The following is a 57,671-nucleotide window of genomic DNA, read 5'->3' on the forward strand; positions in this document are numbered from 1 at the left end:
GAGCGGGAAACGAGACTCGAACTCGCGACCCCAACCTTGGCAAGGTTGTGCTCTACCAACTGAGCTATTCCCGCGTCTTTCTTACACCCGTACAAACAAAATTCTTCATCGGTACGGGAAGCGCATTATACGAGAAAAATGCTTAACCGCAAGCCCTTATCAACAAAAAAATACGTTTTTTTGATTACATGTCGATAAAATCATCACAATGATGCAATATCAATCATCAATGCACGCTTTTTACTCTTTAATAAAGGTTTTACGATAATAAGCAAGCTCTGCAATAGATTCACGAATATCATCCAATGCCTGATGCGTATTCTTTTTCTCAAAACCTTCTAAAATTTCAGGTTTCCAACGACGTGCTAATTCTTTTAATGTGCTCACATCAAGATAACGGTAGTGAAAATATTGCTCTAGCTCTGGCATATAACGGTATAGAAAACGTCTATCTTGCCCCACACTATTGCCACAGATAGGCGATACACCTTTTGGTACCCATTTTTCTAGGAATTCAATTGTCGCTTTTTGTGCTGAATTATCATCATATGAACTGGCTTTTACGCGCTCAACTAAGCCACTGCCTGTGTGGGTGCGTGTATTCCATTCATCCATTAAACTTAATTGTTCATCTGATTGATGTACTGCAATTACTGGGCCTTCGGCTAAAATATTAAGTTGAGGATCTGTCACGATAGTGGCAATTTCGATGATACGGTCACATTCAGGATCAAGACCGGTCATTTCCAGATCTATCCAGATCAGATTATTCTCGCTTTTTGACATAATATATCCTAGCTGTTTCTAAGTGTGAGACATGATATTTTAGCGTTTATCATAGCGCGTTTACTCAATAAGCACGACAGAAGAACATCTAACCGAATAATACAAGTGAGGATCGGTGACAAAACGTAAATTATCTAAAGGCCAGCAACGCCGAGTACAAGAAAATCATAAAAAGCGTTTGCAGAGCAAAGAGAAAAAAAACCACGTTGAATTAGACGATACGCAATTAGGCGAAGCGACCGAAGGTTTAGTGATCAGCCGTTTTGGTCAACATGCCGATATCGAAGCTGCTGACGGCACTATTACACGATGCAATATTAGACGCACAATTTCATCACTGGTAACGGGTGATAAAGTTGTTTGGCGTCCTGCGCTACAAACACAAGAAAATGTCCGCGTAAATGGTATTGTCGAAGCTGTGCACGAACGAACTTCTGTGCTTACTCGTCCTGACTATTATGATGGTATTAAGCCTATTGCCGCTAATATTGATCAAATTATTATCGTTTCGGCTATTTTGCCTGAACTTTCTTTAAATATTATCGATCGTTACCTTGTAGCATGTGAAACCTTAAATGTTGAGCCTCTCATTGTGCTCAATAAAATCGATATGTTAGATGAAGAAAGCCGTAAGACAGTTAGTGAATGGATGCAGACTTATAAAGATATCGGTTATCGCGTCCTTGAAGTTTCTAGCTATACCAAAGAAGGGTTAGAAGCACTAACTCAAGAGCTTATCGGTCGTATCTCTATTTTTGCTGGGCAATCTGGTGTCGGTAAATCGAGTTTACTTAACACGCTGTTACCCCCAATGGAAGAAAGCATTGTTGTTAATCAGGTCTCTGATAACTCTGGTTTAGGTCAACATACCACAACCGCATCACGGCTTTACCATTTCCCACAAGGCGGAGATGTGATTGACTCTCCGGGTGTGCGTGAATTTGGTTTATGGCACTTAACGCCAGAGCAAGTTACCAAAGGTTTTGTTGAATTCAGACCATACCTTGGTGGTTGTAAATTCCGTGATTGTAAGCACTTAGACGATCCGGGTTGCTTAATTAGTGAAGCGGTGAGAAACAACGAAATCGCAGAAACGCGATTTGAAAACTACCATCGAATTTTAGAAAGTATGAGTCAGGTGAAAGTTCGTAAGAATATTAATTTAGACTCTTAATAATTGATTCACTGACAACCCTATTAAGGGTGGGTACAATAGACCCCTTTTGTCTATTTTTTATCGTTTAATCCCAGAGGTTGCCATTTTGGACAAGCTAAAAATTAAACTACAGTATTTATTGCCTAAATTATGGCTAACACAGTTAGCAGGTTGGTTCGCAAATAAAAAAGCGGGTGCCATCACCCAGTTTGTTATTAAAACTTTTGCGAAAGCTTATAAAGTTGATATGAATGAAGCGAAAGACAGCCAATTCCAAGCTTATTCTACATTCAATGACTTTTTTATTCGTACTTTAAAAGACGGTGCTCGCCCTATCGTTGAAGGTGATGACACACTTGCATTACCTGCTGATGGTGCAGTAAGCCAACTTGGTCTAATTCAAGATGACCAAATTTTGCAAGCCAAAGGGCATCACTACACCCTTGAAGCATTACTGGCTGGTAATTTTATGTTGGCAGATAAGTTCCGTAATGGTCAGTTTATTACGACATATCTTTCACCTCGTGATTACCACCGTGTTCATATGCCTTGCGATGGCTTATTAAAAGAGATGATTTATGTTCCGGGCGATCTCTTCTCTGTTAATCCATTAACAGCGGCTAATGTCCCTAATCTATTTGCACGTAATGAGCGTATTATCTGCCTCTTTGAAACTCAATTTGGTCCAATGATACAAATTCTAGTTGGTGCAACGATTGTTGGTAGTATTGAAACAGTTTGGTGTGGCATGGTAACACCACCTCGTGAAGGTATTATCAAACGTTGGACATATCCTCAAGCGGATAAAGCAGGAGCGATATTCTTGAAAAAAGGTGAAGAAATGGGCAGATTTAAGTTAGGCTCAACAGTCATCAACCTTTTCCCAGAAAATACCGTTCAATTGAATAAAGATCTTATGAATGGCTCCGTTACATTAATGGGGGAACAACTGGGTTCCATCATCAATGTCGCTGGTAATGACAATAATGCCATCAGTGAATAACACGTAATTCGGAGTAACTTTGTGCGCCTGATAATCAGTCTTTTCTTCTCGCTCTTTTTGACGTTTTCATTAAGCGCATCCGCAATATCAGCGGATGTGGAGAAATTACGTCAAGATATTAAACAACTTGAAGGAAGCACCAATCCTCAAGATATTGAGGCAGTTCAGGCGCTACAAGGGACTATCAACTGGATTAATGATGGTGAAAAAGCGCAAACAAACGCAGACAGCTATCAAAAAACCATTGATGATTACCCTCAAATTACGCAAGAGCTAAGAACCAAACTTCTTGAGGAAAGTCACGCTGTTCCCACTATTCCTGAAAAAATTAGCATTCCTGATTTAGAACAGAAAATTATTCAAATCAGCAGCCAATTAATGGAACAAGCAAGGCTTCAACAACAAGAACAAGATAAAAGCCGCGAAATTAGCGAATCTTTAAATTTATTACCCCAACAGCTTTCTGAAGCACGCCGTTTACTCAGTGATGCAACGGCAAGACTTGCGGCTGCCAGTGCATCAACAACACCGTTAACAGAAGCACAAAATAAGCTCACACAAGCAGAAGTCACCGCACGTAAAGCGATGGTTAATGAGCTTGAAATGGCACAGCTTTCCGCTAATAACCGCCAAGAAATCGCTCGCCTTCGCTTAGAATTGTTTAAAAAACGCTATCAACGTCTTGATGTACAACTACAACAATTGCGCAGCTTATTAAATATAAAGCGCCAAGAAGTCGCTGATCTTGCATTAGAAAAAACAGAAATGTTAGCGGAGAAAGGTGGTGAGCTTCCTGAGTTTCTAACAAAGCAGATCCAAACTAACCGTGAACTCTCTCAGATCTTGAATAAACAAACTCAGGAAATGAGCGAGCTATCAGAAAAACAGCGCATTACCACACAGCAGACACAACAAGTTCGTCAAACTCTCACCACTATTCGAGAACAAGCACAGTGGTTAAGTGGCTCTACTGCATTAGGCGAAGCATTAAGAACACAACTTTCCCGCTTGCCTGAAATGCCTCGTTCACAAGAGCTTGATAGAGATATTATTCAGTTGCGTGTCGAGCGTTTAGGTTATGAGGATATGCTGGAAAACTTAAGTAAGATCCAGCCACCAGAAACTACCGATGGCTCTAAATTGCCTGAAGCTCAGCAATATATTTTTGATTCTCTTATTCAAGCACGTCATGAATTATTGAATTCGTTGCTATCCGGTTATGATTCTCAAATTCTTGAATTAACAAAACTAAAAGTTGCCACAACGCAATTAGCGGATGCTTTAAAAGAAACAAAAGATGCAACAAATCGTTATATGTTCTGGGTTGCTGATATCAGCCCTATCAAATTTAATTATCCGGTTTTATTAGTCAAAGATATCACTCGACTGCTTTCGCTAGATACCTTTTCACAATTAGGTCATGCTGCTGTTAGCATGCTTAAAAATCAGGATACGTTCCTATTCCTATTTGTCACTTTATCAATTGTGGGTTTTAGCCTGCGTACTCGAAAACACTACAACGCATTTCTTGAAAGAGTCAGTAACCGTATTGGTAAGGTCACACAAGATCACTTTTCACTGACGATACGCACTGTCTTTTGGTCTATTTTAATTGCGTTACCATTACCTCTGTTATGGTCTGCCGTAGGTTATGGCTTACAAAGTGTTGAATGGCGTTATCCAATGGCGGGGGCTATTGGATATGGGGTAACAGCCGCGGCACCAGTACTGTGGTTATTTATGATCAGTGCAACCTTTGCACGTCATAACGGTCTGTTTATAGCTCAATTTAAATGGAAAGAGAGCCGTGTTAAAAAAGCAATGCGCTTTTACCAGCTTTCTATCTTTGTCATCGTTCCACTAATGATGTCATTAATTACCTTTGAATATTATAGCGATAGAGAATTTGCGCCGACAGTCGGTCGCTTCTGTTTCTTATTACTCTGTATCGCCCTAAGCTTTATTACGTCTAGTCTTAAAAAAGCTCATGTCCCGCTTTATCTTGATAAGCATGGATCTGGCGATAACCTGATCAACACCATTTTATGGTGGTTCTTACTGCTTGCTCCGGTTATTGCGGGTTTAGCCGCAGTGTTAGGTTATCTTTCTACATCGATCGTATTACTTGGTCGTTTAGAAATGTCTGTCGCCATTTGGTTTGCTCTACTAATTATTTATCACATTATTCAGCGATGGATGCTTATTCAGCGCCGGAAATTAGCCTTTGAACGTGCTAAACAAAAACGTGCAGAAATTCTGGCTCAGCGTGCAAAAGGTGAAGATGAAAATACGATTGTCGGAAGCAGTGGTGAGAGCACAGTAGGACTTGAAATTGAAGCGCAAGAAATAGACCTTGATGCTATCAGTGCGCAATCTATTGGTTTAGTTCGCTCAATTCTAACGATGATTGCATTAGTTTCGATGATCTTATTGTGGTCTGAATTAAACACCGCATTCTCTTTCGTCGATAATATCCGACTTTGGGATGTCACCTCATCGGTAAATGGCGTTAACACGGTACAACCCATCACGATGGGCTCTATTTTAGTGGCGATCCTCGTCATTATTATCACAACCCAACTAGTTCGAAACCTCCCTGCTTTACTTGAGCTGGCTATTTTACAGCATCTTGATTTAACACCAGGTACAGGTTACGCCATTACTACCATGACCAAATACACCATCACTTTAATTGGTAGTATTGTGGGCTTCTCTTTATTAGGGATTGAATGGTCAAAATTACAGTGGCTAGTAGCGGCAATGGGTGTCGGGTTAGGTTTTGGTTTACAAGAAATTTTTGCCAATATCATTTCAGGATTGATGATCTTATTTGAAAAACCAATCCGTATTGGCGATACCGTCACCATTCGTAATTTGACGGGGAATATTTCTAAGATCAACACACGGGCAACTACGTTGACCGACTGGGATAGAAAAGAAATTATCGTACCGAATAAAGCCTTTATTACAGAGCAATTTATTAACTGGTCACTGTCAGATTCCGTCACTCGTATCGTAATGACTATCCCTGCGCCAGCAGACTGCAACAGTGAGCAAGTAACGAATGTGTTATTAGAAGCCTCTAAACGCTCTACGATGATTTTAGAAAACCCAGCACCTGAAGTTTATCTGGTCGATCTACAACAAGGTATTCAGATTTTCGAATTACGTGTTTATGCCGCAGAAATGGGGCATAGAATGCCAGCAAGACACGAAATCCATCAAAATATTCTCTTAGCCTTTGCAGAACATGGTATCCCATTACCGTTCCCACCATTCCAAGCAAGAGTGGATATGATGGGTAATACAATTCGTAGCTCAATGCGAGCAACACCAAGAGAAGTGGGCGGGTTATAAGTCTCACTTCAATTAATTTGATAAAAAGCCATTATCTTCTCGAAAAAAAACGAAAGATAATGGCTTTATTCTTTTCTTCCTCATCCTTTTCATCCCCTTTTCTAATACCTTTTTCATCCCGCTCTGTGTATCTGTTTCTCTTATAGCTCATTGATTGTATAAAATTAATCCGTATTCTCTTCTTGATCTCTTATTTCTAGAAAAAAGGCAGATTATTTTTTGATTTTTTGTTTAATAAAATTGATAAGTAATAACACAAAGAAACTATCTATCACAATGTAGCAATATGAAGATAATAAAGTGAGCATCATAAAAGGGTCGCTATTTTTTCAGGCAAGCATTTTTAATGCAGTATATTTTTCTAACTAATAGCCAATTTAACCAGAGAATAAAATGTCATTTTGGATAAGGCATTTAATTTACCTTAAGGTGAAATGTGTTTTGTCTTACCTTTATTATTTTACCGTTCTATTAACGGAATCGGACCCCTAACCAAAATCCGCCTCCAATTATTGATCTAAATCATATTTTTACGTTTTTATACTTAATTACACTCCTTAAATGAGTAGAAATTACTCTTTGTTAGTTTTTAGCTTCTAAATTATTATATCTAACTGACCATTACGATCCCCTAAGTTAAATAAATTAAGCTGTTAATAGCGTAAAAAATTTAACATCAGCATTTAAAATGCTAATAGATTTACATAGCAGAACACTTCCACATATCAACATTTAACACCAAATACAGTCCAATTTAGATTACCATATAGTGTTTATTATTAAAGATAGACTTATTTATCTTACTTTAATCACCTTAAACCAAATATGAATTATTTAACATTCTAAGTTTTAATGCTAAGAAAGAATAAGAATAGATAAAAAATAAAAAGAAAAATAATTATAAACAATAAATACAGGCTTATTTTAAAACAATAGAAATTAAAACATATCTTAATTAAAAAATATAGTTTGATAAAATATCAAATTAAAAATAAAAAATGAACAAACACCAATACTAATATAAATATAAAATATTAGTCATTATTCTAAGTAACACTTTTTAGTTATATAGGGAAAATTAACAAAGAAGAATAAAAATAATCCAAATATAATTTATAAAATAAAAACTTTTAAATAAAAAAAGTAAAAAATAATAAATATTTTTCTCACAATTGTACTACTTATTAATAAATGACATTACAGCTTATAATGTTAATATTTTTTAAACTTGATTTAAAAATGAGTATTACTACCTATTAACAATGCTAAGATATATTGCTAGCTTCATTTTTAATGAGTATTAAATAAACAATAATATAAAGGTTCCATTATGGAAAAATCCCGAACGACTCTCGATCAGTGGATTACCTTACAAGCCGTCGTTGACTACGGTGGCTTTGCTCAGGCCGCAGATGCATTACATAGAACACAATCATCAATTAGCTATACTATCAATAAATTAGAGCAAACTTTAGGCGTTGAAATCCTCTCTTTAGAGAAAAGACGAGCGGTACTTACTCATGAAGGTAGAGTATTACTTGAACTCTCTAGAGAAATTACTGAAAAAGCGATTTCATTAGAAAAAGAGGCTAAAAATTTAATATTTAACAATAAGTTAAAGATAAACATACTCATAGATCCTTTATATATTTCAGGCCTTTTCTGGAATAAAATTTCTCAATTTATTAAAGACAATAAACACTATGATATTAATATTCGTAAAACAGCGCTTAGTAAATCAGATATTTTAGCGCAAAAAGATCAAGACTTAGTGATAACACATTACAATATAAAATCATTACAACCCATTGATTTAGAAAGTATTAAAACAGTGTTAGTAACACATCCTAAGAGTATTTTACAACATCTACAAAATGATGAATTATCAAAGGAATTACAACAACATACCTATATTTCTTTACTCGCTAACAGCTCTGATACCGATCATAACAACCAAATTATTTATGTTGGTTCAGTGGAAACAGCAATAAACTTTGTTAAGCAAGGTCTTGGTTATTCTCGACTTCCATTAACGGTTGTTCAAGAAGAATTGAATAAAAATACGATCAAACAATTAAATACACATAATGAAGATAAAGAATATAAGTTCTATCTTTATTTGAATAAAAATTCATTTTCAACAGGAGATATAACAAACTTATTATCCTTAATAAATAACCACACCAAAATTTAATTAGTGACTAATTAAACATTATTTTTAATTTTAAAAACGAACATTAAATAATTTGATATAAAGACAAAAAAACTCATGTAAATCTTTATTAACTTAAATTTTTTGTGATGTTATATTTTATTGGCATATTTCCTATGCGAATAAACCAATACTTAAATCTATACTTATAAATAAATTAAAAAGTAAAAATAACTACTTTTTATATAGGACCGATCATGAGCAAATTAAATAAATCTCTCTATTTATTAGGGATGAGTCTCTCTCTACTTTCTGCACCTGCTGCTTTTGCATCGGGCACAATTAATTTTACCGGAGAAATAACAGATCAAGCCTGTACTGTGGATAGCTCTTCTAAAAATCTAACCGTAGATTTAGGAAAAGTGTCATCAAAAAGTTTAGCGACTAAAGGTGAAGTTGCTGGCCTTAAAGACTTCACTATTAAACTAATTGATTGCCCCGTTGATACGACTGTCGCTGTCCGTTTTGGCGGGACTCGTGATGCAATTGATAGCGATATTTTAGCCATTGACCAAGTCTCTGGTGGCGCGACAAATGTGGGTATCGCTCTGTTTGAAAAAGATGCCGTATCTCAAATAAATCTATATGACGATTCGAAAGAAGTCGAAATCAAAGGAACTGAAATTAACTTAGATTATGTTGCTCGTTACAAAGCAACAGCCCAAGCAACACCAGGCCCAGCAAATGGATCTGCGGTTTATAGCATCCAATATAAATAATAAAAACGAGGGTAATGCCTATTACCCTCCTATTTCCCTTAACTTTGTGGCGCCATTTATGAAAAAGAATATTTTTCTAACTCTATTTTTATTATTTTCTCTCATAACGGTAAGCCATGCTGCTGGAGTCAGTGTGGGGGGAACTCGGTTTGTTTATAACGATAATGCTCGTGAAATAAGCATTCCTATTCTAAATACCGATAAAGAAAAACCTTATCTTATCCAGAGTTGGGTTTCTGCTTTTCAAGGCACAGAAAAAACCCCTTTTATTGCAACACCACCACTTTTTCGTATCGAGCCTGATGGGACAGGAACTGCGCGTATTTCCTATACTGGTGAACCGTTAAATTCCAATACTGAAGTCGTCTATTGGCTTAATATAAAATCAATTCCACCCGTTGAAAAAAGCCCTGAGAATCAATTACAACTCGTCATTAATTCTCAATTTAAACTCTTTTTACGCTCTCATGATATTGAGCCTCTTAATTTTAATAACGTCGAATTATCAAAACAGAGCCAAGGCTTGGTGCTTAACAACAAAACACCTTATCACCTCACGATCAAACATATTTTTATTGATGACAAACGCTACCCTTACGACCCTTTAGTCAACCCTTATCAAGAAGTGGTGTTACTTAAAGAGAGTCCAATTTCTCAGAAAGTCACTGTGCAGTTTATTAATGACTACGGTGCAACTGTAGATAAAGTATTAAATTAAGAGTGTAGAGTTATGACTTTATCCATCATCGCATTATCTACAAAACGATTACCGGTATTTCCTACTGATAATCTCTATCGCCACTGTGTGCTTGCCATGGCGATAGCCTCTATTTTATTTCCTTATCAGGTCATTGCTGAAGAGCAATTTAATCCTGATGCACTCAATTTAGGAATAGAAAATCAGGTCGCGGATATTAATAGCCTTGATTATTTTTCTTATACTGGAGGACAACTTCCTGGTATCTACTCTGTTGATATTTATCTCAATAATAAATTAATCGATAATCGCCAAGTCCGTTTTATTTTTGATGAAGAAAAAAAGACGCTAGCGCCAGAGCTCACCAAACAAGATTTATTAAATTGGGGTGTGAAAGAGTCTGCAACTTCGCAATTTAACCAGCAAGCAAGCACATCAACAGTTACCGATATTGCTAGCATTATTCCAAATGCAAAGTATGAGTATGATTTTTCGCGAGCACGTTTGTCGTTTTCTATACCACAAATTGCTTTATACAATTATGGGCAAGGCTATATTCCACCAGCACAGTGGAACGATGGCATAAATGCAGCCTTTGTAAATTACACTTATCGTCAAAATCAGTATTGGTATCATGACCAAAATAATAGTAATTCTATTTTCTTAGGGTTACGTAGTGGTGTTAACGTTGGCGCTTGGCGTTTACGAAACCACAGTAACTACAATAAAAATAGCGATAACACATCTCAGTGGAATAGCTTACAGACTTATGTTGAACGAGATATTCGTAGTTTAAAAAGTCGTTTAACTATAGGTGAAACCGCATCTGATAATGATGTATTAGAAAGTATTCCTTATCGTGGTATTAAATTAGCTTCTGATGAAAGCATGTTGCCACAAAGCCAACGTGGATTTGCGCCCATCGTTAGAGGTATCGCGCAAAGTAATGCTGTTGTCACTGTTCGACAAAATAACAGCATTATTTATCAGACCTCCGTTCCACCGGGTGAGTTTGCTATTTCAGATTTATATCCCACTTCTTACAGCGGTGATTTACAAGTTACGATTGAAGAAGCCGATGGAACAACCCGCACCTTTTCACAACCTTTTTCTGCTGTTCCCATGATGCAACGTGCGGGTAGCTTAAAATACAGTGTAGATATTGGTAAATATCATGCAGACACAGCGGCAAGAAAACCTAATTTCTTTCAAACCTCTGCTATTTATGGGCTTCCTTACAACTTCTCCATTTATGGTGGCACATTAATCTCTGCTGATTATCAAGCTTATGCATTGGGTACTGGGGTTAATCTTGGTTATTTAGGTGCCGTTTCTGCGGACATTACTCACGCGAAAACAACCTTAATAAATGACAATGAAGCCCAGGGGCAATCTTATCGTATTCAATATTCGAAATATTTACCTGATACCAAAACAGGTTTTTCATTAGCTTCTTATCGCTATTCAACAAAAGATTATTACGATTTCTCAGCGGCTAATGAGCGATTTTCTCATCTCTATCGTAAGAAAAAACAGTTTCAGTTATCTGTATCACAATCTTTAGGGGATATGGGCTATCTCTCATTAAATGGTTATCAACAATATTATTGGTATCAAGACAGAGTCGATCGCAATGTAAATGTGAGTTTTAACTCAAATTATCGTGCATTAAGTTATAGCGTCTCTTATGCCTATAACAAACGTCAAGAAAGTGGATTAACCGATCAAATTTTATCTATTAATTTTAGTCTTCCATTTAATATTGCTCAAAATAACAACTGGTTAAGTTATCGCTATAACACCAGCAAACAAGGTGATTCTATTAGTTCAGTGAGTTTAAGTGGTACTCAGTTGGAAGATAACAACCTGCAATATGATATTTCACAAAACTACAATCATTCTCGTCAAGAATACAGTGGCTCTGTTAATGGCAACTACAGTGCTTCAGGGGGCGAGATCAGTGCGGGTTACAGTTACGACAAACGCTATCAATCAATGAATTGGGGTGCGACTGGTGCACTTTTGGTTCATCAAGGTGGGATAACACCATCTCGTACCATTTACGATTCGGCCATTTTAATTAAAGCAGAAGATGTTGATAACTTAAAAGTCAGCAGCGCACAAAGCCTTTATACCAATGCTCAAGGCTATGCCGTTATTCCTAATGTTTCACGTTATGAACGTAATAAAGTGACTGTTGATCCCGCTTCTTTGACGGGCAATAACGACGTTGAATTAACATCGACAACCGTTATTCCAACCAAAGGGGCAATTGTCTTAGCCGATTTCAAAGCAAGAAAGGGCGCTCGTGTACTTGCAAACTTGCGCTACAACGGAATACCACTGCCATTTGGTACTCAAGTTGAGATTTATAAAGACGCACATCTGCTTTCAAGTGGGATTGTCGCCAATGATGGTGAGGTTTTCTTAAATGGTGTCCCCGAACATAGCCAGTTGCGAGCTAAATGGGGCAACAGTGCCGTTGAACAGTGTCAAACAACGTTAAATGTGGATCTTGCTTTAGAAAAAATCCAATTTTTACAACTTGAATGCAGATAGGTGAGCACAATGAATAAATATATAACTCTTGGTTGTCTGTCTGCTGTTTTGTATACATCAACCACATTTGCAGAGTTTAGGGCTGACCTTACCACTAAAACCGTCACCTATTCCGCTCCCATTTATGTCTCACGTTCAGCACCTATTTTAACCGAAGTCGCAACGATTAATTTAGGAACTGTGAATGCATGGACTTGGTGGAATCTCTCCGGTGGTGCAGTAAGACCAGGGATTTATTTACCCGGCTCTTTTAATGCATCAAGCCCAAGAGTCAATGGCGCTTATGTCAAAGAGCTTAATAGCAGTGGTGTAGGTTATACCTTACATGGCACTATTGGTGGGAGTTGTAGTGGCTCTGCTTATGTCGATGGTCAGCAAAATATTGATGGTAACTACAGTAATCGCCTTATTTGCTCAACCAATGCTACTAGTGGCAATTATTCTGTGTCATTAGAAATGAAGCTTTATAAATTACGAGATAATGTGAAATCACAAACGATCCCTGCTTCATGGGTCGCTATGCTTATTCTCTACAATAATGGCTTTATCACCAGTGACTACGTAGGAAAAAATGAACCTCGAATTAATCTATCCTCTTTAAACATTATCTCTAGTGGCTGTGATGTTGTGAATAATAATATTAATGTGCCATTGGGTGCTGTGCCTAAATCGAGTTTTAGTGGTGTTGGCTCTGTAAGCCCTGACAGTATCAAGGATTTTAATATTAATTTGAGTTGTGATCCGGTTTCGCCAATTAAGATCCGATTTGATGGTGTTGCAGATGATCAACAAACAGCTGGAACCATTGGTTTAAGTAACCCAACAGACAGCAATACCGCTAAGGGTTACGGTATCCAAGTTAAATATAAAAATCAGCCTATCAAGCTCGGACAATTAATTACTGTGAGTGAAAAAAATAGCAGCGCAGGGAGTTATTCTATTCCTTTAGAGGCGGGCTATATCCAAACATCTGATACAACAAGTGCAGGCAAAGCAAATGGGACATTGCAGTTTACGATGCAATACCATTGACGAAATGTAGATGGATTTAAAAAGCAAAAGGCGAACATTTTGTTCGCCTTTTCTTTTAGCTGGGATCACACTTGGTATAGCTTACGTAAATAATGAGGAACTGCTTCATCCGCGTTGGTACCAATGACTTCCATATTGGGTAGCAGATCTTTTAATGTCTGGTGCGCATTTTCCATAATGCAGCCTTTACCCGCCATCTGTAGCATCTCTTTGTCATTCATACCATCACCAAATGCGATAGCATCTTTTGCAGAGTGTTGCATCAGTTCAGCCACTCTCTCTAGTGCCTCACCTTTAGATACGCCCCCTGCCATCACTTCTAAGCAATTACGCAGTGAGAAACTCACATTAACCTTATCCCCCCAGAGCTGATTAATTTCATTCTCTAGCTTCAGTAATAGCTCATGATCATCAGAGGTAAAAAAGACCTTACAAACATTGGTAGTCGGAAATCCTGTTTTACAATATAACTCATAGCCAAAGTCTGATTCTCGAAAAAACTCACAAGCCCCTGGCATCTCTTTATTAACATACCAATAGTCACCTGCATAAATATTAGTTTCAATTTCAGGGTGATCAAAAACCATAAGAGCCAAATCATAAGCAATTTCAGGCTCAAGATCTTGGCTAAAAATAAGGTCGCCATGAGTGTTATGCACTCGCGCACCATTAGACGTTATCATATAAGCGTTAATGCCTAACCCATCACGAATTTGAGCAACATCAACATGATGACGACCTGTTGCGAATACAAAATGCACGCCTTTATTAATAAGTAGGTGCAGAGTTTCTTGCGTATAGGGAGTTAATACATGATTAGGTGATAACAGCGTGCCATCCAGATCTGAAGCAACTATCGAATACATACACGTTCCTGATTAAAATAAATGCTTATCATAAAACTCACAGATTTCATTTAATGCTTGTGAGCGTAGCTTATCTATTTCGAACAAGATTTCATGATGCGCACCCTCAATCACCAGTGGCAGTTTTTGCTTTTCTTCTCTTGTTCTGGACTGACTATAACGTTCACAGAAAGCCCTTAGCTCTTGATTATCTACCACCTTATCATGCTCTGCTTCGAGCACTAATAGAGGGGTATTAATCTCTCCCGCATGTTCAATTAACCAATCTCCCATTTTTAGGCTTTCCCCCATCCAATGATAAGTCGGTCCGCCTAATCGTAGTTCTGGAAAATCAGCATAATAACGTAAATATCGACGATATCGCTCATGGCTATGTGTTAACACATTAAGGATAAATGGCAGTGGAAACCATTTTCCTGTGGATACCGCGTAGTTATTCCTTTCAGATTGACTTTGTTCTGCTCGGTTAACTAAAAAATTAGCCACCCAGCGAGGTATGGGTAATTTAATGCCAAACATCGGCGCACTTAATGCCGCCGCTTTAAAAACATGAGTTTGCTTTAGAAGATATCCCGCTAAGATAGCACCGCCCATTGAGTGAGCTAACGCAAAATAATGTTGGTATTGAAAAGGCAACACTATCGTATCAACGAACGTCGAGAAATCATCGATATAATCACTGAATTTCTCTACATGCCCTTTTTGCGTATCTTCTAATAGCCTGTCAGAAAGCCCTTGTCCTCGATGGTCGAGAAGAAAAACATCATAGCCTGAGTGAAAGAAATCGAATGCAACTTCAGGATACTTTACATAGCTTTCACTACGGCCTGAAGCAATAACCAGTGCTTTATTGTGCGATGGTGAGCGCCAATGAACATAGCGAATTTTTGCGCCATCAACACCAATAAATTCGCCCTCTTCACGCAGTCCCCAAAAATCTAATAAGACGCCGTTCGTAAATGCAGAAAACTGCTTTTCACGCGATAACCACGAATATTTAAACAGAGTGGTTGTCATTGGCTCTCCTTATTGGTGTTATTCGAAGCCCTCAATATGGTCACGGATGAGTGTCATAAAAGCGGGTCCAAATCGTTCTAATTTTCGTTGTCCAACACCGTTTATTAATAACAGTTCATCTGGATAAACGGGGCACTGCTCTGCCATTTCAATCAATGTGACATCATTAAAGACGACAAATGGCGGAATGTTTTCTTCATCAGCAATAGATTTACGTAATTTACGTAGTTTCGCAAATAATTTTCTATCGTACTGTCTATGGGCATTTTTTGTTTGTTGATTACGGCTTTTTGTCGGGCTTAATAATCTTGGTACGGCTAATTGTAATGGTACTTCGCCACGTAAGATCGGTCTTGCCATCTCTGTCAGTTGTAATGCAGAGCGATGAACAATATTTTGAGTCACCATACCTAAGTGAATAAGCTGACGAATAACACTCACCCAATGTTCATGACTTTGCGCTTTACCAATACCATAAACAGGTAATGTATCGTGTCCTGAATCTCGAATACGCTGATTATTCGCGCCTCTTAAGATTTCAACAATATAACCAATACCAAAGTGCTGACCAGTACGATAAATACAAGACAATGCCTTCTGCGCATCCACTAAACCATCATATTGCTTAGGAGGGTCAAGGCAAATATCGCAGTTACCACAAGCATTTTGTCGATGTTCATCGAAGTAGTTTAGTAACACTAAGCGTCGGCATGTTTGAGCTTCAGCAAATGCTCCCATTGCATTAAGCTTATGCATTTCAATTGCTTTTTGGTCGCTTTCTGGCTTTTCATCTAAACAACGACGCAACCATGCCATATCGGCAGGATCGTAAAATAATACGGCTTCTGCGGGCAATCCATCTCGCCCAGCACGCCCCGTTTCTTGGTAATAAGATTCAATATTTCGCGGAATATCAAAGTGAACGACAAATCGGACATTGGGTTTGTTTATTCCCATACCAAACGCGACAGTGGCAACCACAATTTGTAAATCATCACGCTGAAAAGCTTCTTGTACTTTCGCACGTTGTGCAATTTCCATTCCGGCATGATAACCCGCGATGCTTAATCCTCGTTTACTCAGACGCTCCGCTGTTTCTTCGACTTTACTGCGGCTATTACAGTAAATAATGCCTGACTTTCCTTTTTGACCACGAATAAATAGCCAAAGCTGATCAAGTGGTTTGTATTTCTCTACTAAAGTGTAGCGGATATTCGGTCTATCGAAACTGCTGATATGAATTAACGGATCACGCAACACTAGCTGATTAATAATATCGTAACGTGTTGTATTATCCGCCGTTGCCGTCAGAGCAATAATGGGAACATCAGGAAGATATTGTCTTAATAACCCTATGCCACGATATTCAGGACGAAAATCATGTCCCCATTGTGAAATACAGTGAGCTTCATCAACAGCGAGTAATGCGGGTTTCCATTGCACTAACTGATGAAGAAAACTCTCCATCATTAAACGCTCAGGAGCAATATACAGCAGTTTTATTTCACCCTTTTGACAACGCATTTGAACATCAAACTGTTCTTCACGCGTTTGGGTTGAATTTAAATAAGCAGCTTCAATACCATGAAGGCAAAGTTGATCAACCTGATCTTTCATCAGTGAGATGAGTGGCGAAACAACCACTGTCAGCCCATCAAGTAATAATGCGGGAATTTGATAACAAAGGGATTTACCACCCCCTGTCGGCATCACAACTAGACAATCTCTTCCAGTTGTAATGGTATGGATGATTTCTTGCTGACCAGGGCGAAATTGCTGATAACCAAAGGTTTCTCGCAAAATAGCTTGTGCTGATGGCATTGAATTAAGAACTTCTGCTGTGGACACACCGTTCCTCTGAAAAGCTGCTGATAAAAACTATGATGAGGAGTAAAAGAAAAGGCACCAATGTTGAAGGTGCCATCATCATTTATAGCGCTATGCTAACCCAGAACGGGGAAAATTACAGCATATCATTAAGCATCACGCCAACACCGACTCGTGTTTGACGAAAGTTATAATCAATCATTGATTCGCCATAACCACTAAATACTTGGGTATAAAAGCGCACATGCTTAGTAATTGGGTAGCTCCAACCTAATTCAGCCGCCCCATAACCACTGTTCCAGTTATAACGCCCAGTCGCAGTGATCACACTTTCGCCTAATCGATAACCCGCTTTTAAACGGTAATATCCCATATAGCGATTAATCTCTGGATTATCATCACGTTGAGCACTTTCACTAAAGCGATACCAAGGTTTTAGATCAAGCTGTAAATTGCCTTTTTGTACCATAAAACGCGCATAAGCACGGTTCCAGCTACGAGATGTGGGATCAGAACGACCATTCGATTCGTGGTTAAAGCCGGTTTCTATTTCACGAAGAGTCCAACCTGCAAATTTATAGTCTGTTGCCCAACCTAGAAAAAGTTGCGGTTCATAGTTTGTCTCACGGAAAGGGGCAGATTCTTTCTTATTACTTAATTGCCACCAAGAGCGTTGGGTATAAGATGCCGCTAAAACAGAGTTTTCACCCGCAATACCTCGCCATAAAGGGAATGCCAAACTAAGCTGGAATTTCACCTCATCTTTTTTAGCCTTATTGCCCCAATCATAACTTTGAATAGCCTCTTTATTCATATCAGAGGTATCAGTGTAAATAATATAATTGGATTCATAAGGATAAAGAACAAAAGGTGAGTCGTATTCTTGTAATAAACCAGAAATGATACTGCCCTGAACAAGCGGTGCAGGAGATGATGATACTTGTATTTCGGATGCAAATCCCCATGCTGGATAGAATAAAACCACCGCAAGTAAAGAACGGATGTAACGCATAGTTAATTATCCTGTTTCATTATTGAATAATATAGAAGTTAGTACTTACTTTAGAATTAGTTCTTATATATGTGCTTTATTACACTTTAGCGCCCATATTTTACACGTAATCGCCATTAAATCTCGTATATTTTTACACCATTATATTTATAGCACGAATGTGCAATTACGATTTTGTCATGTATTATTAACATAGTATTAACTTAATGACGTGATATCAGGGGTTCTAAAAATGGAAAAACAGTTAACATTAGAAGAGGCTCAAACACTAATTGGTCATGTTTTTGTTTATAAGATGCCCTTTAATCAATTAATCGGCTTAGAGCTAGTTCGCTTTGAACAAGACTACGCTGAAATTCAATTTCGGTATCAAGATAAACTGGTTGGTAATATTGCTCAACGTATCTTACATGGCGGGCTCATTGCTTCTGTACTTGATGTCAGTGCGGGATTAGTTTGTGTCGGTAACGCATTAACACGTTTAGCACCAATATCCCAAGAGCAACTTGAACAGAAACTCGCTAACATGGGCACAATCGACTTACGTGTTGATTATTTAAGACCAGGGCGTGGGGAATGTTTTACAGCGAGTAGCCATATTTTACGCAGTGGCAATAAAGTGTCTGTTGCTCGTGTTGAATTACATAATGAAAAACAAGTTCATATTGCCAGTGGAACAGCAACCTATATTGTAGGTTAAGCCTTTGTTAGAATTCATTGCGTGCAATGATACTTAGATTAGTATTAATTACTTGTAAAAATGCATGCCTAATGACACATTAGATAATGTCATTGGGTATGATAACCCCGTCACACTTTTCCTTTCCATCAATTCCAGAGATAGCATGAGCCAGAAAAACACGATGAAAGGCGTTTTATGTGCCTTAGGCGCCTATTTGATCTGGGGTATTGCCCCTGTCTATTTTAAAAGCATTCAAGAAGTGCCTGCAGAAGAGATCTTAACGCACCGTATTTTATGGTCGTTCTTTTTTATGTTGATTTTAATGACAATTAGTCGTCATTGGCCTTATTTACGCCAATTAATACGTCAACCTAAAAAAATTCTTCTTTTAGCACTGACTGCCGTCATTATCGCAACTAACTGGCTTACCTATATATGGGCGGTTAACCACGGCTATATGCTAGAAGCCAGTCTTGGTTACTTTATTAACCCACTGGTTAACGTACTGTTTGGCATGCTTTTCTTAAGCGAGCGTTTCCGTCGTATGCAATGGGTAGCAGTAGGTTTAGCATTTACTGGTGTATTTATTCAACTCTGGCACTTTGGTTCAGTACCTGTGATTGGATTAAGCCTCGCCGTGACCTTTGGCCTTTATGGCTTACTGCGTAAAAAATTGGGTGTTGATGCACAAACAGGCATGCTGGTAGAAACATTATGGCTATTCCCTGTCGCATTAGTTTATATCTTATTTTTCACACATTCACCGACTAGCAATATGCTTGAAAATAGTTGGTCATTAAATACCTTGTTAATTGCAGCCGGTATTATTACCACAGTACCGTTATTACTCTTTACAGAGGCGGCGCACCATCTGCGTTTATCCACCTTGGGCTTTTTCCAATATATTGGCCCAACTTTGATGTTTATTCTTGCAACAATGGTATATGGCGAACAAATTGATGCAGAACGATTAGTCACCTTCGGCTTTATTTGGGTTGCACTGATCCTCTTTACACTTGATGCACTTTATACACAACGCCGTTTAAGACGCAGCTAATCCTCTAAAACTCGCTCTTCCGCTAAATTGCTGATTTGTATAAAAGCGGAAGAGAGTTTTTTCTTCTTATTCTTCTTTAATAGATGTGCACTCTTTGATATCTCCTCTGCGTAGCGATGTGAATGCCTAAATAACGTTGATATTGCGTTATGAATCAATTGAATATGGTTAATCACGATACTGTAATAGAGATTGATGCGAGGAACAAAATCACGCTGGTGTCTCAATAGTTTACAATACAAATCTTCTTCAAATTCATTGATGGGTTCATTGGGATGATAAGTATCACAAAGAACTTCCTCAGTATTTTCGATCAATAATTCATTACTAGAAAAAGAGACAGGCGAAGTTCGCGAGCAAGGTGCGATAAAAGAGTAAGTATGAAAGAAGACACTAGAGAGTTTCATCAATTAATCCCATTAAGCAAGAATAGATAACGAGATTATTAAGTAACCAACTTGAACTTCCCTTAAAAAAAACACCCCAACTTATCTACCAAATAAGTAAGGGTGTTTTTTTATATGGGGTAATGCGAATTCACTCTAAATCGAGGCTTATTCCAACCGAGCAAATGCTGCCACCAGCCATTTGATCCCTTCACCATTAAAGGCGATTTGTAATCGGCAATGCTCACCACTACCTTCAATATTAATAATGGTGCCATCACCAAATTTAGGGTGCTTTACACGTTGCCCAAGTGAATAGCCACTATCATTGCTGATAATCGGCGTGCCTAAGCGGCTATGATTAACAGGGCGTGAAACTGTTGCGCGTAAACGGACTTCTTCGACACACTCTTTAGGTAACTCACCAATAAAACGAGAAGGTCGATGGCTGACTTCTTTTCCATATAAACGGCGATTTTCAGCGTAAGTGAGTGTTAACTTTTTCATTGCTCGAGTGACACCGACATAAGCCAAGCGGCGCTCTTCTTCCAAACGTCCACCTTCATCTAGCGACATTTGACTTGGGAACATTCCTTCTTCGACACCCACAATAAAGACTTGTGAAAATTCGAGTCCTTTAGCAGAGTGAAGTGTCATTAACTGTACGGCATCTTGATATGCATCTGCTTGGCTTTCGCCCGATTCTAATGCGGCATGCGAAAGAAACGCTTGCAGTGGCATTAGATCTTCGTCTTCATCTTGATAACTAAATTGACGAGTCGCAGTGACCAGCTCTTCTAAGTTTTCAATACGGGCTTGGGCTTTTTCACCCTTTTCTTGCTCATACATCGCTTTTAAACCTGAATCACGAATAATTCGGTCTGTTTGCACATGTAATGGCATATCTGCTGTTTCAGAGGCGAGTGTTTCAATCAGTTCTAAGAATCGTTGAATTGCAGCGGTTGCACGTCCCGCCAACATTTTATGTTCGATAACCTGTAATGCGCTTTCCCATAAGGTAATTTGGTTATCTCTCGCGACTTGGCGAACAATATCTAATGTTCTATCACCAATGCCCCGTGTTGGTGTATTCACAACACGTTCAAAAGAAGCATCATCATGGCGATTAGCCGTTAATCGCATATAAGAGAGTGCATCTTTAATTTCTTGACGCTCGAAGAAACGCTGACCACCATAGATTCGATATGGCATTGCCGCTTGTAATAGCGCCTCTTCCATTATACGAGATTGGGCATTGCTACGATAAAGAATGGCACAGTCTGTTAGCGCACCGCCTTCTTCTTGCCAGCGCTTAATTCGGCCAACAACATAACGCGCTTCATCTAAATCATTAAAAGCACAATACAGCGAAATAGGCTCGCCTTCTGCACCTTCAGTCCACAAGTTTTTACCTAACCTGTCACTGTTATTGGCAATAAGCGCATTTGCAGCTTTTAGAATATTGCTTGTAGAACGATAATTTTGCTCTAATCGGATAGTCTCTGCGCCAGGAAACTCATTTAAGAAGTTTTGAATATTCTCAACTTGCGCACCACGCCAGCCATAAATAGATTGGTCGTCATCGCCAACAATCATCACTTTACCCGTTTGACCTGCCAGCATTCTTATCCATGCATATTGAATGCGGTTAGTATCTTGGAATTCATCAACCAAGATATTGGTAAAGCGATTTTGGTAATGCTCTAAAATTTGAGGTTTATTAAGCCAAAGTTCGTGAGCGCGTAATAAAAGCTCAGCAAAGTCCACCAGCCCTGCACGATCACAAGCTTCTTGATATGCCTGATATACTTTCAACCATGTCGTTTCAACAGGATTACCATAGGTTTGAATATGTTGTGGTCGTAAACCTTCATCTTTTTTACCGTTGATATACCACATGCCTTGACGTGCAGGCCATTGTTTATCATCAAGATTCATTGACTTAACAATACGACGAATAAGGCGATATTGATCGTCACTGTCAATAATTTGGAAGTCTTGTGGCAAATTCGCATCAAGATAGTGTGCGCGTAATAAACGATGAGCAAGGCTATGGAAAGTGCCAATCCACATACCGCCTTGGCTTGTACCAATTAAGTCTTCAATACGATGGCGCATCTCTGCGGCGGCTTTATTGGTAAACGTCACAGCCATAATCGAAAAAGGAGAAGCTTGTTCAACAGATAATAACCAAGCGATACGATGTACCAGTACCCGTGTTTTACCACTGCCTGCACCAGCTAACACCAGCATATTAATACGAGCTGCGGCTACAGCTTCACGCTGTTTGTCGTTAAGGCCTTCTAGCAGATATGAGACGTCCATAATTACCAATCATTTAGTGAAGAAAATACTGTGGATATATACAGAAATAGAGAGTAAGCAACAAACTAACAGGAATTCACGCGCTATGCAAAATAAAGCCTTTTTTAACCGCGTGTATCTGTACCATTCTTACCGAATATCACATTAAACTAGTTCTATCAGTTTGCTTAAATCTGTAATTTCAATATGTGGCATTACTCTGGTTTCACCTTCTTCAAACAAACTACGGTTATCAAGGTTAATCCAGCACGCTTGCAATCCACTATTAACGGCGCCTTCGACATCTGTTACAAGGTGATCACCCACATGTAGGATTTTTTCATGTGGAAGATTTAACAGTGAAGCGGCTTTATCAAACATATCAGGATAGGGCTTAGAGCGACCATCAGGGCCAGCTTTTAAAATATGTGAAAAATACTGCCCTAGACCACAACTTAATGGGTTTGCATTACCATTTGTAATCGCAATTAATGGAATTTTCTGTGCCAATTCAGTGAGAACTTGGTGGGTATTTTTAGGTACATTAATGCGACTACGCCAATAAGCAAAGTGCGCCATAATTTCATCAGCACCTTGTTGTGCTTTGGCTTCACTGTAGTTGTAATCTAACAGCATATTTCTCGCTGCAAGCCAACGCCACTGCGTAATATCATGAAAAATATCAGGATTATTTTCTATAAGTGGCTTTTTATAGGCATTCACATCTTTTTCTGTGAAATGATTAAAACGCAGATCATATTGACGAATAAAATCCAGCGTCTCTTTTTCAGTTCTGTCCATCACTGGCACATTGTCATACAACGTGTCGTCTAAATCAAAAGTCATCGCAGCAATTGGCGTCAGAGTTCTGTAAAAGCGCATTATGATTTTTCTCTCTTAGCTCTCGGATGAGCAGCATCATAGACTTTCGCTAAATGCTGAAAATCTAAGTGGGTATAGACTTGCGTGGTCGATAAATTAGCGTGCCCTAATAACTCTTGTACAGCACGTAAATCACCACTCGATTCCAATAAATGCGTGGCAAAGGAGTGGCGTAATTTATGAGGATTCACATGGCTACTTAGTCCTTGTTTAATACCCCAAAGTTCAAACCGTTTTTGTACACTTCGCACAGATAAACGCTTACCGCTTTGGGTTGAGATAAAGACAGCTTTATCCTCAGGTGCATAGAGCTCTCGCATCGGAAACCAATTTTGTAACCACTCTATTGCTTTTCTTCCTAACGGTACTTTTCGCTCTTTACTTCCTTTACCTAAAACACGAACTTCACCTTCATTCATGTCGATATCGCTCATGTTTAAGTTAGTCAATTCTGATAGACGCAATCCTGCACCATACATCACTTCCAGCATGGTTCTATCTCTAACAGAAAGGGGATCTTTTAAGTCGATATTCATCAATTGGCTAACTTCATCAACATCCATATTTTTAGGAAGATGACGACCAGATTTAGGCGTGCGAATACCTTTTGCTGGATTAACCTCTAACATTCCCTGTGCCACTTGCCAATCAAGAAAGCTACGTAATGCCGAAAAGCGCAAAGCAAGGCTAGTCGGTTGTAACCCACTACGATGACTTTTCGCTAGTAACATGCGTACATGTTGGCTTTCAAGTGATGCCCATTGTGTGATTTTCATTGCCACCATCATTTGTGCTAATGCGGTCAGTTGGCGATGATAGTTTTCTACTGTGACAGGGCTTAATCGGCGTTCAACTTGGATATAACGCAGGAATTGCTCAATAGCGATGGTGAGTGTTTCTGGAATATCTATTGGTTGATTCATTGCCTTGCAATCCAACGAAGTAACAATTCTGGTAAAATATGGGCGAGCTTATCAAGCATCACTGTTCCCATTCCTTCCTGAAAATGTTGGTTATCTCGGCTATTAAAAATAATCACCCCCAAGTCACCATAATGCCCTAGCAATGAGAGCGCAACGGAACCTGAGCGTCGTACATTAGGCATCAATAGCATGATCTCTTGCCCATTTAATGTACCTAAATAGTGATTATCGTCACCCATACGCTGAATACGAAAATGTTCAAACGCTTGGCGAGATAAGGGAAGATCTTGTGCATCTAAAGGTGGCTGTAATTGCCAACGATCGGTAAATAGGCGTAATTGAACTGAATAAAGGCCTAATCCCTTAGCCCAAAGGTTTAAACGTTCTAGCATTTCGTGAAGAGAAGCACTGTTGGATAATTCAGAAATTAATAATAAGAGTTGGCTGAACAGTGCTTCATTTTCGGAGGCTTGTTCTATCAACAAACGCATATCTTCTTCAAGGTAATGGATGCGGTTACGCTGGCGCAACATTATCCATTCGACTAAAGAAACGGTTCCTCTGACGGGATGAGGAACTTGCATTTGCTCAATATAACTTGCATTACGGATAAAAAAGCCAGGATGCTCCCTGAGGTAACGGATCACTTGTTGATCATTAAGTTCGTTTGTTTCAGGGCAACAGAACTGCTCATTTTTATCCGTCATACAGATAGCCTCTCAAAAAATAATATTATAGCTGAATGATCCCATCATAAATATGTGTCGCAGGCCCAGTCATATAAAGAGAGTTGCCCTCTCCTTTCCATTCAATTAGCAACGATCCACCCGGTAAGGTGACTTTCACTCGCTTATCTAATAAACCTTGTGAAATACCAATTGCGACTGCTGCACAAGCCCCGCTACCACAGGCCTTCGTTTCGCCGGCACCACGTTCAAACACCCGCAAATGAAGATTATTTCTGTCTACGATTTGCATAAAACCAATATTAGCACGTTCAGGGAAACGTTCGTGTTGCTCTAACACAGGCCCTAACAACTCAACTTCTGCTGTTTTAATGTCTTCAACCTGAATAACGCAATGAGGATTTCCCATTGAAACCACTCCGCATAATACAGTGCGCTCCATTGCCCTGATAATATAGGTCTTTTCTGCCTTTTGTGCACGGAAAGGGACTTTTTGAGGTTCAAATTCAGGTTCACCCATATTGACGCACACATCGTCATTATCCATAACATGCAAGGTCATTCTGCCAGACTGTGTACTGACTTTTATCTCTCTTTTGTTTGTAAGACCTTTTAATCTCACAAATCGAGCAAAGCAACGAGCACCATTACCACACTGCGTAACCTCACTTCCATCTGCATTAAAAATACGATAATGGAAGTCGAGTTCGGGATCATAAGGTGCTTCAACCACCAATAATTGATCAAACCCAACACCAGTATGGCGATCCGCTAATCGACATATTAATTCTGGTGAAAAATAAACATTTTGAGTCACAGCATCGACCACCATAAAGTCGTTACCAAGACCATGCATTTTTGAAAATTGCATCTTGCCCCTGCCTGAAACGAAATTACCGTTTCTAAGATTGACTAATTGGTCTGAGTTGAGGCGCTCTCAACTTGCTGGGTTGGCTGGGATGACTGTGTCATTTTTGCCTGAGTATCTTCAGGGGGGAAATAAAGAGGGCCTTTCAAGCCACAACCAGAAAGAGAAATCAGTGTTATTATAGCAAGAGTGCAACGTAAATACGTTTTCATTCGAAATCTGCCTGTCATTTATTTGGTTAATATCCTCTATAATCGCAGTTAGATCTCGAAAAGCAAATAGGAAATGAAGATGAACGACAGTGAATTTCACCAATTAGCTGACGAACTCTTGTCAGAAATAGAACAAACTATTGATAATTATGAAGGTGACGCAGATATTGATTGTGAAATCAATGGCGGTGTAATGACATTAACCTTTGAAAATAATAGTAAAATTATTATTAATCGTCAGGAAGCGTTTCATCAAGTTTGGTTAGCAACACGCTCTGGTGGCTATCACTTTGATTGGAAAGATGAACAATGGATTTGTGATAGAAGTGGCGGTGAATTTTTAACCATGCTAGCACAAGCGATAACAGAACAAAGTGGGGAAGTGTTTTCTTTCTAAGAAGCGCAGTTAGCTACAACCGTTAACTACAACAGTTAACTACAATAATGGGAGCTATCAAGGCTCCCATTTGTATTAATTGGCTTGTACTCAATTAAGAGTGTTGCACTGCTTTATAATCTGTAAACCCGTGAGCAACAACATTCATCTCAGGTTGAGCTTCTTTACTTCCCAGATCGGATAATTTACCAAAGGACCCGCCAGCAAAAGGTAACACTTGCGTTGATCCATCCACTTTCACAATTTGATAAAACTGCGGCAGATTAAAATTAATAAAGCTTGAGCCGTATGTGAATCGGTCATGAGATGAAGAGTAGAAACGGCTAACATCTTTCACTAACTCTTCTTTACTTCCCTCACAGTGGGAATAAATTTCAACGCGATTTGCTTCATCTAAGATATAGATATTAAAGACATTATTATCTTCTGTGGTTTCAAAGAAGAATTGAATAATCCCTTCGCAAGCAAAACCATCGATCACCGCAGGTAAATAGCGGGCATCTTTATCTAATTTTACCGGCAACCCATGAAGTTTGTTATATGAAATTGCACCATAAAATTCGATCGCATTTTCTAATTTTTGTACCGACACATTGAGGCGTTCAAAGAACAATCCCCACGTTTGCCCAGCAATGCGTAAAGCTTTAAAACGGCCCGGTTCCAAACGATTTGTGGATAAACGTAATTCAATACATTCTGAGACTAACTGCTGAACACGAGTACGAATTAAACCGCGCAAATGTTGGCTATAACAAAATACTTCAACAGAAGCAGGTGGAGCTGCATCTTGGTGCATTTTACCTAAAATCGTTTTTAGCGATTCCAACATAGATTGCGTGCCACTGAAATGAAGGGTTCTAACCTCATTCCAAGAGTTACGATACAACAAATCAATGCTACCAATAAGACACTGCTCTTTTTCACCGAAACTAAAGACATCTAGTTTTCTAAAATCAAAGTGAACCACTTGATCAGAAAAACTCTCTGTTGGATCAGTTTCTAAATTGACAATAATTGCGAGATGTCGAATTTCACAAGGGCTATACAGTGCTTTCGGGGTTGGTGCAGGTAAACGAATTGGGAAATGGCTCGACATATCCCTAACTAATTCATGCAGTTTAATTTCATCACAAGAGGATTCTCCTTGATGAATATAAACTCGAGACTCTTTCGTTAACAACCCATTAAAGTAAGACCATGCCACTAATTTATTTAAATAGCGGTTATATTCTAATGGTTGATGCCCAACGATATTTTCAAAATCAGGGGCACGATTATATAAATACCATCCGCTACGATTTGCTCGGCCTTGTGGTACATAGATAAAGGTTAAATTTGATTCTGATAAATCAGGTGATATCTGTGGATTAACCAGTGTGACTTTACCTGGTAATGCCTCAAACGCAGCATAAAGTTTGCGAGTTAAGACACCAATATCTTGCGGGCTTGCACTAACACTTAAGTTATTACGACGCGCAAAACGGATAAGATTACGATAACTTTGCATCATCGTATCTAATAATTCATTGTGTGCATCGCGCACTCGCTCGATTTTCCAACTATCACGTGTATCGAGTATCGTTAAGCGCTCATTATCCCATTGCCATTGAGTGACTAGTTGCGATAAGACTTGTCGTCTCCAACCTTCAGGTTCATTTTGTGTTTTTTCATTAGATAATTTTTCACACACTTTCAGGTAGAAACAGCGACGGATAAGATCAAGGCGAGTTAAATCATTGATAGAAACCAAATAGCGAGTGACACGCTCAAGCATCATACAATAAGCATCTAAACCGTAATTGACGATTTCGCCGCGGTGTAGATGTTGTTTCATTTCTAATGCCAGCAATTTCCCATTAGGGTAGTCCGCTGAATAGGCTTCTAATAAAATACTTTTTAGTACCGCTTTATAAGGTGAATCGACACTTTTATAGAGTTGCCATAAACTTGCGCCAAAGTACTCCTCAGCAGAAAGTTCACCTAATCCCCCTAGATCTAGCCACTCATTTGGCGTTAATACACCTTGAGCATAAAGGGAGTTAACATATTCGTCATAATGATGCTCTTCTTCAATAGGCACCATTGCCCATAGCAAGCGCTTGCCTGCGAGGCGTACTGCTGTACGATAAAACTCGTCAAGTAAAAGAATATGTTGGGTAGAGCCACAATCTTCTCCACCTAAGCTGCCGCTTGCATGATGACGAAATCTATTTTCATCAATTAAGAAAAACGTAACATCAATACCAAGTTCGCCAGCCCATTGTTCAATCAATTGGCATTTGCGTTGTAAAAGTGCACGTTCATCTTGATCCAGCCATGATTGATGGCAGACCCAAATATCAATATCAGAGCAGTGACTTTGACCAATAGAAGAAGTACTCCCCATTGAATAGATGCCAGTAATTGGCAGCTCTCCATTGGCGTATCCATTCATTGGCTCATCACATAATGCGTTAACCAGCTTATTCGCCCATTGACGTTGCATGTCATCAGGTTCAAAGAAACATGTACCGTGAGGAACATTTCCTTGTATGTAGCCGGGCAACTCAGGATGGTGGTAATGCAATAAAACAGGAATTAAACCATAGACCTGTTTAAAAACATCACACATCGATGCAAATGCTCGTTCCAGTCTGAGTTGATTAATCGCATCCAGCCGTTGCTTCAGTGTTTCAATATAAAGATACAAGAGTTTCGCCTGAACAATACTAAGAAGATAGTAGAATCTGAGTTTATAAGTGACCGAGGTTGAGTTAGGTAATATTAATAGATAAAACTTTACTAACAAAATCTTGGAAACGTGATCAATTTAACACCTTGAGCTCAAGGCGTAAAGAGGAACTCAAAATATAGCACCAAGATCTAAAAGTGATATTTAAGCGCTTAATCGTGTAAAGCCATCAAATAAATATCTTTATAATCATAAAGATACGCCATTTTACTCATGAAAAAAATGATAAAAAAAATCTCTCAATCCTCCCTTTACCTCACAAAAACCCCTGTTTACTTGATGATGAAACTGAAAATAAATTTTGACAAAACATAAAAAATAGATAAAAAAGCAAAAAACAACAGCAACCGATTGATAATATTAGGTTATTTATATTTTTTGATTATTTTTTATATTTCAGATAGAAATAAGAATTCTATTTTTAATATTTCGATAATAATATTTAAAATAATATTTAATTTTTATTAATTATTTATTTAGTTCAAAAATAAATTCTTTTCTTTATTTTAATTATTTCTCCTTCTTTTATTTAATAATAATTTTGTTAAAATTTATCGTGTTTTTATATATTAAAAAATAATAAGAAAGATAAGAGAATTTAAAATAATGGTTGTTTTATCAATATGTTCAGATTAAATATGATATTTACATCATCTTCCACTTACTAAATGTTAATAAAATTGGTTTAATGTTTTATTTTTGTAAATAACCACACTTTTTATATAGATATAAGAAGAATAAAATTCTAAAAATAACTAAGCTCAATAGCGTTCATTAATAATTTACTTATTTTCTATTTCCTTTTTCTTTTTTTCTTTTTCGATGATGACATCATTTCTTTCATTGTAATCACGACACAAAACGCCTTAACTGGAAAATTGAGCCTTAAAGTGTTAAAACAATGCCTTATTTCTAAACAAAAATACCGCTAATCGCTCGGAAGAGATAATACTATTATGTCAAAAAGTACCATCCGTATTGCTACCCGCCAAAGCCCCCTTGCTATGTGGCAGGCACTTTATGTGAAAGAACAACTACAACTTACTCATCCAGGTTTAGTCGTCGAATTAGTACCGATGGTCACTAAAGGTGACATCATTCTAGATACACCTTTAGCTAAAGTAGGTGGCAAAGGGCTATTCGTAAAAGAGTTAGAACTTGCTCTACTTGAATCACGTGCAGATATTGCCGTTCACTCAATGAAAGATGTTCCTATTGATTTCCCAGAAGGTTTAGGGTTAGTTACTATTTGTGAACGCGAAGATCCTCGTGATGCTTTTGTCTCTAATCATTATGATTCTTTAGAAGAACTGCCAGCAGGTAGCATTGTAGGTACATCCAGTTTACGCCGCCAATGCCAATTAAAAGCACAGCGTCCAGACCTAATTATTCGTGATTTACGGGGTAATGTAGGTACTCGCTTAGGAAAATTAGATAATGGCGATTACGATGCCATTATTCTTGCCGTTGCTGGCTTAAAGCGCCTAGGTCTTAACGAACGCATTCGCACACCATTATCTGCTGAGCAATCCTTACCCGCGGTTGGACAAGGGGCTGTTGGAATTGAGTGCCGCTTAGATGACAATGAAACTCGCCAGCTATTAGATGCGCTCAATCACACTCGCACCGCAATTTGCGTTAAAGCAGAACGTGCAATGAATACTCGTCTTGAAGGCGGTTGCCAAGTTCCTATTGGAAGTTATGCCATTTGGCAAGAAGACAAAATTTGGTTACGTGCTTTAGTCGGTTCTCCTGATGGCGAAACTATTTTACGTGGCGAACGTTTAGTGACTCCAGAAGATGCCGAAACTGCGGGGATCTCATTGGCTGAAGAGCTTTTAGATAAAGGTGCGCGAGCTATTTTAACCGCCGTGTATCAAGGCAACACACCTGCATGAGTATTTTAGTCACTCGCCCCAATCCAGCAGGAGAGGCATTAACTCAGCGCTTAATAGATGCAGGGAAAACAGCCTTTCAAGCACCTTTAATCGAGATCACCGCAGGTCGTGAACTCCCTTTATTAGATGCTAAACTAAAAGAATTAAGGGCGGGTGATTGTGTATTTTTACTTTCCAAAAATGCGGTGTCATACGCAAACTGGCAGCTAAATCAATTACAACAATCATGGCCAGATACGCTATCCTATTATGGAATAGGTCAAAGCACAGCGAAAGATTTCCAACATTTAAGCAGTCTTCCAATTTGCTACCCTGAGCAAGGAGAAACCAGTGAAGATCTTCTTGAACTTCCTGCACTTAATCAGGTGAAAAACAAACGAATATTACTGCTTAGAGGTAACGGTGGTCGTGACTTACTCGCAACAACATTGAGTCAACGAGGCGCGATCGTTGATGAATGCGAATGTTACCAACGCCTATTTATTAATTATTCCCCTGAAGACTTTGCGCTTCAATGGGAAAAAGCACAGGTTGATACGCTTGTTGTCACTAGCGGTGAAATGTTACAACAACTCTTTGATCTGGTCGCTGAATCTAAAAAAGCATGGCTGTTAAACTGCCATTTACTTGTGGTCAGTGAACGATTAGCAACAATAGCAAAAACATTAGGGTGGGAAACCGTCACCGTTGCTGAAAGTGCCAATAATGATGCTTTATTTCATGCATTAATATAGAACCTAAATGAGACGCCGATATGACGGAACAGAAAAATACGAATGATAATGACTTGCCAAAAGATGCAGCTAAAGCTGATGAGAATGTCCGCTATCAGGAAGTCAAACCTGTTAATAACAAGCGCTCAGGTCTAATTGGAAGTGCTGTTGCTATCCTTGTTATTTTGGCAATCGGTGGTAGCCTTTATTATTACACCAATCAACAAGCTTCAAAGCTGAGTGTAGAAAATCAATCACTCAAATCTGAGCTTGCCCAATTACAACAACTTCAAAATACTTATCAACAACGCTTTGACAATATTGATAGCATGTTTAACTCACAAAAACAGACTATCGATAAATTACAAAACGAGCGCCAAACAACAGAGCGTCAAATTCAAGATCTACAAACACGATTTGCCGCTATTTCCAGTGCAGACGTCAAAAGCTGGTTATTAGCTCAAGCCGATTTTATGGTGAAAATGGCTGGTCGTAAGTTATGGAATGATCAAGATGTTGTGACCGCTGTAAGTCTACTGAAAGGTGCCGACAGTAGCTTAGCAGAAATGAACGATCCGAGTTTACTTGAGATCCGTCGTGCTATTAATGAAGATATCAGCAGTTTAGCCGCGCTCACCAAAATTGATAATGATGGCATCATCTTACAATTAAACCAGTTAGCGAATCAGATTGATAATCTCCGTTTAGCGGGTTTGGAGCGTAACGGCTCACCAATGGATAAAAACGACGAAACCATTTCAGGTTCACTTTCTGATTGGAAACAAAATCTAAGTAAGAGCTGGAAAAGCTTTATGGATGATTTTATTACCATTCGCCGTCGTGATACCGCAGCCGTTCCTTTATTAGCACCTAACCAAGATGTCTATTTACGTGAGAATATCCGTTCACGTTTATTAATTGCATCTCAAGCCGTACCTCGTCACCAAACTGAAACTTATCAGCAATCTCTGGAAGCGGTATCCACTTGGGTACGAGCTTATTTTGATACCTCTGATCCAAGTACAACCGCATTTTTAGATACGGTATCTGAATTAGAGAAGCAACCTATTACGCTTGCAATGCCGTCAGAATTGAAGAGCCCGACACTGCTAGAAAAACGCGTAGAAAAGCAAATCCGCAATCTACTGGCACAAAATGAGTATGCAGAACCACAAGTGGCTGAAGCGCAAGCTGTTGAAGCCCAAGATGCTCAACCTGTAGAGGCTGATAGTGCATCAGAAAGCGTACAAGATGCCGCAGCTGATAACGCAACGACTGATACACCAGTGACACAACAAGGAGAATAAGCTTATGTTAAAAATACTGCTCCTTTTTGTGGTGCTTATTGCTGGCATCATTTTTGGCCCACTCTTAGCAGGCCATCAAGGTTATGTGCTTATACAAACTGATGATTGGGATATTGAAACCAGTGTGACCAGCCTTGTCATTATGTTTGTTTTACTGCAATTAGCACTGTTACTCATTGGTTGGAGTTATCGCCGTTTTATTGGTACAGGCTCAAAAGCATATAGTTGGTTTTCTTTCCGTAAACGTAATCGTGCACGCAAACAAACCAGCATGGCATTAATGAAATTAGCGGAAGGTGATTTTAAAGAAGTTGAAAAACTGATGAGCCGTAATGCGGATTATGCAGAACAACCTGTTGTAAACTACCTATTAGCCGCAGAAGCCGCACAACAACGTGGTGATGAGTTCAGAGTTCAGCAACACCTTGAACGTGCAGCCGAGCTTGCCGATACCAATCAGCTTCCTGTTGATATCACACGAGTGCGTATTTTATTAGCGCAAAACGAAAATCACGCAGCGCGTACTGGGGTTGATGAATTATTAAATCAAGCACCACGCCATCCAGAAGTATTACGTCTTGCAGAAGTCGCTTATATACGAACAGCAGCTTGGCAAGCATTGCTTGATATCATTCCTTCTATGCAAAAAATTGCATTACATACGGATGATGAACTAGCGCAATTACGCCAAAAAGCCTATATCGGTATTATGGGACAGAAAATGTCCGAAAATGGCTGCGATGGACTGAAAAATTGGTGGAAAGCGCAGCCGCGTAAAGTTCATCACGATAATGCATTGCGTGTCGTTTTAGCAGAACACCTTATTGAGTGTAACGATCCAGATACTGCTCAAACGATCATCTTAGACGGCGTTAAACGTCAGTATGATGAACGATTGATCTTACTATTACCTCGTTTAAAAAATACAGATGCCAATGTTATTTTGAAAGTGCTCAATTCATTAATTAAACAACATGGGCCAACGCCATTACTCAATAGCACATTAGGTCAGATTGCAATGCAACAAGGGCAATGGGCTCAAGCTGAAGAGGCTTTCCGTAATGCGTTAAAACAGCGTCCTGATGTTCATGACTTTGCATGGCTTGCTGATGCATTAGATAAACAGAAAAAATCTGAAGAGTCGGCGAAAGTGCGTAAAGATGCTTTATTAATGACACTGAAAAAAGACTCTGTCATTTTTGAAGAGCCTAAAAAAAGTAAGTAAGCTCATTCGATAAAAATATGATCATAAATTGTTTGATCAACTGATTTAAAAACCCTCTTTATTATTGAGGGTTTTTTTATTTGATTTAAAAGCCATGTTGAAATAACAACACCACTTCTACACATAAAGTCAAAAATACATACACCCAAGCAATACGATAAAAGCGAGTAGGTATTCCCTTCTCATTTTCTTGCTTAAATGACAGGTAATGTTTTCTCGCCTGATAAAACACAACAATATAAATCAGTGCGATCCCCTGACAAAGAAAAGCCACATATTTAGCCCATGATTTACCACCAATAATGAGCATGATAAGAGGGATCAAAAAGAATAATAATGGGCCAAACTTCTCTATAAGAAAGAGTTTTTCTTGTGCAAGATATGCTTTTTGTTTATTTATCATAATGATGCTATCTCCAATCTACCCTTGCGCTGGATAATAGCGTGATAATGTGATGAATACAAAATGGATGTGTGGTTGATATATAAAAAAACGCCTGTATAAAACTATACAGGCGCATAAATATACAATCAGGTCTACAGACGGATGGTGCCTCACTCAACGTTTCGTCCTGTTGATGATGAATGATGTTCATCGTTAACGTGGACGTAGGCACCGAATAATCGGCTCTGCATCATTCCTAGGTTTATGAAGCCATACGCTGTCATAAGGAGTGGAATGAGCATCTACAAGATAGATATTGCATTAAGCATGCCAATTTTCCATTTTTTATTAAAAATATCCCCTTTCTCTAACAAGCATAAGGTAACTTATTGAATTTTGGTTTTCCTTTCCGGCTTCACTCATTTTCAATGATAAAAAAGCTATGACCTACGCTTTCACCATGCTATTGCTAAATAGAAAAGAAAATATAGGGTCTGATATACGTCTCTTTTTCACGACAAGAAAAACACAATAACTATTTAGTCATTTAAAATCAATGCATTAAATGTCTCTTATTGGAGACATTAAAAATAGCAAGTGTTGGTATTTACCGACAGATAAAATAAAAGGCTTATATTTCATATAATTATAACTAATTATTTTATGTATTTTACCTATCTTTTTATGAAGATTAAAATTCGGCAATAAATTAAATTATTAATAACCCTTAAGTGACAAGGATGACATTCTTGTTAAAAACATCATTTTGGCTTTCTTATCTGGAACACATAATCAAAAATAAAAAAATATGAAAAGAGTAACGATTATAGAAGTAGAAATGGTGTTGCGGTTTTTAAAAAGGCAAATCGTAGATACGAAAAAGCCTCGACATAATCGAGGCTTTTTCTTATTGGTCGGCGAGAGAGGATTCGAACCTCCGACCCACTGGTCCCAAACCAGTTGCGCTACCAGGCTGCGCTACTCGCCGTCTGTATCACTGCTCTTATCTTGTTTATTGGTGCGAAGGGGGGGACTTGAACCCCCACGTCCGTTAGAACACTAACACCTGAAGCTAGCGCGTCTACCAATTCCGCCACCCTCGCATAAACAATAACTAAGATAAGATGGGGTGGCTAATGGGACTCGAACCCACGACAACTGGAATCACAATCCAGGGCTCTACCAACTGAGCTATAGCCACCATAACAGCTATCTTATTACTTCTTACAACAACGTTCTTCACCGTAACTCTTAGCACGCTTTAATGGCGCGCCCGACAGGATTCGAACCTGAGACCTCTGCCTCCGGAGGGCAGCGCTCTATCCAGCTGAGCTACGGGCGCTTCACGCCGTTGCGGGAAAGGATAGTACGGATTTACGCTCTGTCTGTCTAGTGCTTTTTGAAAAAAAAAGTTTGTTTGACGATAGTTTGTGCATTTCGTCGATAAATGGAGCGTTTTAACACGCTAAACGCCCCATTAGTATAATAATCAAACAATCAAGAAGCTAGATAAAAGCAGGAATAAATTATTTAATCAGTCACATCTAACAAAAAAAGACACGATCCCTATTACAATTTATTGGAATAATAATACCCAACGAATTTTAACAGCTTAAATTGACGCTTAATTCGGCTTGGTTGTGATAACAAACGATATAACCACTCTAACCCAAGATTTTGCCATGCTTTCGGTGCTCTTTTCACATGGCCTGTAAACACGTCATAAGTTCCACCAACGCCCATGTATAAAGCATCAGGGTAAATTTCACGACATGCACGAATAAACAACTCTTGCTTAGGTGATCCCATCGCAATAGTCACTATCTTCGCACCAGAGGCCTTTATACGCTCAAATAACGCCTCTCTATCTTGTGGTGTAAAGTAACCGTTCTGACTACCTACAATATTTACATTCCACTGTGCTTTAAGCTTATCTTCGGTTTGAGAAAGAATTTCAGGTTTACCACCGACAAGAAAAACTGGTGTTCCCTCTTTGCCCGCTCTTTCCATTAACGCTTCCCATAAATCAGCACCTGCAATACGAGAAACATTTGCATCAGGGTATTTACGACGAATACCCCGCACAACGCTAATACCGTCTGCATAAAGATAATCTGCTTCGTTGAGTAGCTCATTAAGTGCTGAGTCTGTTTCTGCTGTAAGAATTTTTTCTGCATTAATGGCAATCAGAGAGCCACTTTTTATTTGTGCTCCTTCATAGAGATAATCCAGAAAATGAGCCATATCGCGAAATCCCCAGATATTATGTCCACGGATTGAATACTTCGGAATTGAATTGGGTCCCATTACTTTTCCTTTTTCTCTAAACAACGAGGTTCACTTTGTATTTGACGAGTCACGTAATTACGCACTAATCCCGCGCTTTCAAATAACCAATAAAGCAGTTTGGCAACCACCAAACATAAACCAAAAATCAAACAGAAAAACACAACACGAGAAACGAAAGAATCAACACCTTCTCGTGCCAAAACAATCATATTAAAAATAGCCCCAAAGCAGAAAGCTTGCAAAATAGCTGATTTATAACGATTGCTTTCATTGAGCCCTTGTTGATATAGCCAATCAAACCACTTAATAATCAGCCCTACAACAATCGCGCCCAATGGGATGAAGGCTACGCCCCCCATTACAACCAGAGAGCCAATTAAGGTTGGTGAAATGGCAAGACCTGCATGGTAATTAAGTACTTCCCATGTGAAATAGTTTGCTGAATTCAGCACTACATCTGGGCGTTCTGGCCATACCCAAGAAGGAATAAAGACATAAAAATCACGAATTATCGGTGCAAGTCCTTGGAACTCAATCTTGTCATAATTATTAAGTAACAAAGCTAGGTTTTCCCAAGGAGAAAACGTATCACGAGTGAGGTACAAGAAAGTATAGAATGCCTCGGCACCGCTCACATCAAGGCCATAGCGTTTTAATGCCAACCAGAACATTCCAACAATACTCATCACTCCAGCGGCAACCAGCATCCACAAGGTTATCCAGCCTCGAACAATACCAATAAACAAAAACAGCGCAAAAGCGATAATGATATTAGCGCGGGTTCCACCCACGATAATATAAGTTAAGATCCCAAAACCCACTGTTGCACAAAGGAAGAAAATCCAGCGTTGTTGAGTGGGTTTTAAGAAATAAACCACCAGCATTGCTGGGATAAAGAAATAGAAAAAGCGCTTAAGCGCAACACCTGACACTTGGCTTGAAAAAATTTGGCTATACGTTTTGAGCTTAAAGAGTAAAAAGCCATTTTGCAGAAAGAAAATTCCCACCGTTACAAACGCAATTAATGCCAATAAAATCCAAGTAAGGTTGGTTTCTACTCTATTCATCGTAAATAGCGACCTAGAAGGGCCGTCAACCGATTTTCTCAGTCTTACCTTATAAGTTACATAATAAATAGCATAGAAGCTGGTAGAGGCTAATAGCGCGTATAATAACGAATCAACGGGTACAACTGCGACATCAAATTGGAATACCAACATACAAGTCAGTGGGAAACCAAAATAAAAAGTCAGCAGATAGAGCATTGAGAAAAAAACATTAAAATTAAAGCGAACTCGACGAAACTCTTGATAAGTCAGCAATAAAATAAAACTTAAAGAGATAAAGTAAACAAGTGCTAGGCCACCCAGTTCCGCCAATGTCATTGCGGCTCTCCTGTACTCATCTCAATTAACTCTTTCCAACCATCCGTGAAGTTAGGCGCAAAGAAGGCAATATTTTGGCGATCAAGCATCAGCAATTGACGCTTAGCCTCTTCAATCAGCGCAACATCTAATTTGTCCCCTGAGAAAAAAACAGGAACGCTTTGCTCAGTTAAGTCCTGCCAAAATGGATTTTGACGACTAATAACAAAAGGGATAGCAAATTGAATAAGCAGACAAAGCGTGCCGATACCTTGTTGACGATGGAAAATAAAATAACCTAAATCGCATGTTTTCAATAACGCGAGATAATCGTCAAATGCCAATTTGTCACGTAATATTTCAACCTGATTATAGGGAAGTAACTGATTAGCCGCTTGGGTAACTTCATCAATATAAACGTGATTATTTTCAGGATATCCCATTGGAATAATCACTTTTGCACGCGTCCCGTATTGCTCAGCAATTGCCTGTAAAGCTTCAATATGGCGATTCGATCTATCTCCTGAATTCCCAACAATAATAGTCAGTTGTTGTTCATCAATGGGCGCTTTCTCTGTCACTGTAAGTGCAGGGTCCATTCTTGTTGGAAAATAGAGCAAACTGGCTGGAATATTAACGTTAAATTGTGCGAAGTAATTTAGATCACCTCGTGTACCAAATACTCGCCCTACACGCTTTTGAGCAAGTTTACGAAGAAGATAGAAAAGTCTAAATTTTAGCTGTTTAGAATCCTGATATAAATCAGCACCCCAGATATGCCACCAAAATTGATGACGTTTAATCTTTCCAGTCAATAATGCCAGCCAAATAGGCGCATTAAACTGACCTAAAAAAAGGAATCGTTGGTGAGTATCGGCTTTTGCCAATGTAACCACTCTCTGTGCAACCTGCTTTTTATCAGCTAAACACTCAATATCTAAAGCTGGGTAGCTTTCTTGCAGTGAAGTATTTTTACTGGCAACGATAAAACGAGGTTTATACGTTAACCCCGCCTCAGTCACGAGGTGGTCGTTAAAAAACCGTAACATTGTGTTGTTATGATGCACAATGTCTGAACCTAGTACGTAAATCAAAGTTGTCATTTGCGCCTGCAATAAATCACGAAAACAGAACTACAGAGAAGGAAGTAAATAATATATGTTGCCATATAGGCTTGAGCGGCACCTAGTGCACCATGCTCAGGAATAAGCCAACGCGAAAATAGCGTTAATAAGGCAAACTGGCTTACTTCTGTAAGGATATAAAAACGTAGTGCCGCTTTTGCGATGACCAAATAACCAAAGACATAAGCGCCTACTTTTAAAACATCACCAACAAGTTGCCATGCAAATAAATCACGCATAGCGACAAATTTATCTGAAAACAGTAACCAAATCGCAAAATCACGTAATAACCACACCATAAAACTCGCAGCAGCTACTGCAGGTAATACAAACTTCAGTGACTTAACGATCTCTTTGGTAATATCACTCTTTTGCGTTAATCGAGAGAGTGTTGGCAATAAATAAACAGAAAAAGATGCGGTAATAAATTGCAAATAAGCATCTGAAATACTGGTCACTCCTTGCCAAATCCCTACATCTTCCCAGCTATAGTGCTCAGCAAGTAAGTTACGCATCATGATATAAGCAACGGGTAATGTAATCGATGTTAGTATCGCCATAATGGTAAACTTACCAAGATGACTGGCTATCGCCTTATCCCAATGAGGTTTTAGTTCGCTTAAAGCGAAGCGTTTACGCCTTGCTACTAAAAATGTAGCAGGAAATAAAATAAGTGCAGGTACTAATGCAAGTCCAATTAATGCACCGTGATAACCCGCAAATAAATAGCACAAATAATAAGCAATAACACCAATAATGCTACCGGCAATCACTGATAAGGCATTACCTGCCGCATCACGATAACCTTTTAAGATGGCAAGAAAATAGTTGCTATATGCTATCCCCATTTGAATAAAAGCAACGGCTCTTACAATATCCTGATATTGATGATAATCATCACCAAATAACACTTGGCTAATGGGAGCAGAAAAAAGAAGAAATAAAATAGCTAATAGTGTGGAAAACAGCAAAATCATGGATGATGAAGTACCCAACACTTTTTTGCGTTGAATATCATCATCTTGATATTGTGCGATTAATTTCGTCACACCATTAAAAATACCCGCACCAGATAAGACACCTAGTACGGTAATTAATTGACGAAAGTTACCTGCTAACCCAACACCTGTTGGCCCAAAAGAGACTGCAAGTAACTTGACGACAAGCAGACCAGCCCCGATTTTTATCAGGGTTGATCCGGCTGTCCAAACTGATGCTTTGGCTAACGACATAATTAAGCAAAGAAGTCGCGAATATGGCCAATAACAGTTTGTTGCTCTTCTTCTGTCATGTTGTAGAACATAGGTAAACGCACTAAACGCTCACTTTCTTGCGTTGTGAAAATATCTTCACCATCAAAGCGACCAAACTTCATTCCTGCTGGGCTGGTATGTAATGACACATAGTGGAATACTGTTAAAACGCCATGTTCTTTCATGTAGTCATTAAACGCGGTACGTTGCTCGATATCTTTCAGTTTGATATAGAACATATGCGCATTGTGTTCTAAACCTTCAGGAACGATTGGAAGCGCCAATAAGCCTTTTTCCGCTAATGGAGTCAATGCATCATAGTAAATCTGCCAAAATGCTAAACGGCGCTCATTAATTTTTTCAGCTTCTTCAAGTTGAGCCCATAAATAAGCCGCTTGTAAGTCTGACATTAAGTAGCTAGAACCAATATCACGCCAAGTATATTTATCTACCTGACCACGGAAAAATTGACTACGATTGGTACCTTTTTCACGGATAACTTCCGCGCGATTGATTAAATCAGGATCGTTAATTAACGTTGCACCACCCTCACCGCCTGATGAGTAGTTTTTAGTTTCATGGAAGCTATAGCAACCAATATGACCAATCGTGCCAAGAGCCTTACCCTTGTAAGTTGACATGACACCTTGTGCGGCATCTTCGATAACAAACAGATTATGTTTTTTCGCAATCGCCATAATCGTGTCCATTTCACACGCAACACCTGCATAATGAACGGGAACAATAGCGCGAGTTTTCTCTGTAATAGCCGCTTCAATTTTTGTTTCATCAATATTCATAGTATCTGGACGAATATCAACAAAAACAATCGTTGCGCCACGTAATACAAACGCATTAGAGGTCGAAACAAAGGTAAAACTTGGCATAATGACTTCATCGCCAGGCTTGATATCTAATAAGATAGCAGCCATTTCAAGCGATGCTGTACAAGATGGTGTTAACAGCGTTTTATGACAATGAAATTGTTCTTCTAACCACTTTTCACATTTCTTTGTGAAATTGCCATCACCACAGAGCTTGCCACTTTCCATAGCTTGTTTCATATATTCTAATTCTGTGCCGACAACCGGTGGTTTATTAAACGGAATCATATTATCCCCTGTATAACCAATAAGTGGTGCTCTCTATTAAGCCCCCACTGTGTGTGTATAAACGCGAAGCAGCAATATTGCTGATCTGTGTTGCAACATATAAGGTGGAAATACCTTGTTGTTGACACCAAAGCTTCGCGGCCGACATCAGTTGTTTACCAATGCCTTGTCCTATTCTGTTGGGCATTACCGCTAGTAATCCCACTCTTGCTTCACTTTCAGATAGACGGCGTAAAGTGACAAAACCACTTACATTATTTTCAGCATCATAAGTCAGTAAACAGATATCATCGAATGTGCCTAACACCGCTTTTTTAACCCATAACGCATAAAAACGACTGCTATCACCTTCTTGATACCAAGGTGTTCTAAAACGACTTTGTACAAAAACCTCTGAAGCCGTTGCCATCAATAAATCGATATCATCTTCATTGGCTTTTCTAAAACAATATTCAGTCGTTTTCTTACAAGCATTTTCTGTGCCAATTGAAAGTTTAAAATCAATTTCACCTTCCGCAAATTGAAAACCTAATTGGCTGAGTTTATCGATGAGAGAAAGCTCATGAGATGCGACTTTAGCTTGAACCACAGCAAAAGTGTCAAGCTGTTCGTCTGTTAATGCGGGCGCTTGTGTATCAAACTCAAGACGCCCTGTTTTGAGGGAGAAATACTCGCTTTCCCACCCAAGATAATTAATATTGGCGAGGACGGACATGTAATAAATCCAATAGATAGCGACCATAGCCTGTTTTAGACAGTGATTTTGCGCTTTCTCTTACTTGGTCATCACTGAGCCAACCATTACGCCAAGCAATCTCTTCAAGGCACGCCACTTTAAATCCTTGACGTTTTTCAACAGTTTGAACAAAGGTACTGGCTTCAATTAAACTATCGTGAGTTCCGGTATCTAACCACGCAAAACCACGCCCCAGTAGTTCAACGTTAAGCTCACCACATTCAAGATACATCTGATTAATCGACGTAATTTCTAATTCACCACGAATCGAAGGTTTAACTCGTTTGGCAAAATCAACCACTCGGTTATCGTAGAAATACAGCCCCGTGACAGCCCAATTAGATTTAGGTTGTTCTGGCTTTTCTTCAATCGATAACACTTTAAAATCATCGTCAAATTCAACAACACCAAATCGTTCAGGGTCCATAACTTGATAACCAAAGACTGTTGCACCGCGTTCACGTTGTGCAACTTGTTTCAGTTTTGGACTAAATCCTTGACCAAAATAGATATTATCGCCTAAAACTAAACAGCAATGATCATCACCAATAAATTCCTCACCCAAAATAAAGGCTTGGGCTAAGCCATCAGGAGATGGCTGAATTTTATATTGAAGATGAACACCAAACGCAGAACCATCACCCAGCAAGCGCTGAAATGAGGTCATGTCATCTGGTGTTGTAATGATCAAAATATCTCGAATACCAGCAAGCATCAGAACTGAAAGCGGATAATAGATCATGGGTTTATCATAGATAGGCAATAACTGCTTCGATACCCCTTTGGTTATCGGATGCAGTCGTGTACCCGAACCACCCGCTAAAATAATACCTTTCATCATTTATCCTTTTTTACTTAATCAGTTCCCAAGCCCTAGACGTTCACCTGCATAAGAGCCATCTAATACTCGTTTCCACCAAGTTTCGTTATTTAAATACCACAAAACCGTTTTACGAATACCAGACTCAAATGTCTCTTCTGGTTTCCAGCCTAATTCAGCTTCAATTTTAGCTGCATCAATCGCATAGCGCAGATCATGACCTGGTCTATCTTTCACATAAGTGATGAGATCGACATACTGAGCAACACCTTCTGGTTTTGCTGGATATAACTCTTCTAACAGCGCACAAATCGTTTTAACAACATCAATATTGCGGCGCTCATTGTGTCCACCAATATTGTAAGTTTTACCCGGTGTAGCTGTTGTTGCGACTAAATAGAGAGCACGAGCATGATCTTCAACATAGAGCCAATCACGGATCTGTTCACCTTTACCATAAACAGGTAATGGTTTTCCTGAAATCGCATTTAAGATAATTAATGGGATTAATTTTTCAGGAAAGTGGTAAGGGCCGTAGTTATTCGAGCAGTTCGTGATCACAGTTGGTAAACCGTAAGTACGCAACCAAGCACGAACTAAATGGTCGCTTGAAGCTTTAGAGGCAGAATATGGGCTACTTGGTGCATAAGGCGTAGTTTCAGTAAAGAAATCATCTGTACCTTCTAAATCGCCATACACTTCATCTGTTGAGATATGGTGGAAACGAAATGCTGTTTTCTTCTCTTCAGGTAGAACTTGCCAAAAGTGACGAGCCGCTTCCAATAAGGTGTAAGTACCCACAATATTGGTTTCAATAAATGCAGCAGGACCATCGATAGAACGGTCAACATGGCTTTCTGCCGCTAAGTGCATAACAACATCGGGCTGATATTGAGCAAATAAGCGATCAAGCTCAGCTCTATCACAGATATCGACTTGCTCAAAGGCATAGCGTTCACTGTCAGCAACAGTTGCTAATGACTCTAAATTACCGGCATAAGTCAGTTTATCCACCACAACAACGCTGTCATTGGTGTTATCAATAATATGTCGAACAACAGCAGAGCCGATAAAACCGGCTCCACCTGTAACTAGAATGCGTTTCAACGCCATACTCCTTTAGTATCTACAATCCATTTTTGAGTGACTTTACTACCAGGGATCGCTTTAAACTGTTGGTGATCAACTAACATTAAGACAATATCCGCGTCTTTCAATGCTTGTTCTGTTGATACTAATTCTGTGATCCCTTTCAGTTTTGTTGGTAACTCATGAATATTAGGTTCAACTGCGAATGTCGTACCACTGTGCCAGTCAGCGACTTGTTTAGTGATATTCATTGCTGGGCTTTCACGTAAGTCATCGATATTAGGCTTAAAGGCTAAACCAAAGCAGGCAATCTTAATTTCGTTTGCGCGTTTACCTGTTTCAGTAAGACAATCAGCAACAGCGGCTTTAACTTGATCGATAACCCACACTGGTTTGCCATCATTGACCAAACGCGCAGTGTGAATTAAACGAGATTGTTTTGGATTTTGTGACACGATAAACCAAGGGTCAACAGCGATACAATGGCCACCAACACCTGGGCCTGGCTGTAAAATATTGACGCGAGGATGGCGATTCGCCAAGCTAATTAGCTCCCACACATTAATATCTTGGTCAGCACAGATCAGTGATAATTCATTCGCAAACGCAATATTAACATCACGGAAGCTATTTTCAGTCAGCTTACACATTTCCGCGGTACGTGCATTAGTGATAACACATTCACCTTCAAGGAAAATTTTGTATAACTCGCTTGCACGCTCTGATGATTTACGATTCATACCACCCACAACACGGTCATTGCGGATAAGTTCAATCATCACTTGACCCGGTAATACACGCTCAGGGCAGTAAGCCACATCGATATCAGCATCTTCACCTTGTTGATGAGGGAAGGTTAAGTCTGGACGAGCTTCCGCTAACCACTCAGCCATTTTTTCAGTAGAGCCAACTGGTGAGGTTGATTCTAGAATAATAAGATCACCTTTTTTCAATACAGGTGCGATAGAGCGTGCGGCTGCTTCAACATAAGCCAAATCAGGCTCATGCTCACCTTTAAATGGTGTAGGTACAGCAATAAGGTAAGCATCTGCTGGCTGTGGCGTGGTATAGGCTTTTAAATGGCCCTCTTCAACCGCTTGTTTAACGACTTTATCAAGATCAGGCTCAACAATGTGAATTTGACCTTTATTAATCGTATCAACGGCATGTTGATTAACATCAACGCCGATGACGCTTTTTTTACGAGAGGCAAAAGCTGCCGCAGTAGGTAAACCAATGTAGCCGAGGCCGATAACAGAAATAGTTTCAAAACTCATAATGTCACCTGATTTTTTTTCAATGCTTCAAGAATACGTTGGCAGGCATGACCATCACCATAAGGGTTTGTCGCCTTACTCATTTGGTGATACGCGTTTTCGTCTGTCAATAAAGAGGTTACTTCGCTAACAATACGTTTAGTATCTGTTCCCACTAAGCGAACAGAGCCCGCTTCAACAGCTTCTGGGCGCTCCGTTGTGTCTCGCATTACAAGAACTGGCTTACCTAATGAAGGAGCTTCTTCTTGAATTCCTCCAGAATCGGTCAAAATAAGGTAAGCATGATTCATTAAATAAACGAATGGGAGATAATCTTGTGGCTGTATTAACTTAATATTATCAATACCATGAAGGATACGTTGAACTGGTTCACTCACATTCGGATTTAAGTGAACAGGATAGACAACTTCTACATCTGGATGTGCTAATGCAATTTCGGCTAAAGCTTGGCAGATACGTTCAAAACCACCACCAAAACTTTCTCGACGATGTCCTGTTACCAAGATCATTTTCTTGTCAGGTTGAATAAATGGATAGTTTACAGCAAGCTCATTTAAGAGTGTTTGATTGCCCATCACTCTGTCACTTACCCAAAACAACGCATCAATTACTGTATTTCCTGTGACAAAAATATTTTTATCCGCAACCGCTTCTCGTACCAAATTTAATTTTGCAGTTTCTGTTGGTGCGAAATGATACATTGCAAGATGCCCTGCAATAGTACGGTTTGCCTCTTCAGGCCAAGGGGAATAAAGGTTGCCAGTACGTAACCCAGCTTCCACATGACCAACAGGAATTCGTTGATAAAATGCGGCTAAACTTGCTGCCATGGTCGTTGTTGTATCACCATGTACCAAAACAACATCAGGTTGAAATGACGCTAATACCGGTTTTAACCCTTCTAAAATACGACAGGTAATATCCGTTAAATCTTGTCCTGGTTTCATAATATTGAGATCGTAATCTGGTTTGATCTCAAAAAGATTTAATACCTGATCAAGCATTTCTCGATGTTGGGCCGTAACACATACCTTCGCTTCAAACGAATCATCATTTGCTAAAGCGTGCACTAAAGGTGCCATTTTTATCGCTTCAGGGCGTGTGCCAAAAACAGTCAACACTTTCACAGTGGCTCTCTTTTTTTCATTGTTATATCGCTTATTTTTGGGAAAGCAATATGCCCTTATACTCAGTACATCAGGTGCCGAAACACCTGATGTCTCGTTATTGTCATCAATGACAAAATTTAATTATTATTATTTTTTTAATGAACTGCGTCTTACTAATGCAACACCTGCACCCGCTAAAACACCAATAGCGCCCCAAAGTACCATCATAAAGGCACGGCGAGGACTATCACGTTTCACAGGATCTTCAGGGGTACGTAGAAAACGGTAAGTTTGGAAGTTATCTTGTAATTTTGCGCCCACAGCAAGGGTCGCTAACATTGCCGTATTTTGATCGTAATCACTATCAAAATCAGCACCTGTTGCGACTAAAGTTTCTAGCTGTGATTGCAACAGAGGAACACCTAACAGAAACAGTTTAGAATCTGGTAACTCATCAATCGCAATCGATGTTTGTTTTTGAGAAATACCTTGTTTCTCAGCCACTTTGATTGATTGCTCTAATAAGTTAATTTGGCGTTGATACGCAGATTGAGCCGCCATTTCTTGACGTTTAACTAGCGCTTTCATTGATTGAGTTCTAGTTGCCCAAGCTGTTATCACTTCATCATTAAGATGGGTAGATGCTCTTTTATTAGCAAAAGCAATATACTCATTTAATAATTGGCTCGCTTCTTTTGATGTTTCCGCGATGAGTTTCAGTTGATCATTAACTAATTTTTTCTCATCAGCAGGCGTAAATTGAATATTGTTAATTAACTCATCCAATAACGCAGCATTAGCCTGTTCATCACTCTCTTTGCGCTGCTTGAAATAATCCGTTTGCAACCAAAACTCACGGCGTGTATCAAACGCTGCGATTTGAGTAATAAACTCTTGATAAGCTTCATCTGAAATAGTTAAAGCTGAGGTTTGTGCTGCTGGATTAATCTGTGTATCAAGATTGCGCAAGAACTGAGATTGCGAATAATAACTGCCTAAGTTATTAATCGTTGGTTTCTCTGTCATTGCGATTGCACTCCATTTAGGCTGCATCAAATAAGATGCACCGAGTGCAATCACTGCAAAAAGCAGAGCGAACCCTATAATCCAGCTTTTGCCTGACCAAAGTGCACAAAAAAGACCTCGAATATCGAGTTCATTATCTGGCTGTTCACCCTGTCGGGAGGCGTTATTTTCCGAGTTCATCACGTTAAAAAACCTCTGCTTATATTAATGCTGTTGTGTTGCTCTACGTAAGCGACGCTTATGTCGTTTAATAAAACGAGCGACTCGCCACGCGCGTTTAATGCAATAACCATACATAACAAATGCAAGCAAGAATAATGCCAACATAAACCATTCAGGGACAAATGATAGGTTTTGACCGATAATACCAATCGCTGCTAATAACGCTGCGGCCGCAGTGATTAAAATAAAGGCTTGGCGAGAAGTAAAACCTGCACGCATGATCAAATGGTGAATATGTTGACGGTCTGGAGAGAAAGGGCTCATCCCTTTACGTAAACGACGGTACATAATTGCCACCATATCCATAAGAGGAATAGCAATTATCCATAATGCAGTTACTGCTTTAACAGGACGAGGCTGAGTTTGTGTTGATGCGACCAATAGCCAAATAATAGTAAATCCAATCAGTGTACTTCCCGCATCACCCATAAAGACTTTGAACTTTTTACCGCAGACCCCTAAATTTAAAAGGATATAAGGTAAAATTGCCGCGATAAATGAGAAGCACCAGAATGCGAGAGCTGAATTACCACTTTGATATAATAAAATACCAAGCGCGCCAAAAGAGACACAAGAAAGACCACCTAATAACCCATCAATACCATCAACCATATTAAAGGCATTGATTGCTGCCCAAACAGCGAAAAGTGTAACAATATAGCCGAAAGGCCCTAAATGCATTTCCCAAGGACCAAAAGCATGACCCAGAGTATCGAGTTTTAACCCCGCCCCCACCATCATCACGATCCCAACAAAAGCTTGGATTGTTGCTCTAATTTTGACACTAATATCGAAGCGATCATCTAATGCGCCGATAAAAACAAGAAGCCCCGCACATGCCAGATACAATTCCTTATGAGGAATATAAATATCTGAAATATAAAATGCGAAAACAATACCAAAATAGACTGATATTCCCCCAACTAAAGGGATCAATCCATGATGTTTCTTACGATAATTCGGTTTATCCACGAGTCCAATTTTCTTTGCAATTTTACGAGCCAAGAATAAAAATGCGAAAGAAAATAAGAACACATAAAAAACGCTTGTGCTCATTTTTAGTATATCCACAGTACTGTTCTCTATAATAAATATAGCTGGTTATTTTACGCTTCCATGTGTTTTTATTCTTTTTTCCAGCTTCACCACGACGAGTTTATTCAAAACCCACCACCCTTCATCAATTATAAGTTTTCCTTAACTATTTTTATTGATGCCATCGCTATTTTTATCAATTACTAAAACATGCAATATATATACCAACATCTCGCTAAAATATTGCAATCTAAAATTAAATTACACCCATAAAAAAACAAAAAACGCCACAACTATTGTGGCGTTTTCATCATATCGTCATTCTTACAAAGTAAACGAGCTTAACAGCATATAAATTGAGGTGATATTACTTATTCTGTAACAGAGCACACTATTTTAATATTTTAATCCTATTCTCAGCTCAATCACTTTGTTAATACACTTTATGAACGTTTCATAAAGTCGAAGAATTCTTCATTTGTCTTAGTCATTGCTAACTTATTAATGAGGAATTCCATTGCGTCAATTTCACCCATTGGATGAATAATTTTACGCAAGATCCACATTTTTTGTAGCTCATCTTGAGACGTCAGTAACTCTTCTTTACGTGTACCAGAACGATTGTAATCAATCGCAGGGAAAACACGTTTTTCAGCAATTTTACGAGACAGGTGTAATTCCATATTACCTGTACCCTTAAATTCTTCGTAGATAACTTCGTCCATCTTAGAACCCGTATCGACTAATGCTGTTGCAATGATAGTCAAGCTACCACCTTCTTCAACATTACGAGCCGCACCAAAGAAACGTTTAGGACGATGTAATGCGTTTGCATCCACACCACCTGTTAACACTTTACCGGATGAAGGAACAACGGTGTTATAAGCACGCGCTAAACGTGTGATGGAGTCTAACAGGATGATAACGTCTTTTTTATGCTCAACTAAACGCTTCGCTTTTTCAATCACCATTTCTGCAACTTGTACGTGACGAGAAGCTGGTTCATCAAAGGTTGAAGCAATAACTTCACCTTTTACTAAGCGTTGCATTTCTGTCACTTCTTCTGGACGTTCATCAATCAGAAGTACCATTAATACGCAATCTGGGTAGTTATGAGCAATATTTGCTGCAATGTTTTGCAGCAACATGGTTTTACCTGCTTTTGGTGGAGCAACGATAAGACCACGTTGGCCACGACCAATTGGTGCAGCTAAGTCAAGAACACGCGCGGTTAAGTCTTCTGTTGAACCATTACCACGTTCCATGCGTAAACGATTATTAGCATGTAAAGGTGTTAAGTTTTCAAAGAGGATTTTACTGCGGGCATTTTCTGGTTTATCAAAGTTAACTTCATTAACTTTTAGGAGAGCAAAATAACGTTCACCTTCTTTAGGAGGACGAATTTTCCCTGCGATGGTGTCACCAGTGCGAAGGTTAAAACGGCGAATTTGACTTGGAGAAACGTAGATATCATCGGGACCAGCAAGGTAGGAACTGTCTGCGGAACGTAGGAAGCCGAAGCCATCCTGCAATATTTCCAGCACACCGTCACCGAAAATATCTTCTCCACTTTTCGCGTGTTGCTTCAAGATAGAGAAAATAATGTCTTGCTTTCTCATTCGAGCCAGATTCTCTAGCCCCATATTTTCGCCAAGTGCTATCAGTTCTGATACCGGCGTATTTTTTAATTCGGTAAGATTCATAATGGTGGGTTCTTAATAACTCGGGGTAACTCTCGAACTATGAACGTGAATAGTATAACAGCGAATCGCTGTCAGTTTCGTCATGTGTAAAATTACAGATTATAACTTTCTAACATAAGGGTATAACTAAAATGATAATGTTAGAGAGTGTTAATACTATTAGACCAGTCTGCTTTACCCCAGGGAAGTGACATTCATTTTCGCGATGCATGAGTGTACTTTCAACTTATGGGTTAGGAACATATTTTGGAAAAATTTATATCCCTTGAATACTATAGATTATTCTAAGGCAACTTGACTGGTTAGATGAATTCAGATTACTTATATTAAATATCATATTAGATTAAATATCATATCATGTTATTCAATTCTATTACTTTGTACGCTTGATATTCAATATCTCAGACTTATTTAATCGTGTCTAATCATATTGACAAGTAGAACCGATATATTATGTAAGTAAGTGGCGCTAACTTATCATGCTTCGAAGCGGACGTCTAGCGGTCAATAACAGAAATACTGACAAGGTCTAAACGTCCTACTTTATTTTTGATATCTAAATCAAATTAGATATTTTCGTCTAAAAACTCTTTCAGTTGAGTTTTTGACAATGCACCTACTTTAGTTGCAGCAACTGCACCGTTTTTGAATAAAATCAGTGTAGGAATGCCACGAATACCGTATTTTGGTGCTGTCAGCGGGTTTTGATCGATGTTTAGCTTCGCAACTGTTAATTTACCAGCGTATTCTGTTGCAACTTCATCTAGAATAGGAGCAATCATTTTACATGGGCCACACCATTCAGCCCAGAAATCAACGAGCACAGGGCCGGTTGCATTTAATACATCAGCATCGAATTTGCTGTCAGATAAGTGAAGGATTTTATCGCTCATTGTTCTACTCCAAAGAATAATATTGACCGTACCAGTGTAACATTAAATAACAAAAGTCTGTCTGCATTTCAGCGGATAAACTTTTGTAATGCAACCCATAACTGATATTCTATTACATTATGAGCAAAACATATTTGACAGAAAAGAAGTTTTCCGACTTCGCCTTGCATCCAAAAGTGATAGAAGCCCTTGAGAAAAAAGGGTTCTCTAATTGTACACAAATTCAGGCATTGACGTTACCTATCACTGTGAAAGGTCAAGACATTGCCGGGCAAGCCCAAACAGGAACAGGCAAAACGTTGGCGTTTTTAACTTCAACGTTTCATTATCTTTTAACGCACCCTGCTAAAGAAGGGCATGAAACTAATCAACCTCGTGCACTTATTATGGCGCCAACACGCGAATTAGCCGTACAGATTTATTCTGATGCTAAAGAGCTTGCGCAAAACACAGGGATTAAAATGGGTCTCGCCTACGGTGGCGACGGCTATGACGAACAACTCAAAGTATTAAGCAATGGTGTCGATATCGTTATTGGCACAACAGGTCGTTTAATTGACTATGTTAAGCAAGGTCATATTAACCTTAGCGCAATCCAAGTAGTGGTACTTGATGAAGCTGACAGAATGTACGATCTCGGCTTTATTAAAGATATTCGTTGGATTTTCCGTCGTATGCCAATTGCGGCTGAGCGTATGAATATGCTGTTCTCTGCAACGCTTTCTTACCGCGTAAGAGAACTGGCTTTTGAGCAAATGAATAACCCTGAGTATGTTGAAGTAGAACCTGAGCAAAAAACAGGTTTTAGCATAAAAGAAGAACTCTTTTATCCTTCAAATGAAGAGAAAATGCGTCTTCTTCAAACATTAATTGAAGAAGAATGGCCAGATCGCTGTATCATTTTCGCCAATACAAAACATCGTTGTGACGATATTTGGGCGCACCTTGCTGCAGATGGACACCGCGTTGGTTTATTAACCGGTGATGTTCCTCAGAAAAAACGCCTACGCATTTTAGAAGATTTTACCCAAGGTAATATTGATATTCTGGTTGCTACTGACGTTGCCGCTAGAGGTCTTCATATTCCATCAGTGACACATGTTTTTAACTATGATTTACCTGATGATTGTGAAGATTATGTTCACCGTATTGGTAGAACAGGACGCGCTGGAAATAGTGGTAACTCAATCAGCCTTGCATGTGAAGAATATGCACTGAATTTACCTGCAATTGAAACCTATATTCAACATGCTATTCCTGTGAGTAAATATAATAGTGATGCGTTATTAGCTGATCTTCCTGAGCCTAAACGCCGTCACCGTCCTCGCCAAGGTCAGCCTCGTCGCAACAATGCGCCGGCGCGAAATAATAGAGGAAATAATACTCAACGTAACAACCGAAATAAACGCCCGAGTCATCCATAAATTATGCTGAAATCCTCATCACTTTATGCTGCTATTGATTTAGGTTCTAACAGTTTTCATATGTTAGTCGTTCGAGAAATCGCGGGCTCTATACAAGTCCTTTCCCGCGTGAAACGTAAAGTTCGACTCGCTGCTGGCCTAAACAGTGAAAATGAATTGTCAGAGCAGGCAATGGAACGCGGTTGGCAATGTTTACGACTTTTTTCTGAATATCTACGTGATATTCCGGCTGAACAAATCAGAGTCGTAGCAACAGCCACATTACGTATTGCTAAAAATGCAGATATTTTTGTCGCAAAAGCGTCTGAAATATTGGGCAATACTGTTCATGTTATTAGTGGTGAGGAAGAAGCACGCCTTATCTATCGTGGCGTTGCACATACCACTGGTGGTGCAGAGCAACGTTTAGTCGTCGATATTGGTGGTGGTAGCACAGAACTGGTTACAGGTACTGGCGCTAAAACGACGCAATTAATGAGCTTAAGTATGGGCTGTGTAACTTGGTTAGAGCGCTATTTTACTGACCGCTCTTTAACTCAAGAAAATTTTGCTAAAGCACAAGACGCAGCCAAAGCAATACTCGCCCCAGTGGCAGATAAATTAATTGAGCAAGGCTGGCAAGTGTGTGTAGGTGCCTCTGGTACTGTACAAGCGTTACAAGAGATCATGATTGCCCAAGGTATGGATGAATTAATCACCTTACCTAAGCTTGAGCGACTCAAACACAAAGCCATTGAGTGTGGGAAACTAGAAGAACTGGAAATTGAAGGGCTTACTTTTGAACGAGCCTTAGTGTTTCCAAGTGGGCTTGCTATCTTAATCGCCATATTTGAAACACTACATATCGATAATATGATCTTAGCAGGTGGTGCATTACGAGAAGGCTTAGTCTATGGAATGTTGCATCTTCCTATTGAGCAAGATATCCGCCAACGTACTCTTCGTAATGTCCAACGTCGGTTTCAGATTGATATTGAGCAAGCACATAGAGTTCAACAACTTGCAGAACACTTTTTTATTCAAGTCAGCAAAAGTTGGCAGTTAGATAATCGGTGCCGTGAATTGCTTAACAGCGCCAGCGCATTACATGAAATTGGACTAAGTGTCGATTTCCGTCAAGCGCCTTCACATGCAAGCTATCTGATCTCTCATCTTGATTTACCGGGATACACACCTGCGCAACGACGTTTATTGGCTTCTTTGCTAAAAAACCAAACAGGGATCATCGATCTTGCACCCCTTAATCATCAAAATGCACTACCGATAACTCAAGCCAATCGACTAGTGCGTTTACTGCGATTAGCCATCATTTTTGCTAGCCGTCGCCGTGATGATACTCTCCCTGCTTTACGATTACGCACTGAAGATGAGAAACTCATTATTACGCTGCCATATCAATGGCTTAATGAGCATCCATTGCGGGCTGAAAATCTCCAAGAAGAGATCCAACTTCAGAGCTATGTCCATTGGTCTTTAATGATTGAAGAACAAAATAGCTCTCGTATAAGTTAATTTTTTACTTATACAAAAATAAAAACCCCTTGAACATCAATATGCCAAGGGGTTAATTTTATTAACCAAGTCTTATATTATTCAGGTTTGTGTCTTGCCAGCATAGCCCTTAATCCCGCAACACCTTTTTGCCCTTTCTCTTGTTTTTCTTCGGCACTTAACACTTTCTTTTTATTAGTATCCCAATTTAAATCATCTTGAGGCAATTCATAAAGAAAACGGCTTGGATCAGGTTTGATTAATTCGCCATATTGACGCCTTTCTTTACATAACGTAAAAGTAAGTGTTTTTTGTGCTCGAGTAATTCCCACATAAGCAAGACGTCTTTCTTCTTCTACATTATCTTCATCAATACTACTTTGGTGTGGCAATATGCCCTCTTCCATTCCTACTAAAAATACATGAGGAAACTCAAGACCTTTAGAGGCATGTAATGTCATTAACTGAACTTGATCTAACTCTTCTTCTGTCTCTCCTCGCTCCATCATATCGCGCAAGGTAAAGCGGTTAACGACTTGAGAAAGCGTCATAGGTTCATGTAATTCATCACCTTCAAGCATCTCACTCATCCATAAAAACAGCTGATTAATATTTTTCATTCTCATTTCAGCAGCTTTTGCGCTACTTGAGGTTTCATATAACCAACTTTCATAATCCATTTCATGCAATAAATCACGTACAGCTAACAGTGGCTCTCGTTCTGATTTTTGCACTATACGTGACATCCATTGAGAGAATGCTTGTAATGAATTTAAGCCTCGTCCCGTTAATGTTTGACCTAATCCCAAATCAAAACAGGCATTGTATAAACTTTTATCTCGAACTTTTGCCCACTCACCTAATTTTTGAATTGTCATAGGCCCAATTTCACGACGAGGTTTATTCACGATACGTAAAAATGCCGCATCATCATCAGGATTGGTAATTACTCGTAAATAGGCAAGAATATCTTTTATCTCTTCACGTGAGAAAAAAGAGGTTTCACCCGAAATACGATAAGGAATGCGATTTTGCATCAAGTATTTTTCAAAAATACGAGACTGATGATTACCACGATAAAGGATCGCATAATCCTTATAATTGGTTTTATTAATAAAGTGATGAGCAATTAATTCGCCAGCGACACGCTCCGCTTCATGCTCTTCATTATTAGCCGTTAAAACCCGCAGTTCATCACCATAACCTAATTCTGAAAATAACCGTTTTTCAAAAACATGGGGATTATTTTCAATCAAGATATTCGCTGATTTTAGAATACGCCCAGAAGAGCGATAATTTTGCTCAAGCTTAATCACATTAAGTTGTGGAAAATCTTTTTGTAATAGCACTAAATTTTGAGGGCGAGCACCACGCCATGAATAGATTGATTGGTCATCATCGCCTACAACCGTAAAACGAGCTCTTTCACCAACCAGCCATTTGACTAATTCATATTGGCTTGTATTTGTATCTTGATATTCATCCACCAGCAAATAACGAATACGTCTTTGCCAGCGCTCTCTGACTTCTTCATTTGTGCGCAATAACAAGGTTGGGCGGCTAATTAAGTCATCAAAGTCGAGCACATTACAACTACGCAGATGTTGCTCGTAACGTCGAAAGCATTCGGCAAACGTATGATCTTGTTGCGATCTCGCCATTCCTATTGCTTGCTCTGGCGTAAGCATGTCATTTTTCCAGTTAGAGATTTGGCTCTTTAACTGAGAAAGTAAATCTTTATCTTCTTCTAATAAATCAGCCGTTAATTCTTTAAGTAATGCAGATTGGTCTTGATCATCAAACAGTGAAAATTTAGCTTTAATTCCTAACGCTTTATATTCGCGTTTAATAATTTCTAATCCCAATGTATGAAACGTTGAGATCATTAATCCCTTCGCTTCTTGACGCCCTAAAGTTTGAGCGACACGCTCTTTCATTTCACGCGCGGCTTTATTGGTAAACGTCACTGCCGCAATTTGCTTTGCTGGATATTGGCATTGACGAATAAGGTGTGCAATTTTATTGGTAATAACCCGAGTTTTACCCGATCCCGCACCCGCCAAGACCAAACAAGGGCCCGACACATATTCCACTGCTTTTTGTTGACCAGGATTTAATCGCATACTTTTTCCAAACTTCATTAACCAAGAACATAACGGGGGATAATTGTAGCAGAAAGCGATCAAAGTCTTGAGTATTCCCTCTTTCAATTTTTTCACACTATAAAAACAAAAAACCGCACTCCATTTAGAAATACGGTTTTCGAAAAAATTCAATCTTCACTTTTCACTTATTTTTCTAAGCTATTTGCGTGAGAAGAAGGCGGCAAAAGAGGTTATCCCAAGGAGCATACATAAGTATGTGACTTGGGTAACCGAGTGTAGCCAACGCACTTATCGCGTAAAGAGCGACGAAAAATCAGTCGGTATGTGACTTGGGTAACCGAGTATAGCCAACGCACTTATCGCGTAAAGAGCGACGAAAAATTAGTTGGCAACAGCAATCTTCTTCATATCCGTCATATACCCACGCAACGTTTTACCTACGGCTTCAATTGGGTGCTGACGAATTGCTTCATTAATATCACGTAATTGTGCGTTATCTGTTCCATTATCTTGAACTTTCTTCGCTAAATCGCCAGCTTGCAATGTTGTCATAAACTCTTTCAGCATAGGAACAACAGCGAATGAGAACAAATAGTTACCATATTCTGCGGTATCAGAAATAACTACGTTCATTTCATATAAACGCTTACGAGCAATGGTATTCGCGATTAATGGCAGCTCATGCAGTGATTCATAATAA

General features: G+C 39.1%; 47 protein-coding genes and 5 tRNA genes (1 of these 52 running past the window's edge). 17 read left to right on the plus strand and 35 right to left on the minus strand.

Features of this window, described 5'->3' with window-relative positions; all coding sequences use genetic code 11:
- Position 1: 1 nt before the first annotated feature.
- Both ABN236_RS18305 and orn read right to left on the minus strand, forming a co-directional pair.
- Positions 2-74, minus strand: a tRNA-Gly gene (locus ABN236_RS18305).
- A 166-nt stretch (positions 75-240) separates the two neighbouring features.
- Positions 241-786 carry an oligoribonuclease gene (gene orn, locus ABN236_RS18310; RefSeq protein WP_006535770.1) on the minus strand — a complete coding sequence of 182 codons (546 nt, stop codon included), beginning with the start codon at positions 784-786 and terminating at the stop codon, positions 241-243.
- Positions 787-901: 115 nt separating this feature from the next.
- Here orn and rsgA point away from each other — a divergent pair, with 115 nt between their 5' ends.
- From rsgA to ABN236_RS18350, 8 genes are all read left to right on the plus strand, one after another.
- Positions 902-1,960 carry a small ribosomal subunit biogenesis GTPase RsgA gene (gene rsgA / locus ABN236_RS18315; protein ID WP_349474626.1) on the plus strand — a complete coding sequence of 353 codons (1,059 nt, stop codon included), beginning with the start codon at positions 902-904 and terminating at the stop codon, positions 1,958-1,960.
- 88 nt (positions 1,961-2,048) lie between these two features.
- Positions 2,049-2,945, plus strand: a complete 897-nt coding sequence (asd, locus tag ABN236_RS18320) for an archaetidylserine decarboxylase (RefSeq protein ID WP_194951640.1) — start codon at positions 2,049-2,051, stop codon at positions 2,943-2,945.
- Between the two features lie 21 nt (positions 2,946-2,966).
- A complete protein-coding gene (mscM, locus tag ABN236_RS18325; RefSeq protein ID WP_088494012.1) occupies positions 2,967-6,302 on the plus strand; it encodes a miniconductance mechanosensitive channel MscM in 3,336 nt (1,111 codons plus the stop codon).
- Between the two features lie 1,330 nt (positions 6,303-7,632).
- Complete coding sequence (locus ABN236_RS18330; protein WP_349474627.1) at positions 7,633-8,496, plus strand: LysR family transcriptional regulator; 864 nt, start codon at positions 7,633-7,635, stop codon at positions 8,494-8,496.
- A gap of 215 nt (positions 8,497-8,711) precedes the next feature.
- Entirely contained in the window at positions 8,712-9,233 is a 522-nt protein-coding gene (locus ABN236_RS18335; protein WP_166540272.1) for a fimbrial protein, read from the plus strand.
- Positions 9,234-9,291: 58 nt separating this feature from the next.
- On the plus strand, positions 9,292-9,951 hold the full coding sequence (locus ABN236_RS18340) for a fimbrial biogenesis chaperone (protein WP_349474629.1): 660 nt from the start codon (positions 9,292-9,294) through the stop codon (positions 9,949-9,951).
- 12 nt (positions 9,952-9,963) lie between these two features.
- The gene (locus tag ABN236_RS18345; protein WP_349474631.1) at positions 9,964-12,489 is read left to right on the plus strand and encodes a fimbria/pilus outer membrane usher protein; all 2,526 of its coding nucleotides are present in this window, start codon (positions 9,964-9,966) and stop codon (positions 12,487-12,489) included.
- A 9-nt stretch (positions 12,490-12,498) separates the two neighbouring features.
- Positions 12,499-13,521 (plus strand): fimbrial protein, encoded by a 1,023-nt coding sequence (locus tag ABN236_RS18350; protein WP_349474632.1) that lies wholly within the window; start codon positions 12,499-12,501, stop codon positions 13,519-13,521.
- Positions 13,522-13,586: 65 nt separating this feature from the next.
- Here ABN236_RS18350 and yigL read toward each other — a convergent pair whose 3' ends face one another.
- The 4 genes from yigL to pldA form a co-directional block, all read right to left on the minus strand.
- Positions 13,587-14,387 (minus strand): sugar/pyridoxal phosphate phosphatase YigL, encoded by an 801-nt coding sequence (gene yigL / locus ABN236_RS18355; protein ID WP_088494013.1) that lies wholly within the window; start codon positions 14,385-14,387, stop codon positions 13,587-13,589.
- 12 nt (positions 14,388-14,399) lie between these two features.
- Positions 14,400-15,404 carry a lysophospholipase L2 gene (pldB, locus tag ABN236_RS18360; protein WP_088494014.1) on the minus strand — a complete coding sequence of 335 codons (1,005 nt, stop codon included), beginning with the start codon at positions 15,402-15,404 and terminating at the stop codon, positions 14,400-14,402.
- Between the two features lie 18 nt (positions 15,405-15,422).
- Positions 15,423-17,252, minus strand: a complete 1,830-nt coding sequence (recQ, locus tag ABN236_RS18365) for an ATP-dependent DNA helicase RecQ (RefSeq protein ID WP_088494015.1) — start codon at positions 17,250-17,252, stop codon at positions 15,423-15,425.
- Positions 17,253-17,367: 115 nt separating this feature from the next.
- Entirely contained in the window at positions 17,368-18,243 is an 876-nt protein-coding gene (gene pldA, locus ABN236_RS18370; RefSeq protein WP_349474633.1) for a phospholipase A, read from the minus strand.
- Between the two features lie 232 nt (positions 18,244-18,475).
- On the opposite strand from pldA, the gene ABN236_RS18375 reads away from it, so the two are divergent.
- On the plus strand, positions 18,476-18,943 hold the full coding sequence (locus ABN236_RS18375) for a thioesterase family protein (protein ID WP_075672777.1): 468 nt from the start codon (positions 18,476-18,478) through the stop codon (positions 18,941-18,943).
- Positions 18,944-19,088: 145 nt separating this feature from the next.
- Positions 19,089-19,982, plus strand: a complete 894-nt coding sequence (gene rarD, locus ABN236_RS18380) for an EamA family transporter RarD (RefSeq protein ID WP_099076355.1) — start codon at positions 19,089-19,091, stop codon at positions 19,980-19,982.
- Here rarD and ABN236_RS18385 read toward each other — a convergent pair.
- The 7 genes from ABN236_RS18385 to lptM all read right to left on the minus strand — a co-directional run bounded on the left by ABN236_RS18385 (position 19,979) and on the right by lptM (position 26,243).
- A complete protein-coding gene (locus ABN236_RS18385) occupies positions 19,979-20,389 on the minus strand; it encodes a hypothetical protein (RefSeq protein ID WP_349474634.1) in 411 nt (136 codons plus the stop codon). The two genes, rarD and ABN236_RS18385, sit on opposite strands and share 4 nt — an antisense overlap.
- 147 nt (positions 20,390-20,536) lie before the next feature.
- Positions 20,537-22,693, minus strand: a complete 2,157-nt coding sequence (gene uvrD / locus ABN236_RS18390; RefSeq protein WP_349474635.1) for a DNA helicase II — start codon at positions 22,691-22,693, stop codon at positions 20,537-20,539.
- Positions 22,694-22,837: 144 nt separating this feature from the next.
- Positions 22,838-23,554 carry a 5-amino-6-(5-phospho-D-ribitylamino)uracil phosphatase YigB gene (gene yigB, locus ABN236_RS18395; protein WP_088494020.1) on the minus strand — a complete coding sequence of 239 codons (717 nt, stop codon included), beginning with the start codon at positions 23,552-23,554 and terminating at the stop codon, positions 22,838-22,840.
- Entirely contained in the window at positions 23,554-24,477 is a 924-nt protein-coding gene (gene xerC / locus ABN236_RS18400; protein WP_088494021.1) for a tyrosine recombinase XerC, read from the minus strand. Before xerC ends, yigB begins: the two co-directional genes overlap by 1 nt.
- Complete coding sequence (locus tag ABN236_RS18405) at positions 24,474-25,184, minus strand: DUF484 domain-containing protein (RefSeq protein ID WP_349474636.1); 711 nt, start codon at positions 25,182-25,184, stop codon at positions 24,474-24,476. Before ABN236_RS18405 ends, xerC begins: the two co-directional genes overlap by 4 nt.
- Before the next feature lie 25 nt (positions 25,185-25,209).
- Positions 25,210-26,034 (minus strand): diaminopimelate epimerase, encoded by an 825-nt coding sequence (dapF, locus tag ABN236_RS18410; protein WP_088494023.1) that lies wholly within the window; start codon positions 26,032-26,034, stop codon positions 25,210-25,212.
- A 41-nt stretch (positions 26,035-26,075) separates the two neighbouring features.
- The gene (gene lptM, locus ABN236_RS18415; protein WP_071788576.1) at positions 26,076-26,243 is read right to left on the minus strand and encodes an LPS translocon maturation chaperone LptM; all 168 of its coding nucleotides are present in this window, start codon (positions 26,241-26,243) and stop codon (positions 26,076-26,078) included.
- Between the two features lie 79 nt (positions 26,244-26,322).
- Between lptM and cyaY the strand changes: the two genes are divergently transcribed.
- Entirely contained in the window at positions 26,323-26,640 is a 318-nt protein-coding gene (gene cyaY, locus ABN236_RS18420; protein ID WP_349474637.1) for an iron donor protein CyaY, read from the plus strand.
- A gap of 94 nt (positions 26,641-26,734) precedes the next feature.
- On the opposite strand, the gene ABN236_RS18425 is transcribed toward cyaY, so the two are convergent.
- On the minus strand, positions 26,735-29,329 hold the full coding sequence (locus tag ABN236_RS18425; protein WP_349474638.1) for a class I adenylate cyclase: 2,595 nt from the start codon (positions 29,327-29,329) through the stop codon (positions 26,735-26,737).
- A 998-nt stretch (positions 29,330-30,327) separates the two neighbouring features.
- Between ABN236_RS18425 and hemC the strand changes: the two genes are divergently transcribed.
- From hemC to hemY, 4 genes are read left to right on the plus strand one after another with little or no spacing between them, the layout of a single operon-like run.
- The gene (gene hemC, locus ABN236_RS18430; RefSeq protein WP_088494026.1) at positions 30,328-31,269 is read left to right on the plus strand and encodes a hydroxymethylbilane synthase; all 942 of its coding nucleotides are present in this window, start codon (positions 30,328-30,330) and stop codon (positions 31,267-31,269) included.
- Positions 31,266-32,003 (plus strand): uroporphyrinogen-III synthase, encoded by a 738-nt coding sequence (gene hemD, locus ABN236_RS18435; protein WP_088494027.1) that lies wholly within the window; start codon positions 31,266-31,268, stop codon positions 32,001-32,003. The genes hemC and hemD overlap by 4 nt, the downstream gene beginning before the upstream one ends.
- A gap of 20 nt (positions 32,004-32,023) precedes the next feature.
- Positions 32,024-33,289, plus strand: coding sequence for a uroporphyrinogen-III C-methyltransferase (gene hemX, locus ABN236_RS18440; protein ID WP_349474639.1), 1,266 nt, complete (start codon positions 32,024-32,026; stop codon positions 33,287-33,289).
- A gap of 4 nt (positions 33,290-33,293) precedes the next feature.
- The gene (hemY, locus tag ABN236_RS18445; protein ID WP_088494029.1) at positions 33,294-34,514 is read left to right on the plus strand and encodes a protoheme IX biogenesis protein HemY; all 1,221 of its coding nucleotides are present in this window, start codon (positions 33,294-33,296) and stop codon (positions 34,512-34,514) included.
- 85 nt (positions 34,515-34,599) lie between these two features.
- On the opposite strand, the gene ABN236_RS18450 is transcribed toward hemY, so the two are convergent.
- The 19 genes from ABN236_RS18450 to trxA all read right to left on the minus strand — a co-directional run bounded on the left by ABN236_RS18450 (position 34,600) and on the right by trxA (position 51,951).
- Positions 34,600-34,917 (minus strand): hypothetical protein, encoded by a 318-nt coding sequence (locus ABN236_RS18450; protein WP_088494030.1) that lies wholly within the window; start codon positions 34,915-34,917, stop codon positions 34,600-34,602.
- A gap of 893 nt (positions 34,918-35,810) precedes the next feature.
- Positions 35,811-35,887: transfer RNA gene (locus ABN236_RS18455), tRNA-Pro, on the minus strand.
- A 28-nt stretch (positions 35,888-35,915) separates the two neighbouring features.
- A tRNA-Leu gene (locus ABN236_RS18460) sits at positions 35,916-36,002 on the minus strand.
- A gap of 22 nt (positions 36,003-36,024) precedes the next feature.
- Positions 36,025-36,100: transfer RNA gene (locus tag ABN236_RS18465), tRNA-His, on the minus strand.
- Between the two features lie 64 nt (positions 36,101-36,164).
- Positions 36,165-36,241 (minus strand) — tRNA-Arg (locus tag ABN236_RS18470).
- A 227-nt stretch (positions 36,242-36,468) separates the two neighbouring features.
- On the minus strand, positions 36,469-37,206 hold the full coding sequence (gene wecG / locus ABN236_RS18475; protein ID WP_088494031.1) for a lipopolysaccharide N-acetylmannosaminouronosyltransferase: 738 nt from the start codon (positions 37,204-37,206) through the stop codon (positions 36,469-36,471).
- Positions 37,206-38,573 (minus strand): ECA oligosaccharide polymerase, encoded by a 1,368-nt coding sequence (wzyE, locus tag ABN236_RS18480; protein WP_102949428.1) that lies wholly within the window; start codon positions 38,571-38,573, stop codon positions 37,206-37,208. Before wzyE ends, wecG begins: the two co-directional genes overlap by 1 nt.
- Positions 38,570-39,655: a TDP-N-acetylfucosamine:lipid II N-acetylfucosaminyltransferase gene (locus ABN236_RS18485; RefSeq protein WP_088494032.1), complete on the minus strand. Its 1,086-nt coding sequence runs from the start codon at positions 39,653-39,655 to the stop codon at positions 38,570-38,572. Before ABN236_RS18485 ends, wzyE begins: the two co-directional genes overlap by 4 nt.
- A complete protein-coding gene (wzxE, locus tag ABN236_RS18490) occupies positions 39,652-40,908 on the minus strand; it encodes a lipid III flippase WzxE (protein WP_088494033.1) in 1,257 nt (418 codons plus the stop codon). Before wzxE ends, ABN236_RS18485 begins: the two co-directional genes overlap by 4 nt.
- A 2-nt stretch (positions 40,909-40,910) precedes the next feature.
- Positions 40,911-42,041, minus strand: a complete 1,131-nt coding sequence (rffA, locus tag ABN236_RS18495; RefSeq protein ID WP_088494034.1) for a dTDP-4-amino-4,6-dideoxygalactose transaminase — start codon at positions 42,039-42,041, stop codon at positions 40,911-40,913.
- A 1-nt stretch (position 42,042) separates the two neighbouring features.
- Positions 42,043-42,756: a dTDP-4-amino-4,6-dideoxy-D-galactose acyltransferase gene (gene rffC, locus ABN236_RS18500; RefSeq protein WP_349474641.1), complete on the minus strand. Its 714-nt coding sequence runs from the start codon at positions 42,754-42,756 to the stop codon at positions 42,043-42,045.
- Positions 42,734-43,615, minus strand: coding sequence for a glucose-1-phosphate thymidylyltransferase RfbA (rfbA, locus tag ABN236_RS18505; RefSeq protein WP_075674228.1), 882 nt, complete (start codon positions 43,613-43,615; stop codon positions 42,734-42,736). The genes rffC and rfbA overlap by 23 nt, the downstream gene beginning before the upstream one ends.
- Positions 43,616-43,636: 21 nt before the next feature.
- A complete protein-coding gene (rffG, locus tag ABN236_RS18510) occupies positions 43,637-44,704 on the minus strand; it encodes a dTDP-glucose 4,6-dehydratase (protein ID WP_098944023.1) in 1,068 nt (355 codons plus the stop codon).
- Positions 44,701-45,963, minus strand: coding sequence for a UDP-N-acetyl-D-mannosamine dehydrogenase (gene wecC / locus ABN236_RS18515; protein WP_098941404.1), 1,263 nt, complete (start codon positions 45,961-45,963; stop codon positions 44,701-44,703). Before wecC ends, rffG begins: the two co-directional genes overlap by 4 nt.
- Complete coding sequence (gene wecB / locus ABN236_RS18520) at positions 45,960-47,090, minus strand: non-hydrolyzing UDP-N-acetylglucosamine 2-epimerase (RefSeq protein WP_069369918.1); 1,131 nt, start codon at positions 47,088-47,090, stop codon at positions 45,960-45,962. Before wecB ends, wecC begins: the two co-directional genes overlap by 4 nt.
- A gap of 129 nt (positions 47,091-47,219) precedes the next feature.
- Positions 47,220-48,278, minus strand: a complete 1,059-nt coding sequence (wzzE, locus tag ABN236_RS18525; protein WP_102949429.1) for an ECA polysaccharide chain length modulation protein — start codon at positions 48,276-48,278, stop codon at positions 47,220-47,222.
- A 24-nt stretch (positions 48,279-48,302) separates the two neighbouring features.
- Complete coding sequence (wecA, locus tag ABN236_RS18530) at positions 48,303-49,391, minus strand: UDP-N-acetylglucosamine--undecaprenyl-phosphate N-acetylglucosaminephosphotransferase (protein ID WP_088494039.1); 1,089 nt, start codon at positions 49,389-49,391, stop codon at positions 48,303-48,305.
- A gap of 407 nt (positions 49,392-49,798) precedes the next feature.
- Positions 49,799-51,058, minus strand: a complete 1,260-nt coding sequence (gene rho / locus ABN236_RS18535; protein ID WP_023583649.1) for a transcription termination factor Rho — start codon at positions 51,056-51,058, stop codon at positions 49,799-49,801.
- Between the two features lie 566 nt (positions 51,059-51,624).
- Entirely contained in the window at positions 51,625-51,951 is a 327-nt protein-coding gene (trxA, locus tag ABN236_RS18540; protein ID WP_006535838.1) for a thioredoxin TrxA, read from the minus strand.
- Between the two features lie 119 nt (positions 51,952-52,070).
- Here trxA and rhlB point away from each other — a divergent pair, with 119 nt between their 5' ends.
- Together rhlB and gppA are read left to right on the plus strand one after the other, a co-directional pair.
- Positions 52,071-53,375: an ATP-dependent RNA helicase RhlB gene (rhlB, locus tag ABN236_RS18545; RefSeq protein ID WP_088494040.1), complete on the plus strand. Its 1,305-nt coding sequence runs from the start codon at positions 52,071-52,073 to the stop codon at positions 53,373-53,375.
- Positions 53,376-53,378: 3 nt separating this feature from the next.
- The gene (gene gppA / locus ABN236_RS18550) at positions 53,379-54,887 is read left to right on the plus strand and encodes a guanosine-5'-triphosphate,3'-diphosphate diphosphatase (protein WP_270756056.1); all 1,509 of its coding nucleotides are present in this window, start codon (positions 53,379-53,381) and stop codon (positions 54,885-54,887) included.
- Between the two features lie 77 nt (positions 54,888-54,964).
- On the opposite strand, the gene rep is transcribed toward gppA, so the two are convergent.
- Complete coding sequence (rep, locus tag ABN236_RS18555; RefSeq protein ID WP_088494042.1) at positions 54,965-56,989, minus strand: DNA helicase Rep; 2,025 nt, start codon at positions 56,987-56,989, stop codon at positions 54,965-54,967.
- A gap of 363 nt (positions 56,990-57,352) precedes the next feature.
- Positions 57,353-57,671, minus strand: partial view of a ketol-acid reductoisomerase gene (ilvC, locus tag ABN236_RS18560; protein ID WP_194951616.1) — the final stretch only. It continues 1,157 nt past the right edge of the window; only the last 319 of its 1,476 coding nucleotides appear in the window; the start codon falls outside the window, past its right edge; its stop codon occupies positions 57,353-57,355.

It is taken from the genome of Proteus sp. fly-1013 (genome assembly GCF_040140245.1).
Taxonomy (GTDB): domain Bacteria; phylum Pseudomonadota; class Gammaproteobacteria; order Enterobacterales; family Enterobacteriaceae; genus Proteus; species Proteus mirabilis_B.

Bases quoted from the DNA above. Each gene is read 5' to 3' on its own strand.
- orn (WP_006535770.1), bottom strand. From the start codon at position 786: ATGTCAAAAAGCGAGAATAATCTGATCTGGATAGATCTGGAAATGACC.
- ABN236_RS18330 (WP_349474627.1), top strand. From the start codon at position 7,633: ATGGAAAAATCCCGAACGACTCTCGATCAGTGGATTACCTTACAAGCC.
- ABN236_RS18335 (WP_166540272.1), top strand. From the start codon at position 8,712: ATGAGCAAATTAAATAAATCTCTCTATTTATTAGGGATGAGTCTCTCT.
- ABN236_RS18340 (WP_349474629.1), top strand. From the start codon at position 9,292: ATGAAAAAGAATATTTTTCTAACTCTATTTTTATTATTTTCTCTCATA.
- ABN236_RS18345 (WP_349474631.1), top strand. From the start codon at position 9,964: ATGACTTTATCCATCATCGCATTATCTACAAAACGATTACCGGTATTT.
- ABN236_RS18350 (WP_349474632.1), top strand. From the start codon at position 12,499: ATGAATAAATATATAACTCTTGGTTGTCTGTCTGCTGTTTTGTATACA.
- yigL (WP_088494013.1), bottom strand. From the start codon at position 14,387: ATGTATTCGATAGTTGCTTCAGATCTGGATGGCACGCTGTTATCACCT.
- pldB (WP_088494014.1), bottom strand. From the start codon at position 15,404: ATGACAACCACTCTGTTTAAATATTCGTGGTTATCGCGTGAAAAGCAG.
- pldA (WP_349474633.1), bottom strand. From the start codon at position 18,243: ATGCGTTACATCCGTTCTTTACTTGCGGTGGTTTTATTCTATCCAGCA.
- ABN236_RS18375 (WP_075672777.1), top strand. From the start codon at position 18,476: ATGGAAAAACAGTTAACATTAGAAGAGGCTCAAACACTAATTGGTCAT.
- rarD (WP_099076355.1), top strand. From the start codon at position 19,089: ATGAGCCAGAAAAACACGATGAAAGGCGTTTTATGTGCCTTAGGCGCC.
- ABN236_RS18385 (WP_349474634.1), bottom strand. From the start codon at position 20,389: ATGAAACTCTCTAGTGTCTTCTTTCATACTTACTCTTTTATCGCACCT.
- uvrD (WP_349474635.1), bottom strand. From the start codon at position 22,693: ATGGACGTCTCATATCTGCTAGAAGGCCTTAACGACAAACAGCGTGAA.
- yigB (WP_088494020.1), bottom strand. From the start codon at position 23,554: ATGCGCTTTTACAGAACTCTGACGCCAATTGCTGCGATGACTTTTGAT.
- xerC (WP_088494021.1), bottom strand. From the start codon at position 24,477: ATGAATCAACCAATAGATATTCCAGAAACACTCACCATCGCTATTGAG.
- ABN236_RS18405 (WP_349474636.1), bottom strand. From the start codon at position 25,184: ATGACGGATAAAAATGAGCAGTTCTGTTGCCCTGAAACAAACGAACTT.
- dapF (WP_088494023.1), bottom strand. From the start codon at position 26,034: ATGCAATTTTCAAAAATGCATGGTCTTGGTAACGACTTTATGGTGGTC.
- lptM (WP_071788576.1), bottom strand. From the start codon at position 26,243: ATGAAAACGTATTTACGTTGCACTCTTGCTATAATAACACTGATTTCT.
- cyaY (WP_349474637.1), top strand. From the start codon at position 26,323: ATGAACGACAGTGAATTTCACCAATTAGCTGACGAACTCTTGTCAGAA.
- hemC (WP_088494026.1), top strand. From the start codon at position 30,328: ATGTCAAAAAGTACCATCCGTATTGCTACCCGCCAAAGCCCCCTTGCT.
- hemD (WP_088494027.1), top strand. From the start codon at position 31,266: ATGAGTATTTTAGTCACTCGCCCCAATCCAGCAGGAGAGGCATTAACT.
- hemX (WP_349474639.1), top strand. From the start codon at position 32,024: ATGACGGAACAGAAAAATACGAATGATAATGACTTGCCAAAAGATGCA.
- hemY (WP_088494029.1), top strand. From the start codon at position 33,294: ATGTTAAAAATACTGCTCCTTTTTGTGGTGCTTATTGCTGGCATCATT.
- ABN236_RS18450 (WP_088494030.1), bottom strand. From the start codon at position 34,917: ATGATAAATAAACAAAAAGCATATCTTGCACAAGAAAAACTCTTTCTT.
- wecG (WP_088494031.1), bottom strand. From the start codon at position 37,206: ATGGGACCCAATTCAATTCCGAAGTATTCAATCCGTGGACATAATATC.
- wzyE (WP_102949428.1), bottom strand. From the start codon at position 38,573: ATGACATTGGCGGAACTGGGTGGCCTAGCACTTGTTTACTTTATCTCT.
- ABN236_RS18485 (WP_088494032.1), bottom strand. From the start codon at position 39,655: ATGACAACTTTGATTTACGTACTAGGTTCAGACATTGTGCATCATAAC.
- wzxE (WP_088494033.1), bottom strand. From the start codon at position 40,908: ATGTCGTTAGCCAAAGCATCAGTTTGGACAGCCGGATCAACCCTGATA.
- rffA (WP_088494034.1), bottom strand. From the start codon at position 42,041: ATGATTCCGTTTAATAAACCACCGGTTGTCGGCACAGAATTAGAATAT.
- rffC (WP_349474641.1), bottom strand. From the start codon at position 42,756: ATGTCCGTCCTCGCCAATATTAATTATCTTGGGTGGGAAAGCGAGTAT.
- rfbA (WP_075674228.1), bottom strand. From the start codon at position 43,615: ATGAAAGGTATTATTTTAGCGGGTGGTTCGGGTACACGACTGCATCCG.
- wecC (WP_098941404.1), bottom strand. From the start codon at position 45,963: ATGAGTTTTGAAACTATTTCTGTTATCGGCCTCGGCTACATTGGTTTA.
- wzzE (WP_102949429.1), bottom strand. From the start codon at position 48,278: ATGAACTCGGAAAATAACGCCTCCCGACAGGGTGAACAGCCAGATAAT.
- rho (WP_023583649.1), bottom strand. From the start codon at position 51,058: ATGAATCTTACCGAATTAAAAAATACGCCGGTATCAGAACTGATAGCA.
- trxA (WP_006535838.1), bottom strand. From the start codon at position 51,951: ATGAGCGATAAAATCCTTCACTTATCTGACAGCAAATTCGATGCTGAT.
- rhlB (WP_088494040.1), top strand. From the start codon at position 52,071: ATGAGCAAAACATATTTGACAGAAAAGAAGTTTTCCGACTTCGCCTTG.
- gppA (WP_270756056.1), top strand. From the start codon at position 53,379: ATGCTGAAATCCTCATCACTTTATGCTGCTATTGATTTAGGTTCTAAC.
- rep (WP_088494042.1), bottom strand. From the start codon at position 56,989: ATGCGATTAAATCCTGGTCAACAAAAAGCAGTGGAATATGTGTCGGGC.